At 40.7% G+C, this 57,671-nt stretch carries 56 protein-coding genes (1 of these 56 running past the window's edge); 1 reads left to right on the forward strand and 55 read right to left on the reverse strand.

The features are described 5' to 3' along the window. Positions 1–246 precede the first annotated feature (246 nt). From lysS to metG, 46 genes are all read right to left on the reverse strand, one after another. The gene (gene lysS / locus IE222_RS21910; protein WP_240009794.1) at positions 247–1,731 is read right to left on the reverse strand and encodes a lysine--tRNA ligase; all 1,485 of its coding nucleotides are present in this window, start codon (positions 1,729–1,731) and stop codon (positions 247–249) included. Between the two features lie 341 nt (positions 1,732–2,072). After that, positions 2,073–3,074 carry a tRNA dihydrouridine synthase DusB gene (gene dusB / locus IE222_RS21915; protein WP_191276512.1) on the reverse strand — a complete coding sequence of 334 codons (1,002 nt, stop codon included), beginning with the start codon at positions 3,072–3,074 and terminating at the stop codon, positions 2,073–2,075. A gap of 16 nt (positions 3,075–3,090) precedes the next feature. Next, on the reverse strand, positions 3,091–3,297 hold the full coding sequence (locus IE222_RS21920; protein ID WP_191276513.1) for a helix-turn-helix domain-containing protein: 207 nt from the start codon (positions 3,295–3,297) through the stop codon (positions 3,091–3,093). Continuing rightward, complete coding sequence (gene folK / locus IE222_RS21925; protein WP_191276514.1) at positions 3,249–3,776, reverse strand: 2-amino-4-hydroxy-6-hydroxymethyldihydropteridine diphosphokinase; 528 nt, start codon at positions 3,774–3,776, stop codon at positions 3,249–3,251. The genes IE222_RS21920 and folK overlap by 49 nt, the downstream gene beginning before the upstream one ends. Before the next feature lie 2 nt (positions 3,777–3,778). Next, positions 3,779–4,138 carry a dihydroneopterin aldolase gene (gene folB / locus IE222_RS21930; protein ID WP_191276515.1) on the reverse strand — a complete coding sequence of 120 codons (360 nt, stop codon included), beginning with the start codon at positions 4,136–4,138 and terminating at the stop codon, positions 3,779–3,781. Beyond that, complete coding sequence (gene folP, locus IE222_RS21935; RefSeq protein WP_191276516.1) at positions 4,131–4,973, reverse strand: dihydropteroate synthase; 843 nt, start codon at positions 4,971–4,973, stop codon at positions 4,131–4,133. The genes folB and folP overlap by 8 nt, the downstream gene beginning before the upstream one ends. A gap of 364 nt (positions 4,974–5,337) precedes the next feature. Continuing rightward, positions 5,338–6,267: a cysteine synthase A gene (gene cysK / locus IE222_RS21940; protein ID WP_191276517.1), complete on the reverse strand. Its 930-nt coding sequence runs from the start codon at positions 6,265–6,267 to the stop codon at positions 5,338–5,340. A 159-nt stretch (positions 6,268–6,426) separates the two neighbouring features. Next, entirely contained in the window at positions 6,427–7,305 is an 879-nt protein-coding gene (gene hslO / locus IE222_RS21945; protein ID WP_191276518.1) for an Hsp33 family molecular chaperone HslO, read from the reverse strand. 71 nt (positions 7,306–7,376) lie between these two features. Continuing rightward, on the reverse strand, positions 7,377–8,156 hold the full coding sequence (locus IE222_RS21950; protein WP_191276559.1) for a type III pantothenate kinase: 780 nt from the start codon (positions 8,154–8,156) through the stop codon (positions 7,377–7,379). 108 nt (positions 8,157–8,264) lie between these two features. Beyond that, positions 8,265–10,223 (reverse strand): ATP-dependent zinc metalloprotease FtsH, encoded by a 1,959-nt coding sequence (ftsH, locus tag IE222_RS21955; RefSeq protein WP_191276519.1) that lies wholly within the window; start codon positions 10,221–10,223, stop codon positions 8,265–8,267. Between the two features lie 131 nt (positions 10,224–10,354). Further along, positions 10,355–10,900, reverse strand: a complete 546-nt coding sequence (hpt, locus tag IE222_RS21960; RefSeq protein WP_240009795.1) for a hypoxanthine phosphoribosyltransferase — start codon at positions 10,898–10,900, stop codon at positions 10,355–10,357. A gap of 25 nt (positions 10,901–10,925) precedes the next feature. Further along, positions 10,926–12,320 (reverse strand): tRNA lysidine(34) synthetase TilS, encoded by a 1,395-nt coding sequence (tilS, locus tag IE222_RS21965; RefSeq protein WP_191276520.1) that lies wholly within the window; start codon positions 12,318–12,320, stop codon positions 10,926–10,928. A gap of 154 nt (positions 12,321–12,474) precedes the next feature. Further along, a complete protein-coding gene (prkT, locus tag IE222_RS21970; protein ID WP_191276561.1) occupies positions 12,475–13,482 on the reverse strand; it encodes a serine/threonine protein kinase PrkT in 1,008 nt (335 codons plus the stop codon). Then, positions 13,451–14,188 (reverse strand): vWA domain-containing protein, encoded by a 738-nt coding sequence (locus tag IE222_RS21975; RefSeq protein ID WP_191276521.1) that lies wholly within the window; start codon positions 14,186–14,188, stop codon positions 13,451–13,453. Before IE222_RS21975 ends, prkT begins: the two co-directional genes overlap by 32 nt. 94 nt (positions 14,189–14,282) lie before the next feature. Continuing rightward, a complete protein-coding gene (gene spoIIE, locus IE222_RS21980; RefSeq protein ID WP_191276522.1) occupies positions 14,283–16,757 on the reverse strand; it encodes a stage II sporulation protein E in 2,475 nt (824 codons plus the stop codon). Between the two features lie 299 nt (positions 16,758–17,056). Beyond that, complete coding sequence (locus tag IE222_RS21985) at positions 17,057–17,485, reverse strand: S1 domain-containing RNA-binding protein (protein ID WP_191276523.1); 429 nt, start codon at positions 17,483–17,485, stop codon at positions 17,057–17,059. Positions 17,486–17,580: 95 nt separating this feature from the next. Then, complete coding sequence (locus tag IE222_RS21990) at positions 17,581–17,964, reverse strand: FtsB family cell division protein (RefSeq protein WP_191276524.1); 384 nt, start codon at positions 17,962–17,964, stop codon at positions 17,581–17,583. Between the two features lie 21 nt (positions 17,965–17,985). Further along, positions 17,986–18,618, reverse strand: a complete 633-nt coding sequence (gene yabQ / locus IE222_RS21995; protein ID WP_191276525.1) for a spore cortex biosynthesis protein YabQ — start codon at positions 18,616–18,618, stop codon at positions 17,986–17,988. Then, positions 18,615–18,917 (reverse strand): sporulation protein YabP, encoded by a 303-nt coding sequence (yabP, locus tag IE222_RS22000; RefSeq protein ID WP_191276526.1) that lies wholly within the window; start codon positions 18,915–18,917, stop codon positions 18,615–18,617. Before yabP ends, yabQ begins: the two co-directional genes overlap by 4 nt. A gap of 74 nt (positions 18,918–18,991) precedes the next feature. Further along, on the reverse strand, positions 18,992–19,270 hold the full coding sequence (locus tag IE222_RS22005; protein ID WP_191276527.1) for an RNA-binding S4 domain-containing protein: 279 nt from the start codon (positions 19,268–19,270) through the stop codon (positions 18,992–18,994). 19 nt (positions 19,271–19,289) lie between these two features. Further along, complete coding sequence (gene yabN / locus IE222_RS22010; RefSeq protein WP_191276528.1) at positions 19,290–20,759, reverse strand: bifunctional methyltransferase/pyrophosphohydrolase YabN; 1,470 nt, start codon at positions 20,757–20,759, stop codon at positions 19,290–19,292. Then, on the reverse strand, positions 20,753–22,387 hold the full coding sequence (locus IE222_RS22015) for a putative polysaccharide biosynthesis protein (protein ID WP_223282852.1): 1,635 nt from the start codon (positions 22,385–22,387) through the stop codon (positions 20,753–20,755). The genes yabN and IE222_RS22015 overlap by 7 nt, the downstream gene beginning before the upstream one ends. Before the next feature lie 406 nt (positions 22,388–22,793). After that, positions 22,794–24,443, reverse strand: a complete 1,650-nt coding sequence (locus tag IE222_RS22020) for a helix-turn-helix domain-containing protein (RefSeq protein WP_191276530.1) — start codon at positions 24,441–24,443, stop codon at positions 22,794–22,796. A 41-nt stretch (positions 24,444–24,484) separates the two neighbouring features. Next, positions 24,485–26,131: a urocanate hydratase gene (gene hutU, locus IE222_RS22025; RefSeq protein ID WP_191276531.1), complete on the reverse strand. Its 1,647-nt coding sequence runs from the start codon at positions 26,129–26,131 to the stop codon at positions 24,485–24,487. Positions 26,132–26,228: 97 nt separating this feature from the next. Next, positions 26,229–27,368, reverse strand: coding sequence for an acyl-CoA dehydrogenase family protein (locus tag IE222_RS22030; protein ID WP_191276532.1), 1,140 nt, complete (start codon positions 27,366–27,368; stop codon positions 26,229–26,231). A 35-nt stretch (positions 27,369–27,403) separates the two neighbouring features. Continuing rightward, positions 27,404–28,561 (reverse strand): CaiB/BaiF CoA transferase family protein, encoded by a 1,158-nt coding sequence (locus tag IE222_RS22035; protein WP_191276533.1) that lies wholly within the window; start codon positions 28,559–28,561, stop codon positions 27,404–27,406. A 121-nt stretch (positions 28,562–28,682) separates the two neighbouring features. Continuing rightward, positions 28,683–30,086 (reverse strand): sodium:solute symporter family protein, encoded by a 1,404-nt coding sequence (locus tag IE222_RS22040; RefSeq protein ID WP_191276534.1) that lies wholly within the window; start codon positions 30,084–30,086, stop codon positions 28,683–28,685. 407 nt (positions 30,087–30,493) lie between these two features. Next, positions 30,494–31,030: a stage V sporulation protein T gene (gene spoVT / locus IE222_RS22045; protein WP_191276562.1), complete on the reverse strand. Its 537-nt coding sequence runs from the start codon at positions 31,028–31,030 to the stop codon at positions 30,494–30,496. A 313-nt stretch (positions 31,031–31,343) separates the two neighbouring features. Further along, positions 31,344–34,886, reverse strand: a complete 3,543-nt coding sequence (mfd, locus tag IE222_RS22050; protein ID WP_191276535.1) for a transcription-repair coupling factor — start codon at positions 34,884–34,886, stop codon at positions 31,344–31,346. A gap of 156 nt (positions 34,887–35,042) precedes the next feature. After that, complete coding sequence (gene fin / locus IE222_RS22055; protein WP_191276536.1) at positions 35,043–35,273, reverse strand: anti-sigma-F factor Fin; 231 nt, start codon at positions 35,271–35,273, stop codon at positions 35,043–35,045. A 120-nt stretch (positions 35,274–35,393) separates the two neighbouring features. Next, a complete protein-coding gene (gene pth, locus IE222_RS22060; protein ID WP_191276563.1) occupies positions 35,394–35,954 on the reverse strand; it encodes an aminoacyl-tRNA hydrolase in 561 nt (186 codons plus the stop codon). Positions 35,955–36,110: 156 nt separating this feature from the next. Next, positions 36,111–36,749, reverse strand: a complete 639-nt coding sequence (locus tag IE222_RS22065) for a 50S ribosomal protein L25/general stress protein Ctc (protein ID WP_191276537.1) — start codon at positions 36,747–36,749, stop codon at positions 36,111–36,113. Between the two features lie 141 nt (positions 36,750–36,890). After that, a complete protein-coding gene (locus tag IE222_RS22070; protein WP_191276538.1) occupies positions 36,891–37,847 on the reverse strand; it encodes a ribose-phosphate diphosphokinase in 957 nt (318 codons plus the stop codon). A 21-nt stretch (positions 37,848–37,868) separates the two neighbouring features. Continuing rightward, positions 37,869–39,242 (reverse strand): bifunctional UDP-N-acetylglucosamine diphosphorylase/glucosamine-1-phosphate N-acetyltransferase GlmU, encoded by a 1,374-nt coding sequence (gene glmU / locus IE222_RS22075; protein WP_191276539.1) that lies wholly within the window; start codon positions 39,240–39,242, stop codon positions 37,869–37,871. A gap of 217 nt (positions 39,243–39,459) precedes the next feature. Then, positions 39,460–39,750: a septation regulator SpoVG gene (spoVG, locus tag IE222_RS22080; protein ID WP_003347151.1), complete on the reverse strand. Its 291-nt coding sequence runs from the start codon at positions 39,748–39,750 to the stop codon at positions 39,460–39,462. Positions 39,751–39,941: 191 nt separating this feature from the next. After that, positions 39,942–40,316: a RidA family protein gene (locus IE222_RS22085; protein ID WP_191276540.1), complete on the reverse strand. Its 375-nt coding sequence runs from the start codon at positions 40,314–40,316 to the stop codon at positions 39,942–39,944. 16 nt (positions 40,317–40,332) lie between these two features. Beyond that, positions 40,333–41,151, reverse strand: a complete 819-nt coding sequence (gene purR / locus IE222_RS22090) for a pur operon repressor (protein ID WP_191276541.1) — start codon at positions 41,149–41,151, stop codon at positions 40,333–40,335. A 234-nt stretch (positions 41,152–41,385) separates the two neighbouring features. Then, complete coding sequence (gene ispE / locus IE222_RS22095) at positions 41,386–42,255, reverse strand: 4-(cytidine 5'-diphospho)-2-C-methyl-D-erythritol kinase (protein ID WP_191276542.1); 870 nt, start codon at positions 42,253–42,255, stop codon at positions 41,386–41,388. A 295-nt stretch (positions 42,256–42,550) separates the two neighbouring features. Next, on the reverse strand, positions 42,551–42,733 hold the full coding sequence (locus IE222_RS22100; RefSeq protein WP_191276543.1) for a small, acid-soluble spore protein, alpha/beta type: 183 nt from the start codon (positions 42,731–42,733) through the stop codon (positions 42,551–42,553). Positions 42,734–42,889: 156 nt separating this feature from the next. Next, entirely contained in the window at positions 42,890–43,153 is a 264-nt protein-coding gene (veg, locus tag IE222_RS22105) for a biofilm formation stimulator Veg (protein WP_066389953.1), read from the reverse strand. A 233-nt stretch (positions 43,154–43,386) separates the two neighbouring features. Beyond that, positions 43,387–44,271, reverse strand: coding sequence for a sporulation peptidase YabG (gene yabG / locus IE222_RS22110; RefSeq protein ID WP_191276544.1), 885 nt, complete (start codon positions 44,269–44,271; stop codon positions 43,387–43,389). Positions 44,272–44,388: 117 nt separating this feature from the next. Then, on the reverse strand, positions 44,389–45,267 hold the full coding sequence (gene rsmA, locus IE222_RS22115) for a 16S rRNA (adenine(1518)-N(6)/adenine(1519)-N(6))-dimethyltransferase RsmA (RefSeq protein ID WP_191276545.1): 879 nt from the start codon (positions 45,265–45,267) through the stop codon (positions 44,389–44,391). Continuing rightward, on the reverse strand, positions 45,260–45,823 hold the full coding sequence (gene rnmV / locus IE222_RS22120) for a ribonuclease M5 (RefSeq protein WP_191276546.1): 564 nt from the start codon (positions 45,821–45,823) through the stop codon (positions 45,260–45,262). The genes rsmA and rnmV overlap by 8 nt, the downstream gene beginning before the upstream one ends. A 322-nt stretch (positions 45,824–46,145) precedes the next feature. Continuing rightward, positions 46,146–47,324, reverse strand: a complete 1,179-nt coding sequence (locus IE222_RS22125; protein WP_191276547.1) for a G5 and 3D domain-containing protein — start codon at positions 47,322–47,324, stop codon at positions 46,146–46,148. A gap of 239 nt (positions 47,325–47,563) precedes the next feature. Then, the gene (locus IE222_RS22130; protein ID WP_191276548.1) at positions 47,564–48,331 is read right to left on the reverse strand and encodes a TatD family hydrolase; all 768 of its coding nucleotides are present in this window, start codon (positions 48,329–48,331) and stop codon (positions 47,564–47,566) included. A 220-nt stretch (positions 48,332–48,551) separates the two neighbouring features. Then, entirely contained in the window at positions 48,552–50,516 is a 1,965-nt protein-coding gene (metG, locus tag IE222_RS22135; protein WP_191276549.1) for a methionine--tRNA ligase, read from the reverse strand. Between the two features lie 475 nt (positions 50,517–50,991). Between metG and abrB the strand changes: the two genes are divergently transcribed. Beyond that, positions 50,992–51,276 carry a transition state genes transcriptional regulator AbrB gene (abrB, locus tag IE222_RS22140; RefSeq protein ID WP_191276550.1) on the forward strand — a complete coding sequence of 95 codons (285 nt, stop codon included), beginning with the start codon at positions 50,992–50,994 and terminating at the stop codon, positions 51,274–51,276. A gap of 90 nt (positions 51,277–51,366) precedes the next feature. Here the strand turns inward: abrB and rsmI are convergent, their stop codons facing one another. From rsmI to IE222_RS22185, 9 genes are all read right to left on the reverse strand, one after another. Beyond that, complete coding sequence (gene rsmI / locus IE222_RS22145) at positions 51,367–52,242, reverse strand: 16S rRNA (cytidine(1402)-2'-O)-methyltransferase (RefSeq protein ID WP_191276551.1); 876 nt, start codon at positions 52,240–52,242, stop codon at positions 51,367–51,369. Beyond that, positions 52,220–52,507, reverse strand: coding sequence for a GIY-YIG nuclease family protein (locus IE222_RS22150; protein ID WP_191276552.1), 288 nt, complete (start codon positions 52,505–52,507; stop codon positions 52,220–52,222). Before IE222_RS22150 ends, rsmI begins: the two co-directional genes overlap by 23 nt. Beyond that, entirely contained in the window at positions 52,494–53,237 is a 744-nt protein-coding gene (locus tag IE222_RS22155) for a tRNA1(Val) (adenine(37)-N6)-methyltransferase (RefSeq protein ID WP_191276553.1), read from the reverse strand. The genes IE222_RS22150 and IE222_RS22155 overlap by 14 nt, the downstream gene beginning before the upstream one ends. 67 nt (positions 53,238–53,304) lie before the next feature. Beyond that, complete coding sequence (gene yabA, locus IE222_RS22160) at positions 53,305–53,700, reverse strand: DNA replication initiation control protein YabA (RefSeq protein WP_191276564.1); 396 nt, start codon at positions 53,698–53,700, stop codon at positions 53,305–53,307. Between the two features lie 13 nt (positions 53,701–53,713). After that, positions 53,714–54,541, reverse strand: coding sequence for a PSP1 domain-containing protein (locus tag IE222_RS22165; protein WP_191276554.1), 828 nt, complete (start codon positions 54,539–54,541; stop codon positions 53,714–53,716). Further along, positions 54,534–55,541 (reverse strand): DNA polymerase III subunit delta', encoded by a 1,008-nt coding sequence (gene holB / locus IE222_RS22170; protein WP_191276555.1) that lies wholly within the window; start codon positions 55,539–55,541, stop codon positions 54,534–54,536. Before holB ends, IE222_RS22165 begins: the two co-directional genes overlap by 8 nt. 19 nt (positions 55,542–55,560) lie before the next feature. Continuing rightward, positions 55,561–55,890 (reverse strand): cyclic di-AMP receptor DarA, encoded by a 330-nt coding sequence (gene darA / locus IE222_RS22175; RefSeq protein WP_191276556.1) that lies wholly within the window; start codon positions 55,888–55,890, stop codon positions 55,561–55,563. A gap of 99 nt (positions 55,891–55,989) precedes the next feature. Next, a complete protein-coding gene (gene tmk, locus IE222_RS22180) occupies positions 55,990–56,613 on the reverse strand; it encodes a dTMP kinase (RefSeq protein WP_191276557.1) in 624 nt (207 codons plus the stop codon). 31 nt (positions 56,614–56,644) lie between these two features. Continuing rightward, a protein-coding gene (locus IE222_RS22185; RefSeq protein ID WP_191276558.1) for an aminotransferase class I/II-fold pyridoxal phosphate-dependent enzyme crosses the window boundary here: on the reverse strand, positions 56,645–57,671 show its 3' portion. Its footprint extends 410 nt past the window's final position; 1,027 of the gene's 1,437 nt are visible here — the last part of the coding sequence; its start codon lies beyond the right edge, outside the window — the gene reads right to left on this strand; the stop codon is at positions 56,645–56,647.

Raw genomic sequence — 57,671 nt, forward strand, 5'->3', positions numbered from 1 at the left:
TAGTTTTCAAAGAACAATCGCTCAAAGGCGACTTTTTAATATTACCAAGTTATCAACTGAAAGTCAATAACTTTTTTTCTTCTTTTTTCAGAAAAAACGTTGTCTCGCAACAACAGATATAAATATACCACCATTAAAAACATTGTGCAATAGTTTTTTAAGGATAATATTAAAGTTGAAATTTTCTAATACCCTGCATTCCAGACCAAATAAAAAGCACCGCAAGTGCGGCGCTTTTTATTTCTATTAACGATGGCGCATTAACGGGAATAATAATACATCACGAATAGAAGGGGAATTTGTTAGCAGCATGACTAAACGGTCTACTCCAATTCCTAATCCACCCGTTGGCGGCATTCCATATTCTAATGCCTCAACAAAGTCGTCGTCCATCTCATGAGCCTCGTCATTACCCTGCTCACGTTCCTTTAACTGCGCTTCAAAGCGCTCGCGCTGATCAATCGGATCATTAAGCTCTGTAAAGGCATTGGCATGCTCACGTCCGACAATAAACAATTCAAAACGATCAGTGAAGCGTGGATCCTCTTCATTTTTCTTGGCAAGAGGCGAGATTTCTACAGGATGCCCATAGATAAAAGTAGGCTGGATTAACTTTTCCTCTACCTTTTGCTCAAAGAATTCATTCACAATATGACCATAAAGCATATTATTGTTAATTTCTACTCCATGTTCATTTGCTAATGCCCGGGCTTCTTCAACAGTCATCTCTTTCCAGAAGTCAGCACCTGTATATTCCTTAATTGCATCTACCATATGGAGTCTTTTCCATTCAGGCTTAAGGTTTACTTCGTATTCACCATATGGAACCGTCGTTGTTCCATGTACCTCTTGTGCAATATGGGCAATCAAGTTTTCTGTAAGACTCATAATATCCTGATAGTCTGCATATGCCTCATAAAGCTCGATCATCGTAAATTCAGGATTATGACGGGTAGATACACCTTCATTCCTGAAAACACGGCCAATTTCATACACTTTTTCAAGTCCGCCAACAATTAATCGTTTTAAATGAAGCTCAATCGCAATACGCATATACAATTCCATATCAAGTGCATTGTGATGCGTAATAAACGGACGAGCCGCTGCTCCGCCGGCGATGGCATGCATCATAGGCGTTTCAACTTCTAAGTAACCATGATCGTCCAGGTAACGGCGCATGGATTGGATAATCTTGCTGCGGGTAATAAATGTTTCTTTGCTTTCTTGACTCATGATTAAATCTAAATAACGCTGACGATATCGCTGCTCTACATCCTTTAGACCGTGGAACTTATCTGGCAGGGGTCTTAGTGCTTTTGTTAAAAACACAAAGCTTTCTACCTTTACGGATAACTCTCCCACTTTTGTTTTAAATAAGGAACCGCGAACACCCACAATATCCCCTAAATCTGCAGAATCAAAGATTTTATACTGCTCTTCACCAACTGCATCCTGTCTTACATATATCTGAATTTGGCCCGTCAAATCCTGAATATGAGCAAATCCCGCTTTCCCTTTGCCACGTTTTGTCATAATTCTGCCGGCAAGAGACACAGCTATATTCTTCGCTTCAAGATCTTCCTTTTCGATTTCTCCATATTGTTCAATCAGATCCTGACTGCTATGTGTCCGATCAAACCGTTTGCCAAATGGGTCAATTCCGTTGTCGCGCATTTCAGCCATTTTTTCACGTCTGACGATTAATTGGTCATTTAATTCTTCCTGACTCACAACTATCCACTCCATTACTCTAATTATCCCGATTCAACGGGCAGTAAGACTCCCGCTTTAAAGTTAAGTAAAGCGGGAAGCTTTTGCGGGAGATTAACTGCCCGTAAAAGCCCGATTGGTTCAACTAACACTCAGCGGNNCCGCTGAGTGTTAGTTGAACCTTATGTAAAACGCTAGTAAAAACACGTACTATCATTTTCATACATACACTTCTATTATTTTACACAAACTTTGGTTTTCAGACATCAAAAATATCTTACCTAAATAAAAACTGCCAGTTATCCCACTGGCAGCTTCATGTAAATACAATAATTATAGAAAAAGAGCCTTTCGATGTCAACTTATCCCACAATCGCCTGTTCTTGTTCCATCGCTTCTACTTCTAAAACTAAATCATTTAAAAGTCCAGCTAATTGATCACGAGTATCGCATTCGTTAATTGCGTTACGCACCCTTGCATTGCCGCGAACCCCTTTTAAATACCATGCGGCATGCTTGCGCATCTCACGGACAGCAATATGTTCATTTTTAAGGGCGATTAAGCGGTCTAAATGAAGCAGACATACATCGATCTTTTCGCGTACAGATGGCTCCCCCAACAGCTTGCCCGTTTCTAAGTACTGAACCGTACGGTAAATCATCCATGGGTCTCCCAGGGCAGCTCGGCCGATCATAACGCCATCAACACCCGTTTCATCAAGCATTCTCTTTGCATCCTGTGGTGTTTGAACATCACCATTGCCAATGACTGGGATGTTTACTGATCTTTTTACTTCACGAATTATATCCCAGTTCGCCTTTCCTTCATACATTTGGACACGCGTTCGTCCGTGGAGAGCAACCGCTTTTCCGCCTGCGCGCTCTACTGCCTGGGCATTCTCAACGGCATAAATATGGTCCTCATCCCAGCCCATCCGCATTTTTACAGTAACAGGCTTTTCTACCGCATCAACAACTACAGACACCATTTCATAGATTTTGTTTGGGTCCAAAAGCCATTTAGCTCCTGCATCACATTTGGTGATTTTCGGAACAGGACAGCCCATATTGATATCGATAATATCAGCATTTGTATTTTGGTCCACAAATTTCGCCGCTTCTACAAGCGTTTTTTTCTCACCGCCAAAGATTTGGAGGCTTAATGGTTTTTCGCGTTCATCAATGTAAAGCATATTCATCGTCTTCTCGTTTTTAAAAACAATCCCTTTATCACTAACCATTTCAGCACAAACGAGGCCTGCGCCGAACTCTTTCACTGTTAATCGGAACGCAGAGTTGCAGACACCAGCCATCGGCGCCAAAACAACAGGATTCTTCATTTCAATATCACCAATTTTTAACATGTTCTACCCCCTTTATTTAATCTTTAGGCATTAAGTCATCTATACTTATTTGTAAGCTGTGAGTTATTCTTTCAAGTAACTCCTCTGCAGGCAGGCGATTTCCTCGTTCAATCTCTCCTAAAATGGAAACTGATACACCCAGCTCTTTTGAAAAGCCTTCCTGTGTGTAACCCTTTAGCTTTCGATATGCTCGAATACGTCTTCCCCATTTATCCGCTTCCATAATCGGACTCCTTCTCTATCAGGTAGTTCATCTAAAAATGCTTCAAGAGGTTTATCCGTTCCTAAAAACTTAATCTCAGGTTTCATTTCTAAAAGTGGAGCTAATACAAACGCACGTTCCAGCATCCGTGGATGTGGAACAACCAGTTTCGCATGATTAATATTTTCTTGATTATACGTTAGTATGTCAAGGTCAATTGTTCGCGGGCCCCATCTAATTTCCCGCTTTCTTCCAAGTTCTAATTCTATTTTTAAACATCGATCTAATAACGCAAAAGCGTCTAAAGCTGTTTTGACCTCAATTACCATATTTAAAAATAAATCCTGTGCTTCATAACCTACAGGATCCGTTTCATAAATAGAGGAGGTATTTACCAGCTTTATATCTGCTGTACTAGTCAATCTTTTAATCGCCAGCGTCATAGTATCATAACGATTGCCGATATTTGAACCTAGAGCAATAATGGCTGTATTTTCCACTTCTATCTACCCCTTATTATTTCTACTGCGACGGATTGATAATGACCAGGGATTGGAGGGTCCGGTTTAATCACCTTAACCATTACCTCTTTAACAAGAGGAAAATCTGTTAAGATACTGGCAGCAATTTTCTCTGCAACCGCCTCCACTAATTTATACGGTGTACCTTCAACGATTTCTTTACATACCCGATATAACTCCCCGTAATCTACAGAGTATTCCAATTCATCCGTTTCTCCTGCTTTTTTCAAATCAACAGAAATGACTAAATCGACGGAAAAACGCTGTCCCAGAACCGTTTCCTCAGGAAAAACTCCATGGTAGCCATAAAACTCCATCTTATTAACATAGATTTTATCCACGGACCTCACCCTTCCCCATCATTGCATCCATCATTTTTGCCATTCTGCTTATTTCTTTGACATCGTGAACCCGAATAATTCTGCATCCTTTTTGAATTCCGTAACAATTTGCCGCACCTGTACCTTCCATTCTCTCATCAACAGGGAGATCTAGTGCCTCTCCAATCATTCTTTTTCGCGATGCTGCTAATAATACAGGGTATCCAAGCATCACCAGCTTGTCCAAATTCCGCATCATCAGAATATTCTCGTGATAGTCTTTTGCAAAGCCAATCCCAGGGTCAAGTATGATTTTATCGTCCTTGACACCCGCCTTTTTGACCATCATGATGCTTTCAAATAAGTCATTGATCACATCCCTGACAAAATTCTGATAATCCTGCTCATGGCGATTATGCATAAGAATGATTGGGACATCATACTCCGCTGCCACAGAAGCCATTTGGTCATCTGCCTTTGCACCCCAAATGTCATTAATGATATGAGCCCCAGCCTCAATCGCCCTCTTTGCGACTTCTGCTTTATAAGTATCGATGGAAATTGGAACATCAACATGTTTGTTCAGTGCTTCAATCACTGGAACAACACGCTTTACTTCATCTTCCACCGAAATAACTGTATGCCCAGGACGTGTAGACTCTCCACCAACATCAATAATATCCGCCCCATTTGCGACCATTTCTTTTGCGTGTTCTATCGCACGCTCAATTTCATTAAATTTACCGCCATCCGAAAAGGAATCTGGTGTGACATTCAAGATCCCCATTACGTAAGTTTTTTTGGTGAAATCTAACGTATATGGGCCGCATTGAATTCTATCCGCTGATGCATTCATCCCTAATTCCCCCAAACCATGATAAAATTTCTTCTTTAATAATACATGAATTCTATAACAGAATCGAAATTTTCTACAAGAAAAGCGCAAGCGCCCTGTTCAGCGGCGTATGGCCTCCTCGAAAAAGCTAACGCTTTTTCTTCGTGAGATGCCTATGCTGCCGAAGCTTTCCTTGTGGAGCTTTCCAACTGGGATAAAGGAAACACGATGAGCCGTAGGCGAATCGATGTTGACTTATATTAGGGCGGAGAGCGAAGGACACTAGCCGCTAGGGCACTGGAGCTAAACAATTCAAAAAGTTGAAAGTTTATACTTTCTTCTTATAAAAAAAGAAGCCGGCAAGTGCCGGCGCCTTTATCATCTATTATTCCGCATCATACTGATATAGCGCAGTACTTAAATAGCGTTCTCCGTTATCCGGGATAATAGCTAGTACCTTCCTGCCTTTACCAAGTTCCTTCGCAACTTTTAATGCTGCATGAATCGCTGCACCAGAGGAAATACCGCCTAAAATTCCTTCTTCTCTGGCCGCGCGCCGGGAAGCTTCGAAGGCCTCTTCTGTACCTACTTGAATAACTTCATCGTAAATCTCAGTGTTTAAGGTGTCAGGCACGAAACCGGCGCCAAGTCCCTGAAGCTTGTGCGGACCTGGTTTTCCACCTGAAAGAACGGCAGAATCCTGCGGTTCAACAGCTACAATTTTTACATTCGGGAATTTTTCGCGAAGAACACTGCCTGCACCAGAAATGGTTCCTCCAGTACCGATTCCGGAAACAAAAGCATCCAGCTGGTCCATTTGTTCTGAGATTTCCACACCGGTTGTTCTTTTGTGCACCTCTGGATTTGCTTCGTTCTTAAATTGCTGCGGCATAAAGTAGCCGTTTTCCTCTACCAATGCTTCCGCCTTTGCAATAGCCCCTTTCATTCCTTCTGGGCCTGGAGTTAACACAAGCTCTGCACCGTAAGCGCGAAGCAGGTTTCGTCTTTCTAAGCTCATGGTTTCAGGCATGACGAACACCGCTTTGTAGCCTTTTGCTGCTGCTACCATAGCAAGCCCGATTCCAGTATTACCGCTGGTTGGCTCAACAATTGTATCGACGCCTGGTTTGATTAAGCCTTTAGCCTCTGCCGCTTCAATCATTGCTAAGGCAATACGATCTTTCACGCTGCTGCCTGGGTTAAAATATTCCAGCTTTAAATAAACCTCTGCACTATTTTCATCTGCTAAACGATTTAACTTAACAATTGGAGTATGACCAATTAATTCAGCAACTGAATTTGCAACACGTACCATATAACAGCACCCCTATTCCGAGTATTTTTATTGGTTTTATATACTTATAATTTACCAATTTTATACTGACTTTGTCAATCAATTTAAATTAGAATTTTTATACTTTCAAAAAAAGAAAACACAGGTATTTCCTGTGCTTTGTTAAGAAAATCAGCAGTTTTATTTCGCTTCCTGCTGTAGCTTCTCAAGCTCTTCTTTTGAAAAAAGATATTTTTCATTGCAGAAATGGCAGTGGGCCTCAGCCTGCCCGTCTTCTTCAATCATTGCCTGTATTTCTGCCTTGCCTAAACCAACAATAGCATCAGCAAAACGCTGCATGGAGCAGGTGCATTGGAATTTAACCGGCATGGTCTCAATGATTTTGACCTGATCTTCGCCAAGCAATTCATATAAAAGTTCTTCCGGAGTTAGTCCCTGTTCAATTAAAGTTGAAATAGGAGAAATGGTTTTTAATCGTTCCTCCACTTTTGTAATAACATCATCATTCGCTCCAGGCATAATTTGCAAAATAAAACCGCCTGCTGCCAAAATTGTATCATCAGGGTTCACCAACACCCCGACACCAACAGATGATGGTGTCTGCTCTGAAGTTGCAAAATAATAAGTGAAATCCTCCCCTAATTCTCCCGAAACAAGCGGAACCTGTCCGGAAAAGAAGTCACGAAGCCCAATATCTTTTACAACTGCCAGCATCCCGTCTGTTCCGACTGCGCGGCGGACATCAAGCTTCCCATGTTCATTTGATTCAAAATCGACTTCTGGATTGCTCACATAGCCGCGTACCTCACCTTTCCCATTACTATCCACTAGAATAGGCCCAAGCGGTCCGCCGCCATCTATTTTAATGGTCAGCTTTTCATTCCCTTTCAGCATCGCCCCCATCATAACCCCTGCGGTCATCGCACGGCCAAGTGCCGCTGAAGCTGTCCGCCATGTATGATGACGGCGCTGTGCTTCGCTTACAGTTTGAGTCGTTCGGACAGCATATGCTCTAATGCCGCCATGGTAGGCCAGCGCCTTTACCAAATAATCACTCATTTAATCCAACTCACTTTCTTGCTTATCACACTCAAAAATTTTTACAGCAAGTAACGCTTCTAGTCCGCTTACTACTCTTTAGGATTCCCCATGTTTCGTTTATAGATAAGCTGTAAACCCTTCAATGTTAAAAATGGGTCAACAACATCAATGATTGTTGTTTCCATAGCAATTAACGGAGCAAGACCTCCTGTCGCAATAACAGTTGGCTTCTTATTTCCTTGGTCCATCATCCGTTTAACAATACCTTCTACTTGACCTACATATCCATATACTATGCCAGCCTGCATCGCCGCAACTGTGTTTTTGCCAATAACTCCTTCTGGGCGGGTAATTTCAATCCGCGGAAGCTTTGCGGCTTTAGAGTATAGAGCTTCTGTCGAAATGCCAATTCCCGGCGCAATCGCACCGCCCATATATTGACGATCCTCATTAACGTAACAATAAGTTGTTGCCGTACCAAAATCAACGATAATTAATGGACTGCCATAATCGTGGATTGCTGCTACCGCATTCACAATCCGGTCTGCACCAACCTCTCTTGGATTTTCATACTTAATATTAAGTCCCGTTTTAATCCCTGGTCCAACGACTAATGGCTTAATATGGAAGTACTTTTGACACATTCTTTCCAAAGCAAGCATAATCGGTGGTACTACCGAGGAAATAATAATTCCATCAATGTCTGAAAAAGAAAGTCCTGCATGCTCAAACAACGCCTTTATATTCATGGCAAACTCATCTTCTGTCCGATTCCGGCTTGTTTCAATCCGCCAATGGTATTTAAGCTCATCACCTTTATAAACGCCAAGCACTGTATTGGTATTCCCAACGTCAAAAACGAAAATCAACTCTATCACTCACTTTTAAAGGAATTTTCTATTTTTACATGAAAACATAATACCATAATTTAATTTGGATGAAAAAAAAGAGCGCTTCATACGAAGCACTCAATTTAATTATTTGTAATCAATTTCATCCGGAGGAGTATCTAAAAATGATTTTTCATCTTTAGGTTCGTCGTCCTTCTTTTTGTTAATGTTAACTTTCACATCATCTAATTTTTTGGGTCCAATTTTAACTTCCCCAAGTTCTTCTGGATTTTCTGGCAAATAACCGTTATCTACTAAATACCTAATTTGCTCAGCATTCAGCGTTTCTACTTCAAGAAGTGTTTTAGCAATTAAATCAAGCTTATCACGGTTTTCGGTAAGAATCTTTTTACATCTTTCATAAGATTCTTTGATAATCCGTTGAATTTCAAGGTCAATTTCATATGCAATCGCATCAGAGTAGTTTTGCTCATTGTGAAGGTCACGACCTAAGAATACTTGACCGCCTGATTGCTGGCCAAACTGCAATGGACCGAGCTTATCGCTCATTCCAAATTCAGTCACCATACGACGGGCAATGCCAGTTGCACGCTGGAAGTCGTTGTGCGCACCCGTACTTACTTCACCAAAAACAATTTCTTCTGCTACACGACCGCCGAGGAGACCGACGATTTTATCAAGTAATTCCGGCTTCGTCATAAAGTAACGGTCTTCCCTAGGAAGCATTACCGCATAACCGCCAGCCTGACCACGCGGAACAATGGTTACCTTATGAACCATATCGGCTTCATCGAGGATTAAACCGATAACCGTATGACCGCCTTCATGGAAAGCCACAATTCGGCGTTCTTTCTCGGAAATGACACGGCTCTTTTTCGCAGGGCCGGCAATGACACGGTCGGTTGCTTCATCAATATCGACCATTTCAATCTTCTTTTTATTCTGCCTAGCGGCCACAAGGGCTGCTTCGTTTAAAAGGTTTTCTAAATCCGCTCCAGAAAAGCCTGGTGTACGCATTGCAATATTTTTTAAATTCACGGACTCATCTAATGGCTTATTGCGGGCATGTACGCGAAGTACCGCCTCACGGCCATTAACATCCGGACGATCCACTGTGATTTGACGGTCAAAACGTCCAGGACGAAGTAATGCAGGGTCCAAGATATCAGGACGGTTAGTCGCCGCAACAATAATGATTCCTTCATTTGCGCCGAAGCCATCCATTTCAACTAACAATTGGTTCAACGTCTGTTCGCGCTCATCGTGGCCGCCGCCTAGACCGGCGCCGCGCTGACGTCCTACGGCATCAATTTCATCGATAAAAATAATACAAGGAGCGTTTTTCTTAGCATTTTCAAATAAATCACGAACACGGGATGCACCGACCCCAACAAACATTTCTACGAAATCAGAACCGCTGATGGAGAAGAACGGAACGCCGGCTTCACCAGCAACAGCACGTGCAAGCAAGGTTTTACCAGTCCCTGGAGGTCCTACAAGAAGCACCCCTTTCGGAATCCTTGCTCCAAGTTCTGAGAATTTACGCGGGTCTTTTAAAAATTCAACTACTTCGACCAGTTCTGCTTTTTCTTCATCTGCACCAGCGACATCTCTAAAACGAACCTTTTTCTTATCATCGTTGTACAGCTTCGCCTTTGATTTACCAAAGTTCATAACACGGCTGCCGCCGCCTTGAGCTTGGTTTAATAAAAAGAAGAATAAAATAAAGATAATCACAAACGGAATAATCGAAGTAAAGAAGGTTACCCAGCCGCTTGTTTCTTTCGCTGGCATCACTTCTACCTTTGAGTCAGCCTTGTCAATCCGGTCGAGGATTTTCTCGCTGTTTGGTATATAGGTGATAAATTTCTTATCCCCTGCCTCAAGCTCCCCGCGGACTTCAAAAACACCCCGCTCAGGCTGCATGGAAAATGATTTTACTTCACCATTTTCTAATTGTGCAACAAATTTATCATAGGAAATATGATCTGTTGGCTCGTTGCTTCCATTAAAGAAGCTTACAACGCCAATAATGACTAAAAATATCAATAAATAAAAGATGGTGTTACGGAAAATCCGATTCATCTCTTACCTCCTCCCGCGTTAGAACAGACTATATAAAATAGTATCATAGAAAATCTTACAAATTCAAGAAATTACACTTGCTGATGAACGCCTGAAAATTGGATATTTAACGGTATTTCATGAGATTTCTTTTAATCATTATTGCTATACACTGCAGGTTTTAATACCCCAATATATGGAAGGTTTCGGTATTTCTCCCCATAATCCAATCCATACCCGACAACAAATTCATCCGGAACATCAAAACAAACATAATCGGCCTTAATGTTCGCTTTCCTTCCAGCCGGTTTATCTAGCAATGTCACAATTTTGATCGATTTTGCCTTTCTGTACTTAAATAAATCGACTAAATAGCTTAAGGTAAGACCGCTGTCAATAATGTCTTCAATAATTAAAATGTCTCTGCCTTCAACAGACGTATCTAAATCCTTGATAATTTTAACTTCTCCTGAAGATACCATCGCATTGCCATAGCTGGATACATCCATGAAATCCATTTCCAAATAGCAGTCCATTCGCTTTAACAAATCAGACATAAATGGCATAGCGCCTTTTAATACACCGATTGCAAGCGGAAAGCGTTCATGATATTCTTCTGTTAATTGCGCTGCTAGCTCCTTAACTTTTAATTGAATCTCTTCTTCAGTCACTAACACTTTTTCAATGTCTTGTTTCATTATACATGTGCCCCCTAGAAGCTGTTTACTTTTCATAAGTGAGTTGTATATATTGTTTTGTTGTTTGATTACTGCCTTCAAATGAAGATTTCTTTAATCCTGGAAGCCAAATAATACAATTATCGCCGTTTGTTACTACAGGCCATGTATTTCGATTTTGAAGCGGGATCTTGTGATCAATAAAAATGTCCTTTAATTTTTTCGACCCCTGCATCCCTTTTAAGGTCATTCGATCGCCTGTTTCTCTAGTACGAATGATAATTGGCCATTGCATAGTGTCCGCCGCAAACACGGCTGTATCGGGACTATTCCAAAAATCCTCCTCCTGGTTAACCAGACGAAGTTCCATTTGACAGCCATTCGGCAATTTCACTTTTCCTGGCCCATTCATGACGAAATAATACGGTTCTGATTCTGTTTTATCTTCATGAATAACAAAAGACAAATCCCCATATGACCTAAGAACCTTTAAACCGCTGGGAAAGTCCAATCTTCCTGACGGCTTGCCATAATGGATTAAACGTAAAACCTGATCAGTATGTAATGCAGATAGAGCAGATGGATTTTCTTTGTAAAGATAGTTTAATATTAGTTGAATCCCTCTCCTTTGTAAAGGTAAAGGCATTTTTGAAAACTGCCCGATATCAACTGTCATTTCACACTCTTTTCTTTTTTTCAATACTTTATTCAATTCTTGGACAGTTAATTCCTGCAGAAACAACTCATCCGTTTGTAATTCCTCGCTAAATCGTTGAAAATGCTCATGAACCTGCGGATTTTCCGTCTTTAAAAAAGGGAGCACCTGCTGCCGGAATCGATTTCGGCTGTATATATTTTTATTATTACTTGGATCAAGCCTTGGTGTAAGCTGGTGCCTCCTGCAATAATCCTCAATTTCAGCTTTAGTCACACATAAAAAGGGACGGACAATAGTACCTGATTGAAAGGGACGTGTAAAGGGAATTCCTGTTCTTGCCATCCCTGTGCTCCCCCTTGTCAGCCGCATAAGAATCGTCTCAATTTGATCATCACCATGGTGTGCTAAAGCTAAGTGTGAGCAATTGTATTTCTCCATTATCTTTAAATAAAACTCATACCGAACTTCTCGAGCTGCAACCTGCGAACTCATCCCAGTTGTCTCCATAACGTGGGGGACGTTTATCTGCGCCATTTCAAAGGGAATCCTGTTTTGTTCACAGAAGTGCTTCACAAACATCGCATCTTCATATGACTCTTCTCCTCTGAACATATGATCAATATGGGCCGTAACAAGGAAAAGACCCCTTTTTTCACTCTCATTATGCAAATAGTGGAGAAGTGCTAATGAATCAGGTCCTCCTGAGACGCCAACAACCATTCTCTTGTGATCAAGCTTGAACGAGTGATGATCAAGAAAACACCCAACTTTTGTTTCTAACATCGAAAAAACACTCTTCTCTGATATAAGATACCTCTAGTTTACTACTTGCCTTCCCCCTGTTACAAAATATAGGGTTCCCAACCATAGACAAAACTCTCTTTTAAAAATTTCTATAGCTTTTTATACGATTATTTAATAAAGAAGTTTCATTTGATTATTGAAGTTTTAAAAAAATATATAAAGCATATAAAAAGGCTACAACCAATGCGATCGTGAAAAATTCCATCCAGCCGCGCTTTTTCTTACTCTTTCGATAGCGCTGCCTTGTCAGCGGCTGAGATTGATGAGCATTCTGCACTTTCTTAGAGTTAGTCTTGGTACCAGTGGTGTTTCCTTTTGTATGGACTGCCCCTTTGTCGTCGCTCATACAATCCAACAAGTCTGATCTCATTTGCCCGGCACTACTATAATACCCTTGAAGTGCTTTTATGATGACCGATTCATACTGCTGCAATTCCGGGCGGGCCCGTATGGCCTCTTTTAGCTGGGCAATTCCACTGGTAGTTTTATTAAATCGTTTTGGGTAGGCAGAATTAATCATGATCATCGCCACCGCAAACAGATCATATGATGCCTCCGCTTTTCTTGAGCCGAGCCCCCAATAGCCCCGGTCATAAAACTCCGTAAACTCTTTAATGGCCCGCCCTTGAATTGTCGTTCCTCCAACATCAATACATCTTATTTTTGGGGGCGGCCCGGAAATGATTAAATTTTCCGGCTTTAAGTCACCAAAGACCCAGCCATTTTCGTGAAGTCTCGCTAAATCATTTAAAAGCTGCAGAAATAAAACCGGCATCCATGCCTTCCCTTTTTGCTGTAAAAAGGAAAGCAGGTCAGGGCCGTGAATATATTCCATCACATAAAAGGACAAGGGACCTCGGCTTGTTTGCCAGTCATCCACATCAAGCAAAGAAGGTCCAAGGGATCCTGACCCCTGGACCTTTGCAAAGGATTTCAACACATTTACCTCAGAGGTGATCGTCATACCGTTGTCGCTGATTTTTAATGCGACCTGCCTATCATTATGTCTAGCAAGGTAGACCACTCCGTTTGCGCCAAACCCCAGCTCCTTCATAATCATATATTTATTTGAATGCCATTTACCTGTAATTCTTGTCCCGGGATTAACTTTACACTGACTCTTCAAAGTATGATTCATCATCATTTGAAAGCAGGCTCCTTAATGAACGTTTTTCCTCAAATGAGGTTAGAGCCGCCCGTAACGCCGGCCCTGTAGGGGTAATTCCTCCTGTAGACAGCTGGGAAAAGATGCTGGTCAAACTTTGCAGCTTAGGTGTCCAATCAAGCAATTTTTCGACATTATTCTTTTTCCCGGGAAATACAAAAACAGAGAAGTGATTATTTCCAGTTCTTGCTGTCAGGCTTAGGGAAAGGTCTAACAGTGCTTCTTTGACTGTTTCTAGCTTATGCTTCATACTTGCGCTTGTATCGACAAGAATCAACACCTCTAAATCGACAGTTTCTCCTAACTCATCAACAACCTCCATAACTTCTCCGCGTTTTTCTGGCGGGAGGTCTTCCATTGTCTGAGAACGACCTAAGATTTGCTGCAGTTCGCGGTTCACGACACCTTGAATGGTTTGGTTCATTGCTTTCCTTGTGACCATCTGCACGGTTTGCGAAAGCTGTTTGGCGTAGACAATTTGGCTAACCCCTCCTCCTGAAAGGGCAATGCCTTCAATTTCTGTCATTCCCTTTTCATCAATAACATCATGCTCCATAACACCAATCACATTAACCGTAATGCCCTGCTCCTTGGCAAGTGCTGCCATGGCAATCGGGTCTTCACCTTGATTGGAACAGCCATCTGTGATCAACAGAATTTGGCGGATTTTCCCTGTATACATAAACCTTCTCCCTCCACAACGTGTATTGGTACCATTTTCGACGTTGTCAGAGAGTTTTATACATATAATAATAAGTACTGGATAAACTAGTCAGTTACGCCTGACGCTTTAGTTTTGGGACAGGGATAGAAGCCCATTTCGGGGTGTTATGCCTAATTTTAGCCACAGCAACTGTCATATCATCATCAATCATATCGGACCTGGAGCGAATGACCTCCTCTAAAATTAGATCAGCCACTTCTTGAGGGTCGTCTGTTTCTAGCTCTAAAAGCTTACGTTTCATCCATAGATCATAATTTTCCACGTGCTTCGGTCCCTCAAACACGCCATCACTCATCATAATTAATAAATCGCCTGCTTTCAGCTGCTCGCTGACAACATCAACTTCGAACTCCTGAAGAATTCCCATTGGCAAATTGCTGGCTTGAATCTTAATAATTTTTTGCCCCCGCTTGATAAAGCTCGGAGTTGAGCCAATTTTCAGGAATTTTGCCGCAGCATTTTTTAAATCAATCATCGCAAGGTCAAGTGTAGAGAATATTTCATCTGTTGTCCTGAGCGATAGGATTGAATTAACGGATTTAATAGCCACCTTTTCTTCAATTCCTGATTGCAGGATTTTTTGCAGAAGCTCGAGCGTTTCCTTACTTTCATAATGAGCGCGCTCGCCATTTCCCATGCCATCGCTGATTGCGAGTGCAATTTTGCCAAGCCCTAATTCAATTGTCGAGTAACTGTCACCAGAAATCAGGCCGCCATCCTTTGCCGCGTGGGCAAAGCCTGTTTCGACAGTAAAGGCTTTAGATGACCTAAAGTTAGTATGGCAGAAACCGCCAGAGTGGCTGGCACATTCCTCCCTTTTCACAACAATCGATTCACCAAGAATATCAGTCAGCATCGGAGCAATTAACTTTTCACATTCCCCATGACCGTGGCAAAACGGCACGGCCATTTCAATATCAATATTTCCCGGTTCCAGGCTATAGATCTCCACCTGTTCGATATGAATCCCAAACCCTTGAATCGCCTCCATAATTTGTTCTTCCTGCTTATAATAGTTTTCTCTTTCCCGCTGAATTTCTTTTGAAAAGTTTTCCATTACCTCGGAAACACCTAATAATTGTTCAGCAACCAATTTTCGGCTTTCCTGAACTTTTTTCTTTAGTTTTTTACTGGCTTGGAAAAAGGTTAGCTCCTGCCCAATCGTTTCATATACTTTTTTCGGACGGGAACAAATCTTTTCCCATTCCCTAGACACCCGAAGTGAAATATTTCCGTCATTTTGGTCCATTTCATGAATAACATGTTCCATTGCCGCATAGGTAGTACTAAAGTTCCTTGCCCAGCACTGCTCCTTTTTAAAACAGCTTTGACATGATTTTGCTGTTACATTGCTCATAAAATAATCCAATTCTCTTTCACTTTCTTCTTCCTCTGAAATAAGGTCCATTTGTGAAAAGCTTTTTGACAAGGCATCAAAGACACTGGAAAACTGCGACACCCGCTGTGCCGTCACATCTCGCATTTTTCGCATATACTTCTGCTGCTCAGCTGTATATTCGGGTGTACCGGGAATATATTTTGCCAATCTTGACGTTAAGCCTCGCGGTGTTAAAAGAAATAACACAATGGCAGCACCGGTTTCCATCAGCATCAGCTTTAATGAACCGCCGCCTTCTCCATACATGCCGATTAAAAGGGTAGCAACTAATAAACCAAAGGAAACGCCAATTTTTTTCCCTTCTTTTAATAATCCTCCTAGTACACCTGAAAAGGCTAATAAACTCATATGATAGAAACTTGATACACTCGCAAGCGTAAAAATCAGCCCGGTCACAACCCCTACTGTTGAACCCACTGTCGCTCCGGCAATGAACGAAAAGACCATCACTAAGTAGCGCGCCATAATATGTTCAATTGACATGTCATAGAGCTTCCAGCCAATCGTTCCCGTCATGATGGAAGCAAGCATAATAATTAAGCAGACAATTTCTTCTGTTTTTAATAATTGCCGCCGTTTATATAAAGTTAATAACGGGATACTCTGTAAAAAAATCAGCGTTAAAATAAATGCAAGGCATGCTTGTACACCGATCATCATTCCATCATATATCGTTAATTGAGTGGATAAGATAAAGGACTCAGCTAATTTTCCAAGCCCCAGGATACCAGCAGCATAAAAAGGAAGAGCCTTCATTTCATTTACAAGCCATTTTTGACTAATTCGAAAGATGATCAAAAATAAAACGGTGATGATGAAGGTAAAGGCGGCGTTTGCCAACGAAAGCGTAGCTGCACCGGCAATTAGTCCGATAAGAGCAAGCGGTGCCCGGTCCTTTTTGATTAAATAAACAGATGCAAAAAAAGGCAGACTAAAGGGGGTCAGCTTTGCTAGAATTAAAGCGCGCCCAAGCAAAAAGCCAACAATTAACAGAAGGAAGCCTTTTCTTATAAAAAAGGATTCTACCGCTAATTGAAATTTCCTCATTATGTTCTGAAAATCCAATTTTGCTGGATGGAGGTTTACTTCTCCGACCGGTTCTACTATTCCTCGTTCTACCTTTTCCATGGAACCACTCCCTTACTATTTTCTAGTTGTCCTCTATTATAAGTTTGCTAGATTTAAAAGTTTGTCAAATCAGTGAACCAGATTCCATAATTCGTTCGACTGTTTCTACTAAATTCATCCAAATAATCACTTCTAACACGATTTAGATGTCGTTATTTAGAGTATTTTATAAATGGATATCAGGAGCCATGTGAATAATTTCACATGGCTCCTGACACCTTTTTACACAAAACAAAAAGACAAGTCACAAGTGACCTGTCTTATAAATTCTGCTGTATTTGATAAAAGTTAGCAGCAAGTTAGCCTCGTCTAGCCCCTCTTCCGCCGCGCTTAGACTCTGTATTTCGCTTTAAGGAAGAGAGACGATCCTCACTGTCCTTTAAAAAGCGCGCCATTTTTGATTCAAATGTTTCTGTTCTGTTGCCACCGCGATCGTTTGCTTTACCTTGACGAGGACGTTGCGAGTGGGAATGCCTTCTTTCAGGCTCTGGTCTATCCTTTGCCTTTTTAATGGATAACCCAATTTTTCCATCCTTTTCAACATTAAGGACTTTTACCTCAACTTGGTCACCAACTTTTAAGTGTTCGTTGATGTCTTTTACATAATTGTCAGCAACCTCACTGATGTGTACAAGACCTGTTGATCCATCCGGCAGCTCCACAAACGCTCCGAAATTCGTAATCCCTGTTACCTTTCCCTGTAACTTGCTGCCTACTTCGATTGACATAAAAAAAATGTTCCTCCTTAAAAAATTAAAAAATCATACTTACTTTATATTATACAGAAAGGAAAAATTAAGTGTCAATATAACTATAGATTGGTTCATTTTCCCTTATCTCCATCCGGAATATTAAAGATAATTTCGTTCTTCTTTGAAAAAAAGTATTCTTTCCTTGCCAGCTTGGCAATATACTCCTTATCATTAAGTTTCACGATTTCTTCCTTCAATACTTTTTCCTGCTTTTTTAACTCAGAAAACTCCTGATTTAGTTTCTTCTGTTGTGCCGCACTAGCTTCTAACTTCGTGGATTGGGTCATAAGACTGGAAATCATGAAATAAGAAATGATACATGCGAGAACAAAAAACAATGAAAGCCGTCTAATTAACAGCTTTCTTTTCCTAGCTGAGGCAATTTCTGCATACTCCTGCTGCTTCACATAGGTTGTCTGTATTTTAGATACATTTTTTTGTCTTTCCGAACCCATCTTTTGTACCCTTACCCTTTCTTACTCTTTTCTCTTTTTCCACTTATTCAGCCACTTAGTAAAGAAATTCGTTATTTTCTTGAAATTTCCTGCTATTCTATTATATAACTTCTCGACTGATTTTTTAAGACCTTTCGGCAAAAGTCTCCAAAATATCCATAAGATCTTTTTTACTATCCCGAGAATGATATTTAAAATAAATTGTAAAACCTTTAATATAAGCTTGACAAGAGTCCAAAGCCCCCTGCCAAGTGCCACAAAAATGACTGTAATAAGTTGAACTAAACCTACTATCGGTTTGAAAATCAGCAGGTGGAGGGTTTTTTTGATAAATCGATAAATGGAAATAACCGTTTGAATCAGAAATTCCAGCAAACGGAGATACATACCCTTTAACAAACTTTGATAAGCAGCAAATCCGCATAAGAGGGCAAGGAAAATATAAAACCTGATTTCCCCTTTATTGACAAGAAATAATGTATAAAAAATGATTAAAGCTTGGATCACCCAAAATAATATATCATTTAAAAATACAATCCATTGCTTCCTCTTTGGGCGCTTTAAAAAGCGCTGATACGTATCAAACATGGCGCCAAATAACGACCCCATGCCGATCATCGAAAGCATTGTAACAAATTGCGTGGAGAGTGTCATCGGAATAACTTGCTAAAGAATCCCTTAGCTTTCTCCCCATGTTGCTCATCTAGATAAACCAAGTCATAAATTTTCCCTTTAATCGAAACAATTCCTTTTTCGACATCTAAATTCTTCATTTGCAAATTTTGCCCTTTAATTGCTAAAAAGCCCATTACGGTTTCCAATAAAAACTCTTCATTATCAAAGCTCTCTACCTGTTTAACACCTGTAATATCTAAAAGCTTTCTTCCCCTCATAATCACATCATGGTCCGGAATACTGCCTTTAGATGTGCTCGGTTCATAATATTGGCTCATTTTTCATCCCTCACAATCATTTGTACAACCATTCTGTACATTTTTATGTGAAAAATGAAAAATTAGAACTTGGATTACTCGCTTAGGTTGTCTACAGAACTAATCCTCTCTTCATTTAAAACCGTATACATGTCAGCCGCTTCATCTTTACGGGTTGTTTCCTGAATCCGCTCAATTCTTACAGTTACTTTTCGCTGACCAAGCCTTAATGTCAATTCATCGCCAACCTTAACCGTTGAACTGGCCTTAGCCTCTTTACCATTAATCTCAATTCTACCTTGGTCGGACACTTCTTTGGCCAATGTCCTGCGTTTGATTAATCTTGATACTTTTAAAAACTTATCCAATCGCATTCCCGTACAGCTCCTTCATCTACAATCCTTTTCCCTTAGCTTCATCCCAATATCCGTCAAGCTCCTCAAGAGTAAACTCTTCAAATGTTTTACCGCTTTCCTTTACCCGATTTTCAATGTAGTGAAACCTGCGGATAAACTTCTCGTTTGTTTCAAATAACGCTTCTTCGGGATGAATCTTTAAAAATCTGGCGACATTCACAAAAGCAAACAATAAATCCCCAAATTCCATTTTTGCCCGGGTGAAGCTTTCCACTGTTCCATCAAGCTCAGCGGTAAATTCTTCGAGCTCCTCTTTCACTTTCTCCAAAGCAGGGGTAATTTCCTTCCAATCAAAACCAACTTTTGCTGCTTTTTTCTGAAGTTCGTAGGCACGCAGTAAATTAGGAAGAGACATGGATATCCCTTCAAGGATAGATTCAGGTTTTTCTTCTCCCTTTTCCTGCTCTTTTATCTGCTGCCAATTTGCCACGACTTCCTCCGCATTCGCGGCTGAACTAGTTCCAAATACATGTGGATGTCTGCGAATCATTTTAGCGGACAATCCTTCAATTACATCATCAATTGAAAAATACCCATCATCTGCACCAATCTGGGCATGGAGCATGACCTGAAGCAGGACATCCCCAAGCTCTTCGATTAAATGATCAACATCGCCCTCATTAATTGCCTCAATTACTTCATATGTCTCTTCAATCAAGTATTTCTTCAACGATTCATGCGTTTGCTCCTTATCCCATGGACAGCCTTCTGGACCCCTTAAATCAGCAATAATGTCACGCAATTTCGTGAAGTTCTTCCAGAGAATCTGGTCGTCCGTTACGGGCGGGACATAAACAGATGTAAGGTTATTGATGGACACATTGCGATCTAATTCGTATAGCGCTACATTGGTTAGGACTTCATCCTGGCTGCCTGCGGCTGTCACAATCACAACCTCATAATCATCCGGCAATTTTTCCATTAACGTTAACTTTACATTGGAGGCTGTAAATTGATCGTATACTTGGCTAATAATCATATGCTGGTCAATTTGCAGCTGATTGGAATGAAGTGAAGTTCCGTCAAGCAGCTGGAAACCTTCAATTGGGTCAATTTTTAAGGAAGCAAACAAGGCATCAATAAAGCTTTGCCCGCCGCCAATCACTATTTCCACTTCACACTTAGGACCGTTCTCCAGCAGCAGCTGCACTGTCTGCTCTGCTACAAGCGGGTGACCTGGAACGGCGTAGACAATGTCGTCTGTCTGCGCTTTCTCTAGTAAAATTTGAACAATTTCTTGATAGACTTCTTCAAACTGCTCGTGATTTTCATAAACCGGATCAAAGGAAGTGTAGACCATTCCCTCCTTTTCCAATTCCACGACAACAGGATGTTCCTTTGTCCGTAAATACAGATGTTTAGCTTGTACTAATTTACGATAAACGCCTAGCGGCAGCTGATAGATATCTCCTGCCCCAAGACCAACGATTTCAATAGTTTTTACCATTGTTTTCTCTTTTCCTTTCTTGACATCAGGTGGATTAGCTTACTGCCAAACGGAAATAAGACAAGCTCATTCGCCGTGAATACCTTTCCCCTAATGATAATCAACAAATAAATGATGCCGCCGCAAAAAACCGCGCTTAATGCTTGGATAGCAGCGCCAGTACGTCCTATTTCTATTCCTCCAGTAACGTAAGCAACCCCTTTTAACAAGACTACCATCACCGTCGCTGCCGCTGTCACCTTCGTTAAAAGACGAAGCGGTAAAAGCGGTGCCTCCATCATTTTTTGCAGCTTTAGTAAAAGAACCATCCCCAGCATTGCCAGCACTATAAGTGAAGAAAGCGCCGCACCCATTGTCCCCATAAACGGGACAAAAACCATATTCAACATATATTTGACAGGAAACACACAGACAACTGTGATTGCCGGAAAGACGAAACTTCCCAATCCCTGCATAACAGCTATCACTGTTAAAATAATCGATGTAAACAAAATCACAAAACCAAGTGCGCCCAAAATATCTGAGCCTAAATCGTTTTCGAACAACATAATGTTAGCAGGCCTGATGATGGCCCATAAGCCAAAAGAAGCGCCAGTACCGACGACGATGCTTACCTTTATCGCCAGCTTTATTTTCTCATGCAAGCCTATTGCATTTGCAGTTAATCTTTCCCTTGTAATCAGAGGGACAATCGCGAGTGACATCGATGTAGCCGCCACAGTCCCTAATTGAATTAACGGCTGGCCCCGGTCAAATATGCCCTTTAAACTTTTTGCAGCGTTTTCTTCTGTCCCGCTTGCAGTCAATAAGGAATACAGATTTAAAGAATCGGCTAATTGAATAAAGATTAGCAGCATGCCGCTAAGACAGACCATTAGTCCCTGAAGGATAAGGGCTTTTAAAATCGGCTTGGCTTCAATAAGGCAGCTGAAAAGCCCTTTTTCTTTAGGGATGACTCCTTTCCATTCTTTACGAATCCATAAAAACATAAACAAGATGATCCCGGAAATAATACTTCCCGTTATAGAGCCAAACATAGCCCCGCCACCGACAAGATACAAGGAGAAGCCCTTTTCAACAAACAGAAAGGATAAACTGAGAATCGTTACAATTCGAACTGTCTGCTCCCCTACCTGTGATAAAGCGGTCGGCACCATATTGCCAATCCCCTGAAAATAGCCTCTCAGCACAGATACGATGGGAAAGGTTAAAAAGACGATAGAAACTACCTTTATTAGAATCGTCAGTTTACTGTCATTCATCCATAAGGCAATCTTGTCTGATCCAACATATAAAATGAGAAAACAAATAATGCCAAACAACTGCAAAAAAATAAAGGAAATAAACAAAAGGAAGCGTGATGTTTCTCCATTTCCCCTTTTCAGCTCTTCTGTATAAAGCTTTGAAATCACTACTGGAAAACCGGTAGTTGAAAGCACAACTGCAATTCCGTAAAACGGATACACTTGTTGGTATATGTAAAAACCGATATCACCGACAATATTTTGAAAGGGAATGCGATAAATGGCGCTCAAAATTTTTGTAATTAAAGCCGCCAGGGTTAAAATAACGGCCCCTTTAAATACTGCCTGTGATGACTGAACGGGCTTCATTGATTCACCTGCCATTTTTAAACTTCAAAGTAGTATTATAGCACAGTTAAAGGGATCTTTTGTCCAATAAAAAAGGTAGCTGCAGCTCCTCAGATTGTCGAGAAAGGGTATTTTTCTCGGCAATTTTTTGTTTTGTCAGACCTAAAATACGGATTTTATAATAAGATTGCCCATGCTAACGGGACCTGTTGATTTCCGCTCTGTGCACTCGCTTTCCGCGGGGAGGTCCTGGAGCGGAAATCAACTGACCTATTGAAAAGCATATATATTAATATTATTATAGCAAATTAACGCGGTGAATTGTTAAAGAATTAATATAAATTAAAAGGCCATCGAAAGTTTTTCGACAGCCCGAGGCAGCTGCTGCTGCCTATTATTATTGGTTATAACTTCTAGAAATTATGGAGTGACATAAGATTTTTCAACTAGACAATAAACTATCAGACACATTCGTTACCAGCAATGAATTTCGAAATTCACTTGGGGTCATTCCTGTATTGGATTTAAAGACCCTGCTAAAATAGCGTGATGTGCTGTATCCTACCTCAGAAGCGACTTGATAAATTGTACAATTTAAATCCATTAATAATAGCTTTGCTTTATCAATACGTAAATTGGTAAGGTATTCAATAAAGGAAGAGCCTGTTGTCTTTTTAAATATATTGCTAAAGTAATTCGGACTTAAATGCACTTCATTAGCCACACTTTCCAATGTTATCTCTTCTCGAAAATGATTATTAATGTAAGTGAGAGCTTGCTGCACAGACTTTAGCATTTTTTCATTATGGTTATTGAGAACCTGCTCCAAGAAAAGATGAACAACCTCTTGGAACCAGTCACAAATTTGTTCTACATTTTCAAGATTAAGTAATTCCTTTGCATATTGGAATTGAATGGTAAAGACTTCTCTGTATTGTGCCCCGCCATTTATGGCAGCACGCGATAAGGATGAAAGTAAATCAAGTGTTTGCAGCTTAAATAGACGTGGACTAATATTTTTCTGAGCAGAAAAGATTCCCGTGACCGTAAATAAACTATTCTTAACCCCGTCACAGTCCCCAACAGCCAATTGATTGGCAATAACGGCCATTTCGTTTATTTCAAGGAGGTCAATTTTATTTGAGCTCGGTTCTACATCAACAATATGAATGACCGAATGATTCCCTGTGAAAAACTTTTTAGCTAATGCCCGTAATGCCTCTTCATAAGAAAGATGGAAATTTCGGGCATCCTCATAATAGTTCCCAATCCCTATTGTAATAGATAGACCTGTTTTTTCTTTTATAAAGCGTTGTAACCCCTTCGCATGAGAAATGGCTGCAGCTTTATAATTCTCCATATTGCTCTGCAGCTGCAAAGCCAATAGCAGGACCACTTTTTCCGGTCCGTTATTGATGGTCATCATTTCCTCAGCTTGATTTAGCTCGAAATACTGTTGGATGGATTCAATAAGCTGATCTCGAATCGACTGTCCCCAAAGCTTACTTTTATTTTTCATTTGCCTATGGTAATCATCAATACAGGCAATCATACATGTATTGGGTATAACTGATAATCCCGCATAATGACTACGATCCCATATTTGCTTAGAATGCTTTACATTTCCAAAAACTAAATCATAAGCTAAACTCATTTTCACATCATTTTTAAGCTGATCATTACTTCCAAAGCTTTTTATTAAATCTCGATCTTGATGATTGGCTTTTATTTTTAGAAGTTCGAGAAACGTTCTGTACAGTTCCTTTTCACCAACCATCTTTTCGATACAATCAAATACCCCGCCTTTAAAAAATCGCCTTACCTCTTCTATACGAAAATGTCGTTTTACCATGATTGCATATTGCAATTGATTCTCTTTTATTTTTTCCAATAGTGTCGTTTGATCTTCTTCTGTTTCATGATCCACATCAAAGACAATGATCGAATCTTTACAATCCAGTTTGAATAACAGTTCAGGATTAGCAGGACTTACCTTTTCAATCAAAAATGGAGATCTCAGCAAATCATTTACATTCTTCGTCTGTTCTAGAAAAACCTGATCTTCAGAAACAAAAAGAATTTTTTTCCTCATTTTCTCACACCTCTTCTATGATGCTGAAAAAGTTTAGGCTGCTATAAAGGCTTTTTTAGGCCGAGCTCGCGTATCATATTGTTTGCTTTTATATAACCTGCATCTGCATGTCGAATTATGTTTAATCCTGGATCAATCGTCAATAAATTTTTTAACTTTTTTAATGCATCCAGACTTCCATCTGCTACTGCCGTCATCCCCGTGTGAATGGAATTGCCTATCCCTACACCACCGCCATGCTGAATGCTGACCATTGTCGCTCCAGCACTTGCATTCAAAAGTCCGGTTAGAATGGGCCAGTCCGCAATGATATCACTTCCATCCGGCATACCTTCTGTTTCCCGAAACGGCGCAGCCATCGTACTGCCTTCCGAATGGTCTCTTGTGATGGCAACCGGGGCAGATAGCTCGCCGGAGGCAACCATATTATTAATCAATTCTCCAATTTGACTGCGTTCATGGTAATTTAGCCAACAAGTACGGGCAGGCAAACCATAAAAATATATTTTTTCCTGAACAAACTTAATCCAGCGGCAGATCCTTTCATCACTTCCGAAATTCGCCAAAATCGCTTCGTCTAATTTATATATATCACCCGGATTTCCTGAAAGAGCGATCCAGCGGCAAGGTCCTCTTCCCTCACAATAGAGCGGCCGCAAATACTCAGAAATAAATCCTGGGAATGAGAATGCCTTTTCAAAACCAGCTTTAAAAGCCTGACCGCGAATATTATTTCCATAATCAAAAACGATAGCTCCTCTATTTTGCAGCTCGCACATGGATTTAACATGGGCTATAAGAGTTTCCTCCGCCATTTTTATATATTTCTCAGGCTTTTTATTTCTTAAAAATGCAGCTTGATCTAATGTTAATCCGCTTGGTATATAACCATTTAGCATATCATGAACCGCCGTTTGATCTGTTACAATATGTGGGGTGATCCCCTTTTTTACCATTTCACAATAAACATCTGCTGCATTTCCGCAAAGTGCGATGGCAAGTGGTCTTTCTAGTTCCATTGCCTCTTCAGCAAGGACAAGCGCTTCTTCAAGCGTATGAACCTTCACATCACAATAGTTATTAACTAATCGTTTATCGATCTTAGACTCATCCACCTCTACAACAATACACACGCCGCCATTCATCGTAACGGATAAGGGCTGTGCAGAGCCCATGCCGCCGAGACCCGAGGTTAAGACAAGCTTTCCTTTTAATGTAGATTGGAAGTATCGATTGGCTATTTCATTCATGGTTTCAAATGTCGCCTGGAGAACACCTTGGACTCCGATATATGCCCATGACGCTGCAGTAGCTTGCCCATACATCGTCAATCCTTTTTTTTCGAGTATAGAAAAGTCTTCATCATTAGCCCATTTTGGTACGACCATAGCTGTGGAAGAGAGAACTCGCGGAGAAAAAGGAAAAGTCCGGAAAGTCGCAACTGGCTTTCCGGATTGGATTAATAGAGTATGGTCGTTATCAAGGTTTTTTAGTTCACGGATAATCGCTTCCATCGCTTTCTTGTTTCTGGCAGCTTTGCCTCTTCCACCGTAAACGATTAACTCTTCACTATTTTCAGCTACCCTTGGATCAAGGCTATTAAGGAATAATCGCAATAAGCATTCGGTCTCCCAATTCTTGCAGGATAACTCTTTTCCGATTGGTGATTGAATCGTTGACTGCAGCATAAACTCACTCCCTATTACCTTGAATCCCATATTGGAATTCTTATATCTTTTATTCTCTATATTTTTCATTTTCCCTGCAAATCGTTTTTGCGTTTATTTACTTCAATAAATGACTGGAAATAACCATTTTCTGTACTTGGGATGTTCCTTCAAAGATTTCCAAAATACGCTGATCACGATAAAGCCTTTCAACCGTATATTCCTTCATATATCCGTAACCGCCATGGATTTGGACGGCTTTATGAACGATCCGGTTGGAAGCCTCCGCCGTAAACAATTTAGCAATTGATGCTTCTTTCGATATTCGGTATCCCTCTTTATCCTTCAAACTAGCAGTATAGTATGTGTATAAGCGGCCAATCTCAAGTTCCGCAGCCATTTCAGCTAACATCCACTGTAAACCTTGGTACTGTGCAATGGGCTTGTTGAAAGCAATACGTTCCTTAGAGTAAGCAACAGCTTCATCTAGCGCCGCTTGAGAAAGACCAACCGCCATCGACGCGATCCCAATACGGCCTCTATCTACTACTTGCATCGCAATTTTAAAGCCGTCCCCTTCTTTACCGACAAGGTTTTCTCTTGGAACACGAACATTTTCAAAAATGACCTCATCTGTTTTAGCGCCGCGAATCCCCATTTTGTTATCACCAGCACCATATGACAGTCCTGGAGTACCTTTTTCAACGATAAAAGCACTGATGCCTTTCGAGCCTTTTTCAATATCTGTCTTTGCATATACTACTAAAGTATCAGCATAGGCACCGTTCGTAATAAATATCTTTGAACCGTTGATCACATACTCGTCACCTTCGAGTTTTGCATTTGTTTTCATGGATGCAACATCGGTTCCGCCATTTGGCTCAGTTAAACAAAAAGCAAACAATTTCTCCCCTGAACACCCTGGAACTAAATATTTCTCTCTTTGCTCTTTATTAGCCGCAAGATATAAACCGTCAATTCCTAAATAATGGGCAGTAAGAATGGAACCTGTTGCTGCACAAGCATATGTAATTTCTTCTACAGCAATTGCCTCGGAGATGGAATCTGCACCTACACCGCCATCTTCTTCCGGATACGCGATTCCCATTAAACCAAGTTCAGCTAATTTTTTGATATGCTCAATTGGAAAACGATTTTCTTCATCTAATTCTGCCGCTTTAGGCATTAATACTTCCCGGCTAAAATCCCGGACCATGCTGCGGATACTTTTCTGTTCGTCTGTTAACTCAAAATTCATGGAAAATTCCCCCTTTTTTTGCTTCTGCGTTGAATTTAAATCTCGGCTTTCACTTCTTTGAATCTTCCGAGTATTTCTTCCGTATGCTCCCCCAATAATGGACTTGGAGATTGGATAACTGCTGGAGTCTTAGACAATTTCACCGGGTTTCCCGGGATTTTAAATTTCCCGGCTGTCGGATGTTCTAGTTCAATTAACATTTCTCGAACTTTTGTATGTTCATCCTCACATATTTCATCTATATCTAAAATCGGCGAGCTAGGAACACCGCCCTTGTTAATCAGCTCAACTGCCTCCGCTACCGTATAGGCTTGAAGCCATTCTTCAATAATCACTTTCAGCTCTTCCACATTTTCCGTCCGTAACGGATCCGTATTAAATCTTTCGTCTTTTTCGAGCTCTGGCTGATTCATAATGGCACACAATTTAGAAAAGAGAGGATCATTCGCAACCGCAATGACGATGTAGCCATCCTTAGCCCTATAAATATCAAACGGAGAACTAATCGGGTGTCTGCTGCCAATTCTTTCAGGAACAATTCTATCAACTGTATACCTCATCACATTGCTTTCTAATAATGAGAAGATAGAATCGACCATCGCTACATCTACAAATTGCCCTTCACCTGTCCGTTCACGATGAAATAAGGCAACCATAATTCCATATGCCGTATACAGCGCGGCACTCATATCCCCGAGGGACGCACCAGCCCGGGTTGGCGGCTGATCCGGATGCCCGGTTATGCTAGCTAATCCTCCCATTGCTTGAGCAACCAAATCGTATGCCGGCCTTTGACTATACGGGCCATATTGGCCAAAACCAGAAATGGAGGCGTATACAATCCCAGAATTTATTTCCTTTAACGTTTCATAATCTAACCCTAGTTTTTCCATAACACCTGGGCGGAAATTTTCAACGATTACATCCGATTCCTTGACCAATTCTTTTAGCAGGGAAATTGATTCCGGGTTTTTTAGATCCAGCTGAATTGACTTTTTTCCTCTATTTAAGAACATAAAGTAACCGCTCTCATTATTTTGAAATGGTCCAAAACCCCTTGTATCATCTCCAGTGCCCGGCTTTTCAATTTTAATCACTTCTGCCCCCATATCTGCTAAAAGCATCGTGCAATACGGGCCTGCTAATACTCTCGTGAAATCAAGGACTTTTATTTTCTTAAGTGGCTGCAACATCTTCATTCCCCTTTCTGTTCGAATATTGTACTTTAATTGTCATATGGCTGAATCTGTTCATCAAGGGAGATATTCTACTCTTTGGTGCACTTTTTAAAGAAATATCCGAAAATTATGGACCCTATTGTTTCATCCCTACGTCGCTTGATGCTGGATGGCGCAAACTTTCTACAAGTGTAAAAATAAGAATGACGACAATACTTGTAATCAATCCATAAACGATTGGAATAATGGAAACTGTACCGTAGATACCTAATCCAACTCCAATGACGACTGTGCTTAAAATAATGGAATAAAATACGGAGCGTGCAGAAACCTTTTTCCAAAAGAATCCCAAAATAATAGGAAAGAACAATGCGCCTGATAAGATGGCGAAGGCAATATCTAAAGCAACTAGTACATCTTGAATCCATAGAGCACAAATGATGCAAAAAACTCCAATTGCTAATGTGGTAAAACGGGTAACCGCTAAAAAGGTTTTTTCACTCATATTTGGTAAGAATAAACGTTTGATGACATCGTTAACGATTAACGTAGAGGATGCCAGCAATGTCCCAGAGGAAGTTGACATTAGTGCAGATAATACACCAGCTAAAACAAATCCCAGTGCGCCCGCTGGCAAAATTTCAATCGCTATGCTGGCAAAAGCGTTTTGGGGAACATTCAGATTTGGTACTACTACAAAAGCACACATACCAATAATTGAAACGGTGGCCGCATAAAGGAATGAATAACCTCCTGCAGCAATCATTCCTGCACGAGTTACTTTCAAGCTCTTTGCTGTAAATAATCGCTGCCATACATCCTGCCCGACAACAATTCCTAATGTATATAGCAAAATACTTTTGGCAATATCTAAACCGCCTGTTGCCGTGACGTTAAAATGCCCGGCTGGAATACTTGCCTGAAGCCCTTCAAATCCTCCAACCTTACTTAAACTTAGTGGAAGCATGATGAAAAAGATCCCAATCGTCATAACGGAAAACTGGACAATATCTGTCATGGTTACGGACCACATTCCACCCAAAACGGTATAGAATAAGACGATCCCTCCAGCAACTAAAATCGATACCATCACATTCCATCCGACCCAAACATTAATGACGCTTCCGATGGCAATAATTTGTGTAACCGTTAGCATTGTTGTGTAAGTTGCAGATACGAGAGAGCTTATAATACGTGCTTCAACATTGAATCGATTTTCGAGCATTTCTCCAATCGTTAAAACACGCAGTTTGAATATTTTTTTGGCTAAAAAGATACTAATAATAATCATTCCTAAACCTTGAGCCGTAACAAACCATATTCCTGAAAGTCCAAACTGATACCCTAATTTAGCTGTGCCAATTGTGGCCGCTCCCCCTAGAGTAAGCGCTGCCAAACAAGCCGTAAACATTGGAAAGTTCAAATTTCTCCCTGCTACCGCATAATCCTCAGTCGTTTTTGCCTTTTTCATTCCAATTAAACCTACAAGTGCAATGACGGGAAAATAACCAACGATAATGGCAACATCAATTGTGTTCATAGAAAACCCCTCTCTTTTAATTTATTTTGATTAAAGAAATTTCCCTAGGAAAATCTCTTTAATTATTGCCCAGACTTTCAAGATGAAGATTAGCCATAATAGTAACCATTTTCAGTATAGTTTGAATTTTATCACTTGCCCTTGTTCACAATAAGTGCCTTTTTTAAAGAATTAGTTCACTTTTCTTTGATAAAGGATAAAAAGAAAAAAAATTAAATTCAATGAGCCTCTAAAAAAATAAAAAAGGCAGCATCCAGCTGCCTCAGGTTTTCGAAAAACGTTCTATAGGGTTTTCAATAGGTCCATTTGCATTGACATCTTTAATAAATATCCTATTTTAAATCAGATAAAATAAAAAATTGCCGAGAAATATACCCTTTCTCGACAATCTTCTTTTCTGTACTTTTCTATTGTTCCATTTGTCTTGCCAAGAAGCCTGCTGCGGTTTCTACCGCCTTTTGCTCTACTTCTCCAAGTGTTCCTTCTTTTGCGAAAATCACTACTGCACCAATCGGATCTCCATTTGCTATAATTGGTCCAATCGTATAAGCTGAAATCGTTTCATCTGTTCCGTCAATTAACGCGACATCGCTCTGCTGAGTAACCAGTACCGAGCTTCTGTCTTCCATTGTTTTTTCCACCAAGCTGCCAATATTCTTATTTAAATAATCCTTTTTAGAGCCGCCTGCTACCGCAATAAACGCATCTCTATCACAAATCAATACAGGGTTACCGAGGCTGTCAAATAGGGCTTCCGCATACTCTTTGGCAAAATCGCCTAATTCGCTGATAGGTGAATATTTCTTTAAAATAACCTCCCCATCACGATCAACAAAAATCTCCAATGGGTCCCCTTCACGGATACGCAATGTTCTGCGTATTTCTTTCGGAATTACGACTCGACCTAAATCATCAATTCGACGAACTATTCCAGTTGCTTTCATCCAATGTTGCCTCACTTTCATCTGATGATTTTTCAACTTGGCGAGAAATATGTAACTGTCTAGCTGCAGCGCTTAGGACCTTGAGGTCATAAGCCAATCCGGCACAAGACTAAGAAGCAGCCTCCCATCCGGTTCGTCTTATGCTTGTCGCCCCTGACCAAGGCGCTTTCGCTTTTCTATTCGCCAACTTTGAACTTAGTATCTTTCATCTGTAAAGTTCTATTCACAATTTTTTCACAGATACAGGAAATATTCCCTTTTATACCTTCTGCCAAACCCGCTTTTGGATGATTACCCATTTTCTGGTGAACCTTTAAACAGGATTTTCTTGCCCCTTTTTTGCTAAAGGAATCCCTTTCACCATTTCAAATACGATATGAAGCCACTGGGCTGTCTGATAGCCTTTTGTATTGACGACTATTTTCAGCTTTTTCCCCTCCATTCCAGGAGTCACCGACCTGCCAAACTGGCTGCCAATATGGAACAGCTTGCTTCCGTCCATTGTGTTGGTAACCTCTTCAGTCAATAAAATGGTTACGTCTTGCTTTACCTGCTTAATTAATTCCACTCCATTCTGAATGGCTAAAACCTTCATTTCGGCAATTTGGAACAAATACGATACCTCATCTGGATATTCCCCAAAACGGTCTAACATTTCCCCTTGGAGTCCTTCTACATCTTCAAGTGATTCAATTCCTCTGAAGCGCTTATACATTTCAATCTTTTGGTGTCCATCCTTAATGTAGGTATCCGGAATATAGGCATCAAGTTCAAGATCAATTTCGACTGATTTTTTAACCTCAGCATGCGGGTCTCCTAACTCAGCCTTGCGCTCCTCAATCGCTTCTTTCAACATTTGCGAATATAAATCAAAACCGACTGAGTCAATAAAGCCATGCTGCTGTGCCCCCAATAAGTTGCCGGCACCCCTAATGGATAAATCACGCATTGCAATTTTAAATCCTGACCCTAGTTCGGTGAATTCTTTAATCGCCTGAAGACGCTTCTCAGCAACCTCCGTCAACACTTTGTCTTTACGATAGGTAAAATAAGCATAGGCGACACGATTAGATCTGCCTACACGGCCGCGCAGCTGGTAAAGTGTTGAAAGCCCCATGCGATCTGCATCAAAGACAATCAAGGTGTTTACATTCGGAATATCCACACCTGTCTCGATAATGGTAGTACTGACAAGCACATCAAATTCCCCAGCAAGGAAGCTGATCATCACTGACTCTAATTCATTTTCAGTCATCTGCCCGTGGGCGTAAGTCACCCGGGCATCGGGAACAAGCATCGAAATTTCTTCTGCTTTCCGTTCAATATCCTCTACCCTGTTATATAAAAAGTAGACTTGTCCGTCGCGGGCAAGTTCCCGTTCAATTGCCTCTCTGACAAGTGCTCCGTTATATTCCATGACATATGTTTGCACGGGAAAGCGATTTTCCGGCGGCGTTTCAATGACGGATAAATCACGAACCCCAAGCATTGACATATGCAGCGTTCTTGGAATTGGAGTGGCGGTTAATGTCAACACATCCACATTGGTTTTTAGCTTCTTAATTTTTTCCTTATGAGTCACACCAAAACGCTGCTCTTCATCAATAATCAGCAGCCCTAAATCACGATAAACAATATCCTTTGAAAGCAGGCGATGGGTACCAACGACGATATCTACTGACCCCGCCTTCAATCCTTTTAATGTTTCTGTCTGCTGCTTTTTTGAACGGAAGCGGCTTAATAAACCGATATTGATTGGAAATTCCTGGAAACGCTCTCTTAGTGTCTCAAAATGCTGCTGTGCTAAGATCGTGGTAGGCACCAAAAAGGCTACCTGTTTTCCGTCGGCAATCGCTTTGAAGGCAGCTCGGATCGCTACCTCTGTTTTTCCATAACCAACATCTCCGCAGAGTAAGCGGTCCATTGGACGTGGACGCTCCATATCCTTTTTAATTTCATGAATGGATCGCAATTGGTCTTCTGTTTCCTGATAAGCGAAGCTTGCTTCAAACTCCCGCTGCAAATCACCATCCGGAGAATAGCCGAAACCTACAGCTGCTTCTCGTTCTGCATATAACTTGATTAAATCATCGGCAATATCTTCAACAGAGGACTGAACCTTCTTCTTTACCTTCTTCCAATCGCTGCCGCCAAGTTTATAAACCTTAGGTTCCTTACCTTCTGATCCGACATATTTCTGAACTAAATCAATTTGTTCCACTGGGACATACAGCTTGTCAGAACCCTGGTAGCGGATATGAAGGTAGTCTTTATGAATGCCGTTAATGACCAGCGTCTCAATCCCTAGATATTTACCAATTCCATGATTCACATGGACAACATAATCACCGATTTTAAGCTCCGAATAGCTTTTGATTCTTTCTGCATTCGATAGCTTTTGGCGGCTGACTGATTTTTTTGCACGCTTATTAAAAAGCTCTTCTTCCGTAATAACAGCAATCCTTTGAAGTGCCAGTTCGAAGCCTGTTTGCAAACTGCCTTTTACAATTTGAACTTTACCAGGCAGCATCTGCTGATTGGCATCTACAATACTTGCAGGGATTTCATAGTCTTCAAGAACTCTTTCTAACTTTTTTACCCTCTCTGCATCTGGTCCAAGGAAAACAACTGCAAAATTCCCTTTAATCCAGCGGTCAATTTCTGACTTTAAGTGATGCATCTGTCCGTGAAAGTTCTGCATTTGCTTACAGGAAACATTTATAATATTTTGCGGGTTGGTATTAGCGACATGCCGTAAAAATAATGATAAGTACAGGATTGGAAAATCGCCTTTTTGCATAAGTGTCTGCAGATTGTGAGAAATATGAAGATCGTGAATAATTTGGCCTTCACTTAAGAGCGATGTATACCATTCCGCTTCCTCTTTCACCAGTGAATCATTCATTTCCTGCACTCGGCTTATTTCATCAATCATTACTAGGCCATTTGTCGGCAGATAATCTAGTAAACTATTAGGGTTTTCATATGCCAACGACATGTATTTAAAGACTTGATCTGGTCTTTGATTATTTTTTAACTGCTCTAATTCAAAACTGATATTCTGGGAAAGCTGCAATTTGGCTTTTTCATCTTTCACTTTCCGTAAACTTCCTGCTAAACCATGCTCCAGTTTTTCTACAATCCGACTGTAGTTCTCCGGCTCTAGCAGCAGTTCTGTTGCCGGTCCGATTAACACTTCTGAGACCTTTTCTTTGGAACGTTGATCCTCTAGAGAAAAATAACGGATTGATTCAATTTCTGTATCAAATAGTTCCATTCTTAGCGGGTTTGCTTCCGTAAGCGGATAAATATCGATAATTCCGCCTCTTACACTAAATTCCCCTGGTGTCGTTACCATTTCCTGGCGTATGTACCCCATTACCACCAATGTATTTAATAGTTGATCTGTATCGATATCTTCTCCGACTTTATAAGAGAGCTGATATTTTTGCCACAAGTCTTTAGGCGGCAGGATTTTCTTTAAGCCGGAGATTGGAACTATTAAAATTCCTTGTTTCTGCTTGCTCCAGTAATTTAAGGCCTCAATTCTTTGCGCCTTCAATTCTGGACTGGCAACGCTCAACTCAGCGGCAATTAATTCATTTGCCGGAAATAAATATACTTCCTTCTCACTTACTAGATTTACAAGATCATCATAGAGTTTTTGTGCCTGTAATAGATTATGGGTAACGAGCAGAATCGGCCGCTTCATTTGTTCATAAAGGGCAGATGTTAAGACTGTCCGTGCAGAACCTGATAACCCGGCTATTAATTGTTCTTTTAAGCCACCGTCCACACCTGCTATACAAGCACGAATATCCTCTTGATGAAGAAATAATGATTTTAGACCCTTCAAAGGTTCTCCACCTCCCTAAGTAGAATAAGCGGTATTCCCCGCTTTTCTCGGTTGTAATTTAACTTTTTTCGTATATCCTTTTATAAAGATTAAAAGAAATAATTTTCATATAATAGCAAATAGAAAAACGCTTTGGAGGTTCATCCAAAGCCTGGTTTAATGAATAAGGAAATCGTATTGATGGTAATCGGGATTCCGCTCTAACGATTCCTGACAGTCTTCGCAAATAGCCGTGATATGAATATCACCCGACGAGTCATACGTGACCATATCCTGTCTCTCTTGCTCTGTTAATGTATGAAGCCCAAGTGCTTCTGAGTGGACCGATGACTGCTCAAGTCTGCCAAGTTTTGTGCCGCAATGACGGCAATGGTAATGGATGGCCACACAATCCCTCCTAAGTCTCTCATTTACTTTACTAGTATGAGCTTTGTAGGAGGAACTTATTCATGATCACCCGCTGATATTTCTCTATTGTATGAATCAGAGGCTTGTATAATGAACAAATTACTGATTGTATTCATTCATAACTTGTAAAAAGGGCTTATCAAGCCATGCCTCACACGCATCTGCACTTTTTTTCACTGCTTCTTGAATAGAAGACTGTTCATCAGGACGGAAGCGGCCCAGTACGTAATCTGGAACACTCATTCCATTTTCCGGACGATCAATACCAATACGAATGCGGTTAAACACTTGCGTCCCTAAATGGGCGACAGTTGATTTTATTCCATTATGCCCGCCAGGACTCCCTTTTTGTCTTAGGCGGATTTTCCCTGCCGGTAAATCTAGATCATCATAAATGACCAGTAAATCTTCTAAATCGATTTGATAATAATCTGTCACAGCTCTAATTGACTCACCGGATAGATTCATGTATGTCAACGGTTTCAACAGCAGAATCTTCTGCCCGCCAGCCATTCCAATTCCATACTGCCCTTTAAATTTGGCCTGTGTCAGCGGTATGTTCAAACGGTTAGATAGTTCTTCTACAACCTCAAAGCCGACATTATGCCTAGTGTTTTCATATTGTTTTCCCGGATTGCCTAAACCGACGATTACCTTCATTTTACCTTGGCCCTCTCCCTCTTCCGCTTTAGCCAGTCTTTTTAAAATTTTCCGAAACATTTTAATCTCCTGTATTTAAAATGGATAAAAGACGTAACCTTGTTAGGTTACGTCTGTATTTCTATGAATGCCTGATAGCTAAAGCCTCTACTGTTTCTACTCTTTCCCTACTGGTTCAGTTTCTCTGCCTTCTTCATTATCAGGATGGCCGCCTTCTTGCTGCTCGCCGGCGTCAATTTCCTCTTCCTGCTTCGGCGGCAGGATGGAAGCAATTACTTCATCCTCTTCATGGTTGATGGTAAAATCACCCTGATGAAGGAGATCAGAAATCGATGCTGTCTCGCCCACCTGAAGGTTTGAAACATCCATCTCAATTTGCGGCGGTATATTGTCTGGTGTTGTAGTAATCGATACTTCATGAAGCGGTTGCTGCAAGACACCGCCGTCCTTTACACCGGCAGCCTCTCCGGTTAAAACAAGCCTCACGTTTACTGTAATTTTCGAGGATTTATCGACCGCTAAAAAATCAACATGAATAATATCTCGTTTAATACAATCCTCTTGATAGTCCGATAAAATGACATCTACTTTATTGCCATCAACATCTAAAGAAATAATTCCATTCCTGCCTACCATTCGAATCGTTTTTGTTAAGTCTGCCGAACTGACAAACACCGGTTTGCTATCAACCTTTGCACCGTATACGACTGCAGGGATATTTCCATTGTCGCGAATCTTTCTAAGTTCTGACCGTCGTAATTCCTTCCGCTCTTTTGCTTGTAAAACAGTACTCATGAGTTTGTCACCTTCCTATTTTTTTAAAAAGTCATCTTTATAAAAATGCCCTAAAACAGGAAGGTCTAAACATATTTTTAAAACGGAAAACTATAGTCCCAGTTATCGAAATACTTTACGAGCAGTGAACTGGAATGGAACTTAGTCAAACAAGGTGCTTACAGACTGCTCTTCATGAATCCGAATAATAGCCTCCGCGATTAACGGTGCCACTGATAAACTTTTAATTTTTTCAATCTTTTTCTCTTCCGCAAGCGCAATGGAATTCGTTACAACTAATTCCTTAATTTTTGAATTTTGAATCCGTTCAATTGCCGGGCCAGACAATACTGGATGGGTACAGCTGGCATACACTTCTTTCGCCCCATTTTCTACGAGTGCATTGGCTGCAAGCGTAATAGTACCGGCAGTATCAATAATATCATCAATCAAAATGGCAATTTTCCCTTCGATATTACCGACAATATTCATTACTTCTGCTACATTCGGTCTTGGACGGCGTTTGTCAATAATAGCGATTGGCGCTTTTAGGCGCTCCGCCATTTTCCTTGCCCGTGTTACACCGCCATGGTCAGGAGAAACTACTACAATGTCACCGTTTAATTGACGGTTTTTAAAATAATCAGATAAAATCGGCACACCCATTAAGTGATCAATTGGAATGTCGAAGAAACCTTGGATTTGTGGCGCGTGTAAATCAAGTGTCAGAACTCGTGTTGCACCCGCAGTCTCAAGCAGGTTCGCTACTAATTTCGCAGTAATTGGCTCACGGGCACGTGCTTTCCGGTCCTGACGGGCATATCCGTAATACGGCATAACAATATTAATCGTTTTCGCTGATGCTCGTTTTAATGCATCAATCATGATTAATAATTCCATTAGGTTTTCATTGACCGGCTGGCTGGTGGATTGAATGACGTATACATTGCAGCCGCGGACACTTTCCTCGATGTTAATTTGAATTTCTCCGTCACTGAATCTGTGTACAGAACATCTTCCTAGTTCAACACCGATTTCTTTTGCAATTTCCTGCGCCAACGGCTGATTGGAGTTTAAACTAAATAGCTTTATTTTTGGATCTAAATATTGATTTGACATGGTGGCCCTCCGTTAATAGTCTTATTTCTTTAGATTTAACTTGTTTACGTAATTTTCCTTATTCACTTGATGTGCACGGGCGATCGACAATGCCTTTCCAGGTACGTCCTTTGTAATGGTTGAACCGGCTGCCACATATGCCCCTTTGCCGATTGTAACAGGAGCTACTAAATTTGAATTACAGCCAATAAAGACATCGTCTTCAATTTTGGTTAAGAATTTATTCTTTCCATCATAGTTTACGGTAATAGAACCGCAGCCAATATTTACACCGCTTCCGACTTCAGCGTCCCCAATATAACTTAAGTGGGAGGCTTTGCTTCCAGTTCCAAAAACAGCCTTTTTAATTTCAACAAAGTTGCCCACTTTTACATCATTTTGAAGCTCTGATTCAGGGCGAATATGGGCAAAAGGTCCAATATTAACCTGGTCACCAATTAAGCTTTTAAATGCAGCCGATTGCCGGATTACTGTGCCATCGCCAACTTTGCAAGACTCTATTTCAGAATGAGGGCCAATCTGGCAATCTCCACCTATTATTGTGCTGCCTTTTATTATCGTTCCTGGATAAATCACTGTATCCTGGCCAATTGTCACTTCAGCTTCAATATAAGTGTTTTCTGGGTCGATGATGGTTACACCGTTACGCATATGACCTTCGTTAATACGAGCACGCATAATCCGCTCTGCCTCTGCCAAAGCAACTCGGTCATTTACCCCTAAGGTTTCATCAAAATCATCTGTCTGGAAGGCGGAAACGATTTCCCCTTGTTTTTTCAAAATTTCAATGACATCTGGTAAATAGTATTCCCCTTGCACATTATCATTTGAAACATTTTTTAACGCTTCAAATAAGGCAATATTGTCAAAGCAGTACGTTCCGGTATTGATTTCGTTAATTTCCCGCTCGCTATCCGAAGCATCTTTATGCTCGACAATTTTTTCAACATGACCGTTCTCGTTTCGAACAATACGCCCGTAACCAGTTGGATCTGCAATTCTTGCCGTAAGAATGGTTGCTTTCGCGCCTGTCTCTTCATGCTGCTTAAAGAGCGCTTCCATTGTTTTTGCTTTGATTAATGGCGTGTCGCCGCAGACAACAATAGTCACTCCTTCTTTCCCTGCTAAATCTCCCTCAGCCTGCATAACAGCATGGGCTGTACCAAGCTGCTTCTCCTGCAATGCGTATTGAGACGTGTCACCTAATTGTGCTTTTACCTTTTCAGCACCATGGCCAATAATGGTGACCATTTCTTCTATATTAAGCTCTTTCACTTGGTCCACTACATGCTGAACCATCGGTTTGCCGCATACTGGGTGTAAAACTTTATAAAGCTTTGATTTCATCCGCGTTCCTTGTCCGGCGGCTAAAATCACAGCATAACGATTAGACATGGACAGTCCTCCATTTTATCCTTTTTATCCATTATAAAATATTATCGTAAACGGAGACTCATTTCAAGGAATGAACGACAGTAGGACAAATTTGCCATTTTTTATCGTTGAAGAATAATAGCGGGGGGTATTTCGAGGTGTATCATTTACATAGGTTTCATTTTTTGCACAATAAAAAGAGCCTTCAGAGAAGAAAGGCCCTAGTTGTTTTCGATCCTCAGGAAGCTCCGGCTTCTTCAAATTCTACTTCTAATTCACCTAAGCGGTGGTACTCAGCCAATACAGCTTCTTGGATTTTTCCGCGTGTTCCTGAATTAATAGGATGCGCGATATCGCGGAATTCCCCATCAGGAGTACGTTTGCTTGGCATTGCGACAAATAAACCGTTGTTGCCATCAATTACACGAATGTCGTGGACAACGAATTCATTATCTAAAGTGATTGAAGCAATTGCCCGCATACGACCATCCGTATTTACGCGGCGTAATCTTACGTCAGTTACTTCCATGTGCTCACACCCTTTTCCTAATGATAACAAGCTAGTTTAATAATTCAACAATACCCGCCTGCATTCCTTCTTTATTTTTAAATTTTTTTGAAAAATAAAGCCGAAATAGTGAACATTTGTAAAAACTGGCTTATATTTAACAAAACGCAGGAATAAACATAGAAAAAGGATGATTTTTTATTCTTTTATTTTTATTTGATTAATGCAATGACTTCGATTTCAACTAACACATCTTTTGGTAACCGGGCAACTTCGACACAGGAGCGTGCTGGTTTATGAGCTGAGAAGTATTCACTATATACTTCATTAAGGTCTGCAAATTCATCCATATTTTTAATAAACACGGTTGCCTTTACCACTGTTTCTAGTGATGCACCTGCAGCCTCAAGTAGACCCTTTAAATTTTGAAATACTTGGTGTGTCTGTTCTTTAATTCCGCCCCCGATAAGCGTGCCTTCTGCTGTCAGAGGAATTTGACCTGAGCTGTAAAACATATTTCCTGCGATAATTCCTTGTGAATATGGACCAATGGCAGCTGGTGCTTGATTTGTTTGTACATACTTCATTGTGATTTCCCCCACTCTACTTTGTAAAATAATTTCCTTCATGAACATTAATCTTTTTTTCTTTTACATCAACATCTGATAATTTGACAAGCGATAAATAATCGTCAACAAGACGCTCTTCTGTCTTTTCTGCTTCGACTAAGACAGCAATCCCGGCTAAATGAGCATTAAATTCCTCAAGCATGCTGATCATCCCAATGACAGTACCGCCGGCCTTCATAAAGTCATCAACAATTAATACATTAGAGTCGTGCTTAATGCTTCTCTTTGAGAGTACCATCGTCTGGATTCTCTTAGCTGAACCAGAAACATAATTAATGCTTACTGTCGGTCCCTCTGTTACCTTACTGTCCCTTCTTACCATGACAACCGGAACATTTAACTGGCTGGCAACGGCATAAGCGAGCGGTATTCCTTTTGTTGCAATCGTCAATACGACATCAATCTTTGTATCAGCATAGGCTGATGCAATAATTCGGCCAGCATTTTGCACAACCTGGGGGTTCCCTAAAATATCTGTCATATACAAATACCCGCCAGGTAACAGCCGCTCAGGGTCCGCAATTAACTCACAAAGTTCTTTTACAAAAGGTTTTGCTTCTTCCATGCTGACTTTCACAAAAAACTTTACCCCGCCAGCAGCACCAGGAACGGTTTGCAGCGTGCCGATTCCTCTTTGCTCAAATGTTTCCTTCACAATGGCCAAATCCTCACTGATAGAGGACTTTGCAGATGAATAACGCTCGGCAAAAAAGGTAAGCGGCACTAACTGGCGCGGATGATCCAGTAAATAATTTGTCATATCAATCAAACGTTCACTGCGGCGAAATTTCATAACAATCCTCCAAAACCGGTATGGCGCTCTACGCCACTTTTACTATGGAAATTTATTCAGCGCTCTACGCCTTGCCAATAAGGCGGTGCGGGCAGGGCTAGGATTAACTTTAATCAAGTCTGCAAAAAATAATCTTCGCTCAACTTGGCTAAACTAATTCTATTATGCGGCGCTCCGCCCCTTTTCCATTCAAAACCGTATATTCTAATTAAAGAATACTATTAATGTGCGCTTTTAATCAAGTGTGTGTCTTTCCCCAAGCATTCTTACTGCAAAAACCTGGTCACAAAATCCTCTTAAACCGTTATAAATTCGATGCATCCTCGAGTCATGCTGAACAAGTCCAAAAACTGTCGGACCGCTGCCGCTCATAAGAACGGCATCTGCACCAAAACGTTTCATCTGTTCCTTTATCTGTGCCACTTCAGGGTGAAGGTTTAATGTGACGTCTTCTAATACATTACCAACATTGTTACAAACCTTTTGATAATCGTGATGCTGAATCGCTTCAATCATGGCGCCAATATCCGGATGCTCGGTCCCGCTGATATTCAGCTTTCTATAGACTTCAGCTGTAGAAACGCCAATGAACGGCTTTGCGAGGATGACCCAGCACGTAGGAGGTGCAGGCAGTTCCGTAATAATTTCTCCTCTTCCTTTGGCTAAAGCTGTACCGCCATACACACAAAATGATACATCAGAACCAATTTCACTTCCAAGCTCCGCCAGCTCCTCTAAAGTTAAGCCAAGATCCCACAGCTTATTTAAACCTCTCAACGTGGCAGCAGCATCACTGCTTCCTCCTGCAAGCCCAGCAGCAACCGGAATCGTTTTTTCAATGGTAATGACGACACCCTTTTTTACTTGAAAACGATCCTTTAACAACTGTGCAGCTTGAAAGGCTAAATTACGCTGATCGTCTGGAACGTATCGATTGTGGGAAAGAATATGTATTTTATCCTGATTTAATAAAGAAAGCTCCACTCGATCTGCTAAATCAATCGTGGTCATAATCATCTCAACCTCATGATATCCATCAGGCCGTTTATGTAAAACATCCAATGCTAAATTTATTTTAGCCGGTGCTTTGACTAAAAGCTTCACGCTCGTCCACCTACTTTTTTTCCGCTTCATTTTTTGTCCTATTTTACCACAAAATGTACAATGTAAGACGTAGATTATTGATTCCTGTTAAATTTAATATTTTATCATTAGTTTTCCAATGAAAAAAGTCATTCTCCCTGGTGTTAATATGTTGATTCCCGCTTTATCATCATATTTACAAATATCAATTACTTTAACACATTTAAAAAACATAAAGACCGGAGAAAATTCCCCGGCCTAGCTGTGGTAAATTGTTTGTTTATTGAATAGCTTATAACGCCTTCAAGGACTAAGATTATTGAGGGCCCCGACCTGCAATTTGCTGTTCTGCAAGTTCTATCGCTCGTTTCACCATATTCCCTGCATCTCTGGCGCGAATACCGCCCCATCCCTCTCTTTGAACAACTTCGTAAAAGCCAAGATCCTTCGCCAGCTCTTCCTTAAACTGATCGGACATAATGCCTCTTCTTCTGCCCACTTAAACAACCCCTTCCTTACCACAGTATCTTTAGTATGGGGATTATACATAACTTTCATTATAGCCAAAAATAGCTATATAGCGCTTCAGCCTTTCTTCCTTAAGAATAAGCAAAAAGCAGTAAACATATGTTTACTGCTGCCCATTGCTTATATTCTAACTTAACGCTGCATGTCCTGCTGCATCTTCATAGAAGGTAATTTGGACTGTTTCCGTCAGCACATCAGCATAGCTGTAGGAAACTCGTTCAAAAGCATTTTCCTCCTGATCTAATTCAATTACAAAAACAGAAGGGTAAGTTTCGGCAAGTACACCTGAACGTTCAATTGTTTTCCGACGTCCTCCATTTGCCTTTAGCAACAATCTCTTCCCTAAATTTGAATCCAGGGCCTTTTTGATATCCGCTAAGGTTTTAGTCATTCGGTCCACCTCACTAATGTAAAGTATAACACACTGACACAATCCTGTCAAACAAAAATATAAATTATATCAGTCCAACAAAAAGTTTGTCAATATATTTTATTCTACTTTTATTTCTAAATTTCAACATTTCTTATCATTGCCTTAATTGTCGGAAATATGTAACCTGAAAAAAATAAAAAAGCGGGGAGCAGAGTAATGGAAATGGAATTTATATTCTGCCCCCCCTTTTTTTATTCTTCATCATCTTGAACTGGGTTATAAGGCATTCCGGTTCTTAGAACGCCTCTTGTTTCAATTCCGCCTAATCCTTTCTCACCTGTAAGAGTATTCCTTAGGACGTCCCAAACATTAATCCGCTCCATAAATGGAGTAAAGCTTATTTTTGCTACGATATAAACTAGGTCCAGGGCATGTATGTTTATTCTTGAGGGTGAACTGGCAAAGTTAGCCCCTGCGTGTATGAGCGATTCAAAGTGGGATTGGCAGGCACCTGCAAAAATAACTAATTGATCTAAATGAGGTACTTTTTTGCGGGCCTCTTTGACCGTTTGCACAAAATGTTTTGAATGGCGATACGCATTAATATCTGTTATCTTCCCCTTTGCTTTAGAATAGGCATCATGACCTGTAATGACAATAATGTCAGGCCGGTAATAGTCTATCAATCCGCCGATTTTAGCTGGCATTTCTTTTTCATTACAATGAATTCCTAAAACAGGCACACCGACTTTTTCATAAAGGGTCATACATTTTTTTAAATAAGATGGGTCCCCGTCAAGATGAAGCACCTTTCCGGGTATTTGAAAATAGCTGCTCGATTTTACATAACCGCCTGTCGCTTCATATTCCTGCCTCTCCCTCAGCAGGTCAACATCCTGTGTAAACAGCCTTAAGGACTGTTCTTCGAGTGTCCTATACTCCTTTGAAAGCTTTTGCCTTTCACTAGGATTAATCAACATTAAATCATTGTATGGAGCATCTGCACACAGGCGAAAGTCTTCCCCATATAAAAATGCAACCTTCTGGCCGTTTATTGTTTGTATATCAATCACGCGAAACAAGAGGTCACAATTGTATGAACGTCTGCCGACAATATCGTTTATTTTTATATCCACTGCCTTCACTCCAAATTAGACCAGCAAATAAGGCCTTGAATAAGGTTTCTTTCCATAGGCTATGCAGCGGTGAATGTCCACGTGAAAAAATCAACAAAAAAAGACCTTTAAAAAGGTCTAGTGAAAATACGGATATAGTTGGTTGCTTAACCGGGCAAATTCAGCTATTGAAAGAGTCTCACCTCTTCTGGATGGTTCAATTTCGCTCGCTTTTAATGCCTCGAGGATCTCTTCCTTTTTTTGTTTGCCATCAGGGAGCTGGCTTGTTAAATTATTCAGCAGGGTTTTTCTTCGCTGAGCAAAGCTTGCCCGTGTTACTTGAAAGAAGAATTGTTCATCCTTAACATTGACGGCTGGACTTTCTCTTCTTGTCAGCCTGATCACAGCGGAATCGACATTCGGCTGTGGGACAAAAACAGTTTTAGGAACAATCATGACCGTCTCAGCCTCTGTATAGTACTGTACAGCAATCGAAAGCGAGCCATAGTCCTTCGTCCCAGGCTGGGCGGAAATTCGGTCCGCCACCTCTTTTTGCAGCATACAGACGATTCCTCTAATTGGCAAAGCCTCTTCAAGCAGTTTCATAATAATTGGTGTTGTCACATAATAGGGTAAATTTGCAACAACCATAATATCCTCAAATTCCGGGAACTCTTCTCCAATTACCTGCTTAACATCGGCCTTTAACACATCGTTATGTATAACTTTCACATTATCATACGGTCCTAATGTATCCGCCAAAATGGGCAGAAGCCTTTGGTCAATCTCGAACGCAACCACCTTTTTGCTAATGCGTGCCAGCTGTTCTGTAAGCGCCCCAATTCCAGGCCCGATCTCAATAGCACCAGACTGATCGGTAAGTTCGGCAAAGCTAACGATTTTTTTTAATATATTTGTATCAATTAAAAAGTTTTGTCCAAGACTTTTCTTAAAAGAAAAACCGTATTTTTCTAAGATTGCCCGTGTTCTCACCGGGGTGGCAATATCTTTATCCATTCCTTGCTTCCTCCTGACGAACAGCCGCCAATGCATCGACAAACTCTTGTTTGCTCACTTGAAACATCATTAATCGCTTATGAAGCTGTTTTCCGTTTGTATATCCTATTTTTAACAATTTACCTAAATGAATGCGCCGCTCTTTCGCTCCTGGTCCGCCAACTAACCCTGCTGTAATTAGATCCTCCGGGGTAATCTCTTCCGCAATGTCTTCCCTCATCAGCTGGGCATCCTTTAAGGCTTCTATGATTGCCTCAGGACTGGCGTGTTCTACTCCAACGCCCCGTCCGCTTTTGGCAACGGCTGCTTCTTTAGGTAAAAAAGCATGTTTACAGCCCGGTACCTCGGCAGCAATTGTTTTTCTGATTTTTTCACCAGGATAATCCGGGTCAGTAAAAATAATCACTCCTCTTGTTTCTTGTGCGCGTTTAACCTTTTCGATTGTCATTTGATTTACGGCTGAACCGTTTGTTTCAATTGTATCAGCATCAACAGCCCTTCTAATCGCTGTTGTATCATCCTTGCCTTCCACAACAATTATTTCTTGAATACGCATTATTCCTCCAAAAAATTTAAAAATTGAAAAAAAACTGAAACATTTTTGTAATGTCCATCGTCTATATTACTGAAACGATTCATACAATAAAGTATAATTAAGTTTACACTGAAAGCGCAAGTGCACTGGCCGCCAGGGTACTTGCGCTAGACAACAAAAAAGCAAAATGCAGAGGACTATGAGCCCTCTGCACACTAAAAAGCTGAAGCGCCTTGTCTAGCCCCGATAAGCACAAGTGGAAACGGCCGAAAGGTTTTTTCGCCTTTGGACGGCTTGGCTTGTGACCTCGAGGAGCTAGGCGCTGAAGCTAGATTAAATAAACCTACTTTAAAATTTTTATTTTTACTTTTTTCCGTCCCCAGCGATATGCATCAGATTTAGATGACATAAATAAATCAATTTTATACCCTTTAATTGCCCCGCCTGTATCGCCTGCAACAGCATAACCATACCCTTCAACATACACCTTTGTTCCAAGCGGAATGACACTAGGATCCACGGCAATCACTTTAGCATTTGGATTAGCACGCAGATTGAATCCCGTCGCAGTACGCCCGGAACAGCCGTTACAATACGCCGTATAGGCTGTTGCCGTAACATAATATTCTGCCCCTGTTTCCGTACCACGGGAAACCTGCACCTCTGTTTCCTTCGTGCCAACAGCTACTACCCGATCTTTTGTATCAGCAATGGTCTGTTGATTGATTAACTTTCGGGAAACTTCTTTGCCGTTTTCTAAAACTACTTCGTATTGTTTTGAAACAAGCCCTTGCTTACCTTGAGAGATGATTTTTTCTTTCCCTTTTGGCAAGCGGTCATCCTTTTTTGTAATAACAGCAAAGTCAATAGGCTCTTCCACTACATCGGTGACTTTTTCGACGCGAATGACGTTAACGGAACCGTTTTCCTTGATTGTTTCGGTTAGAGTCGGTTCAACTCGGTCTAGTTCAGAAAGTTCAATCCCCTGTTGTGTTAAAAAGTCAGCGACCGTAGTCGAAGTAGACCACACGCTTTTCTTTTCTCCGCCGTCAACTAGGTTTAGACGAAAGGCAGTATGTATGCCGATTGTCATCTTACTATCGATGGCTGTCTGCGGTCTAGGTGTGATTTTGTCATGTTCATTCAATACAATCTTCTGCTCATTTAGGAGTTCAGCCACAGACCCGGCTGTAGTCCAAATCGTTTTACCCTCGTTGTCCTTGACAATGGTTACCTGCTTCGCTTGCTTCCAAACGACTTTAAGGTTTTCTGTCACCTTATTATGAGCCTTTGGGTGCAAGTAGTCTTTTGAGTGAGCGGCTACATCCAGTTCATCCAGTAATTCTTCAACTGTCCCTGCATGTGTTTTTACAACCTTTTCATCACCATTCAAAGTGATGGCAACTGTTTTCTTGGATCCTTCAAAAAAGAAAACACCAAGTGCTGTCAACAATACTATGAAACTAGTAAACAGAATGGCCGCATTCTTCCCGCTCAAAGACTTGGAAAACAGGCTTTTCATGTTACTGAATACGATGAAAAACGCCTCCTTTTCCCTGGAGAAAATATTTAAGAATCAGACGGTCGACTGTTAACCCTTGCATGCCCTGTGAACGTATTTCTAATTATGCACAATATTGGAAATATTGCAAAGGCAAACTTATCGACATGGTTATCCTATGTGGAAAAGAAGGCGTGTAGAACTTTTTGTTTTTAGAAAATATTAGGACAAGCTTCTTACCCTTTCGACAAAATCCTTTATCATTTTATGGCGAATAATTTTTTTGCATTACGTGCCGTTGCTTCAGCAATTTCTTCGACAGGCACTCCCTTTATTTCAGCAATTTGCTCAGCAACCAGTTTGACATACCCTGGTTCATTGCGCTTTCCTCGGAACGGGTGTGGAGCTAAATACGGACAATCCGTCTCAATGAGCAGCTTATCCAATGGAACTTCGGCAGCCACTTCCTTTGGCTTTTTGGCATTTTTAAAGGTAACTGGACCTCCAAGTGAAATGTAAAAATTCATTTTGATACATTCCTTAGCAATTTCAGGACTGCCGCTAAAGCAATGCATGATTCCCCCAACTTCCTCTGCCCCCTCCTCTTTTAAAATTTCAACTATATCCGCTGTTGCCTCGCGGTTATGGATCACAATCGGCAGCTTCACTTTTTTAGCCAAGCGGATTTGCTGTCTAAAGACCTCTTTTTGAATATCCTTTGGCGATTTATCCCAATGATAATCCAGCCCCATTTCCCCTAGGGCTACCACCTTTGGATGGGCAGATAATTCTTCAATCCACAATAAGTCCGCCTCAGTCATATCAATGGCATCAACAGGATGCCAGCCTATACAGGCATAAATAAACTCATAGCGCTCGGCAAGTTCCATAGCCTTTTCAATTGTCGGACGGTCAAAGCCGACAACAACCATGTTAGATACTCCCTCATTTTGCGCCCTTTCAATTACTTCTTGTAAATCATCCTTATACTGCTCGTCATTTAAATGGGCATGTGTGTCAAATAGCATAAAAAAATCCCCTTTTTTATCGATTGTGTTAAACTGCATAAGGTTATTTCCGTTTCACTTACCTTGATAAATCAATAGTCACTTTTAAACGTACCCTTTAATAAAATGTCTAATCATGAATGAAAAAACAGAAATAACAAGAAATTTGTTCCACGTGAAACATTTTTATGTAGAAAAGCTGCAGCACCTGTATGGAGCACTGCAGCTTATTATTGCTATATTACTTCACTTTTGCTCCATTAGGCAGGGATTGATCTACTGTTGCCAGTGACAGCTGGCCATCTTTAGATCCAGCCAAAATCATTCCTTGAGATAACTCGCCGCGAAGCTTAACCGGTTTTAAGTTGGTAATGCAGATAACCTTCCGCCCAACTAACTCTTCCGGTTTATAATATTGGGCAATTCCTGATACAACCTGGCGCTTCTCGAAGCCGAGATCAAGCTGCAGCTTTAATAGCTTATCAGCCTTTTTAACAGGCTCTGCTTCGATTACCTCAGCTACTCGTAAATCAATTTTCATAAAATCATCAATAGAGATTTCATTAAGCTCTTCCGGCTTTTCTTCCTTTTTTTCCTCTGCAGCTTGAGCTTCTGTTGTACCGCCTTGCATTTTTGTTTTAATAAAATCAACCTCTTCAGCAATTTCTAATCTTGGAAATAACGGAGCATCCTTTGCCACCTTTGTGCCGCTCGGGATCAATCCGAAAGTTTCAAGGCTTTCCCAAGTTTGAAGAGACTCATCTTGAATTCCCAGCTGCTTGAAGATTCCGCCAGGTGTCTTTGTCAAGAATGGTTTCAGAAGGACAGCGGTTCTACGTAATGATTCTGCTAAATAAACCATTACACTTGCCAGCTCGCCGTTCTTAGCCTCATCCTTCGCCAGCGTCCATGGCTGCGTTTCATCAATATATTTATTTGTTCTGCTGACTAATTGCCATATGGAAGTCAGCGCCACGGAGAATTCCATTTTTTCCATTGCTTCTTCATATTTTGCAACCGTTTCATGATTAACCTTCAGCAATGACTCATCAAATTCACCGACTGAGCCTGCATAATCAGGAATCTCCCCGGCAAAATATTTCTCAATCATCGCAACCGTACGATTTAACAAATTTCCAAGGTCGTTGGCTAAATCAAAGTTAATTCTTTCGACAAATCCTTCTGGCGTAAATACTCCATCCGCCCCAAACGGAACTTCCCTTAGTAAATAATAGCGAAGGGCATCAAGGCCGTAACGGTCTATTAATGTCACAGGGTCCACAACATTTCCCTTTGATTTCGACATTTTCCCATCCTTCATCAAAAGCCAGCCGTGGGCAAAAACTTTCTTTGGAAGCGGAAGGTCCAGCGCCATTAACATAATCGGCCAATAAATCGTGTGGAATCGGACAATTTCCTTTCCAACCAAATGAACATCAGCGGGCCAGTATCTTAAATATTTAGAATCGTTTTCCGTTCCATACCCAAGGGCCGTAATATAATTGGACAGAGCGTCAATCCACACATAGATAACATGCTTTGGATCCCCCGGCACCTTCACTCCCCAATCAAACGTCGTTCTTGAAACAGCTAGATCCTCTAGCCCCGGTTTGATAAAGTTATTAATCATTTCATTCTTGCGGGACTCCGGCTGAATGAATTCTGGATTTTCCTCATAGTATGCCAAGAGCCTGTCAACATACTTACTCATTTTGAAAAAGTATGACTCTTCTCTTACTTTTTCTACCGGGCGGCCGCAGTCAGGACAATTGCCGTCAACAAGCTGGCGGTCAGTAAAGAAGGATTCACAAGGTGTACAATACCAGCCCTCATATTGATCAAGGTAAATATCCCCCTGCTCTAAGAGCCTCGCAAAAATCTTTTCGACAACCTGCTTGTGCCGGTCCTCTGTTGTCCGAATAAAATCATCGTAGGAAATATCAAGCTTTTGCCAAAGTTCTTTAATGCCGCTGACAATCCCATCTACATATTCTTGCGGAGTGATTCCCTCCTCTTCAGCCTTCCGCTGAATTTTTTGTCCGTGCTCATCTGTACCTGTTAGATACATAACATCATAGCCCCGCATCCGCTTATAACGGGCCATGGCATCCCCGGCAACAGTCGTGTACGCGTGTCCAATATGTAAATTTCCGCTCGGATAATAAATCGGTGTGGTTAAATAAAAGGTTTTTAACTTTTCCTCCATCATTAAATGCCTCCTCGAATTTTAAGCCCCATCTAACAAGTATTGCCTGATTTTTCTCTTTCTTATCATCAAAATATACCGAAAAATAGACATTTGTGCAAGAAACCGCAGGGATTCCCAACACCAAAATTTATAAGATTTTTCCTATAACACCCATAAAAATTTTACCATATTCGAAGAGTATAGTTGAGCATAATGCTGTTTTTGTTGAATTTTGTCGAATTATTACCGCGAATTTTATATTCAAAATGTTTTGTCAAATTAATATAAATATCTTTGAAATGAATTATCATTCATAGAATCATTGATAAATCAACAATTAGTACTGGAAAAATTTTTCCCTATTTTTTCAAAATAAAATTATTGACGGATATGGGAAACGCTGGTATTATGAATTCATAAGAAATTTGTCGAATAATGACGAATTAATAAAGATAAAAAAATATAGTTTAGTAGCGAGAGGAGATTACTAAAAATGAAATCTACAGGTATTGTTCGTAAAGTTGATGAGTTAGGTCGTGTGGTTATTCCAATCGAATTAAGACGTACACTTGGTATTGCAGAAAAGGATGCTCTTGAAATCTACGTTGATGACGATCGTATTATCTTGAAAAAATACAAGCCAAATATGACTTGTGCTATCACTGGTGAAGTTTCTGATGATAACTTCACACTTGCTGGCGGTAAATTAATTTTAAGCCGTGAAGGTGCAGAACAGCTAATCAAAGAAATTCAAAACAATTTTGAAGTAGCAAAATAAGTTTTTATATAAATGGCTCCAGACCAAATAGGATCTGGAGCTTTTTGTTTTACTATTTTCTAGCTTCTTTGCTAGGCGCCCTGCGCTTTGCTACTCGTCGATATGGTATGCCTGGTAAACTTCCCGTTTGGGTAATCCACGGTCTTTTGCTGTTTGTTTAACCGCCTCCTTGGAGGTAAGCTGTTTCACTGAAATATAATGATTAACATGTTCCTCCATTGTCAGATCTGTCCACCACTCCTCTTGACCAGCCTCTTGATCGTTGGAACCTTGGACAATCAGACAAAATTCCCCGCGGATTTCATCCTCATTAGCCCACTGAATCACATCCTGAAGACTGCCTCTAATAAACTCTTCAAACTTTTTCGTCAGCTCCCGGCACAAGGCTATTTCTCGGCTGCCAAAAACCTGCTCCATAAGTGTCAAGGTCTCCTTCAGCCTATGAGGTGATTCATAAAAAATAAGTGTTGCCTGTTGGTGCTTTAAAGCCTCTAATTGTTCCAGTTTCTCTCGCTTATTACGATGAAGAAAGCCATAAAAATAAAAAGGCTGGCACGATAGTCCTGATGCAATTAATGACGTAAGTGCTGCATTGGCACCTGGAAGGGGGACAACAGCCACTTTTTCACTAATCGCTCCGCTAACAAGCTCATAACCGGGGTCAGATATAGCCGGCATTCCAGCATCACTAACCAAGGCTATTTTTACCCCTTCCTTTAACTTTTGAATAAGCTTTTCTCCGCTCGATTCCTTATTATGCTCATGATAACTGACAATTTGAGTGTCAATTTCAAAGTAATGCAGCAGCTTTTTCGTATTCCTGGTGTCTTCTGCAGCGATCAAATCTGCCTCTTTTAAAATTCTTACCGCCCTGTAGCTCATATCCTCCAAATTTCCGATGGGAGTAGGAACAAGATAAAGGATTCCTTTTTGCTCTTCATTTTCAAAGCTCTTCTGCTGCCACATTGTCATCCCCCGTCTCTCTGATGATTAATTCTAACTTTTGCTTGCGTGTTAATTGTTTAAACTGATATTCCGCTCTCATTGCTTCACTTTTGTTTTCGTAGCATTTAGAAAAGGTTAGTGTGACAGGTCCCCTGCCTCGTGTATATTTTGCCCCTTTTCCCTCGTTATGGAGTTTAATCCTTCGTTCAAGATTATTGGTATAACCGCCATATAAAGTTCCATCGACACAAGTTAGGACATAAAAATAATGCTCATGACTCTCCATATAAAATCTCTCTTATTTCTTTCGTGTATTCATTATTTTCATTATAAACAATCAGCGGCTGTTCAATTTTTAAATCAGGGCTGCCATCTTTGATCGCTTCAACCAGGAGTGTATTGGCATCCTTTTCTGCCTTTGGATAGACAAACTGCATCCGCTTCGGCTCAAGCCTGTACTTCCTCATTAAAGTTATGATATCCATTAACCTTCCTGGACGATGGACAAATGCCACCTTTCCTCCCTGTCTTACTAAATCACTTGCTGCCTTAATGGCGTCCTCCAATGTACAAAGGATTTCATGACGGGCAATAGCAAGATGCTCGTTTGGATTAATTTCACTCTTCGGCGGTGTAGTAAAATAGGGGGGATTGCAGGTTACTACATCATATTTCCCGTACCCTAACTGTTTCGGCATATCCTTTATATCTCCAAGAACCATGTGCAAACGGTTTCCCAGACCGTTGTATTCTATGCTCCTAACCGCCATGTCGTAAAGTCGAGGCTGTATTTCTACCCCCGTAATGGTCCCCTTGGTCCTGGCACTTAAAAATAGGGGAATCACTCCGTTACCGCTGCAAAGATCGAGTAAATTTCCTTTTTGAATAGGGACATAGACAAATCTAGCTAATAAGACTGCATCCAAAGAAAAGGCAAAAACAGACGGGCTTTGTATGATGCGTAAGTTTTCTGCTAACAAATAGTCTAAGCGCTCATCTTCCTTTAATTCGACCACTACAATTCTCCTTTTTTATTTTTATGTATACAAAAATAGAGGCTGCTTCATTTCAGCCTCTTTCAAGTTATTTCTTATTGAGAAAGGAAAGACAAAATAGGCAATCTCCGTCCTTACGCAGGCTTCCGAAATGGAGGTTGCAAATATGAAATCCCTCATGGTAGAGACGGGCGAGATTATCATATCCTTCACCAACATCATATGGCTTGGCGTTAGCTGCACTAGCCCCATCTTCACTTTGTGCTGCGGCCCTTTCACCATTCTTTATCGTTTCTGCCGGTTCCCTTTCATCTTCCGTGATCACATCTAAACGGCGTCTTAAATGTTCATTTTCAAGTTTTAAATAATGATTCTCTTCTAGAATTTCAGCTAAGTGCTGCTTTAATTCCCCCAGCTGCTGATATAAATGGCCAATTTGTGTTTCCATATTACTTACCGATTCGAATATTTCCTTCTTATCCACGTCTTCCACCTCATTAATCTGTGGATTGTATAGAAAAGGCACCTTCTTTAATAATTTCATCCAATGTATACTCAAGAACCCGCTCTTGTTCTGTTAGTTCAACCTGAAGCACCCGCTCTAATATATTTAATCCTACTACTTTCCCTCGTCCGTTTGGTGTTTCAATGATTTCGCCTAGATCCGGCAATGCTTCTTTTGCCGATTCATATTCATCATTTTCATATTTTAAACAGCACATGAGTCTGCCGCACAAACCGGAGATTTTGGTAGGATTTAACGATAAATTTTGATCCTTCGCCATTTTAATCGATACTGGATCAAAGTCACCTAAAAAGGTGGAGCAGCATAACATTCTTCCACACGGTCCAATTCCGCCAAGCATTTTAGCCTCATCGCGAACACCAATTTGTCTAAGTTCAATTCTTGTCCTAAAAATAGCGGCTAAATCTTTTACAAGCTCGCGGAAATCTACTCTCCCATCAGCAGTAAAATAAAAAATAATTTTATTTCGATCAAATGTATATTCAACATCAACCAGCTTCATATCCAGCTGATGTTCTTGAACTTTCTCATTACATAATTGATAAGCTTCTTCGGCAGCCTGCCTATTCTCATCAACAATCATTCGATCCTTTTGATCCGCAATTCTGACTACCTTTTTTAAAGGAAGAACAACATCGTGCTCCTCTACTTGTTTACGAGGGATGACTGCTTTGCCATATTCAACCCCGCGGACGGTTTCAACGATGACAAAGTCATCCTTTTGAATTGGGAGGTCTCCAGGATCAAAATAATAGATTTTCCCTGCCTTTTTAAAGCGAACTCCTACAACATCATACAAAGGTAGATCCCTCCTGAATTTTTAACACAAGCTGTTCCATCATCAGCTGAGGATTCATATTCGCATCAAGCTTCCTTTTCGCTTCGAGGATAACCGACATTGTGTCTGTTAGACGCCGCCCTGATGTATTTAAAGCAAATTGTTTTAAACGCTCACTTTCTGCTTTAAAAACAATCTGCTCCTCTTTATCTAATTGTATATATAGTAAATCCTTAAAAATAAGAAGTAAAAGATCTAGACCACGGTGAATCTGTTCTTTCTCTTTAAAGTGTTGAAACCATTCGCCTTGAAGCGTGACCATCGCCTCAAGGGGATTCTTTTTCAAGACCTCATATAATTTTACCACTATTTTTTGAGCTTGTGCAAACCATTCATCGACATTTAATTCTAGGGCTTCGTCTATGTTATTCGTTAACTGAGCTAAAATGTGTGCTTTTTGTGGTTCAACGCCATTTTCCATTAATTGTTTTGCCATAATATTTGGTAAAAGCGGCTGGAATGTTAGAATTTGACACCTTGAAAGAATTGTTGGCAGTATTCGCTGGGGCTGCTCGGTTAGTAAAAACGCGACGGTTTCGGCACTTGGTTCCTCAAGAAATTTCAACAAACTATTAGATGCGCTATTACTCATTTTATCTGCATGTACAATCAGGTAGACTTTTCTTAACGATTCTACACCTTTTTTAGAAAACTCAGCCTGCAGATTTCTAATTTGATCTACTTTAATTGATTGGCCCTCCGGTTCCACCAAGTGGACGTCCGGATGATTCCCGCTGGTAATACGGCGGCAATTATGGCAGGCCTCGCAAGGTTTATAGCCCTCGATTAACGAATCACAAAAAAGGGATTTCGTTAGCAGCAGTCCTACATCTTTTTTTCCTGTTCCCCTTAGTCCTTCGAAAAGATAGGCATGGGCGACGCGATGTTTCTTTAGACTGTTTTGTAACATTCTTAAAACAGTTGGCTGCAGCTGCTCTAATTGCTCCCATGTTTTTCCCATGCTCATCACTCACTTAATGTTAGAAATGTAAAAACTGTTCGATTGGGAGCACAAATACTGTAGCCCCGCCTACTTCTACTTCGACTGGATACGGCACATAGGAATCTGCATTCCCTCCCATTGGGGATACAGGAGAAACAAGCTGATCTCTTGCACGACAATTATCTTTAATTATTTGAAGGGCACGGTCTACTCGTATATCTTCAGTTCCAATCATAAACGTCGTGTTTCCAGATTTTAAAAATCCGCCTGTTGAGGCGAGCTTTGTTGCCCGAAAATTATTTTCCACCAAAGCCTTAGATAAACGATTGCTATCCTGATCTTGAATAACAGCGATAATTAATTTCATCGTAACACCCTCTCCTTTATTATTCCGATTCTAGTTTATTATCTATATTATAACAGTTTCATCTTTTGCTTTCGATGAAAAAAAGCCTTTTAACAAAGGCTATTTTTCTGACAACTTTTTTTCAACAATTTCAATTGTTTCCTCGAGAACTTTTTCTATCGTTCTAGAAGCATCTATTTTTACCATTCTGTTTGGAAAACGGTCAAGCAAGATATGATATCCTTCCCTTACCTTTTGGTGAAACTCAAGATCCTCTAAATCTAGGCGGTTGATTTCCCGCCCTTTATTATTATTTATACGCTGAAGTCCTATTTGCGGTTCAATATCATAGTAAATAGTTAAGTCTGGCATCATTTGTTCAATGGCGAATTTATTAATCGTCCAAACCTCCTCAATCCCTAAACCGCGTGCATGACCTTGATAGGCAAGAGAGCTGTCAACAAAGCGGTCGCATAAGACAATTTTCCCTTCCTTAAGCGCGGGACTCACTCGCTCTATTAGGTGCTGCCTTCTTGCTGCCGCATAAAGCAGAGCCTCTGTCCGTGGATCCATCGCAGTATTATCCCTGTCTAAAATCACACGGCGAATCTGTTCAGCAATATCAATACCCCCTGGTTCCCTCGTTAACAGTGTATTTTCAATCCTTTGAGCAGCCATGTTGATAATTGTAGACTTCCCTGCACCCTCAGGCCCCTCAAATGTAATAAACATACCACTTTTCATATATAAATAAACCTCCAAACCTGTTACGTTCTTAAGCTGTGAAAACTTTAATCCTGCCCTCTTTTAGTAAGGCGCCACCTTGGAATCTTGCCCCTGTTTCTAATAAACGCTGCAGCTCAGAGAACTTTATCTTCGTGATTTCCTCTCCCTGCAATAGTAATGGAACTCCTGGCGGGTAAGGAATAATCTGTTCAGCGCATATTCTGCCAATAGACTGTTCAAGGCAAACTTCTTCCATATCGAGCTTCGACAGCTTCTTATAATCAACCGCAAGCTGTGTAATTTTCTCCCCTTTATTTTCATACTCCTCTTTACTGTCCATTAGGGGAAGACCAGCGGTAATATCTTTCATCATTTTGGCCGCCTTCTCCAATGGATACTCTTGTCCATCTTTTAAAAGCGGAAAAATCAGCAGTACATTATTGGGGTCTGCCAGTTCTGTGAAAATGGAATGGGATTCAAATTCCCTCTGCAATTCAAACCCGTTTAATTCACAGGTAGATTGGATTATAATTTTTAAAGGGTCCCCCTCTTGCCCGTCAGGAAAATCTAACACCTTAATTGCTGGGTTATCCCCTAGAACCCCCTTAAAGGCTTCGATTCTTCTAAGTAGGTAGTCTATATCCTGCTGACCATAGGATGCTATGTAATGCCTAGCGATATCCAATGACGCCATAATTGGATAGGATGGGCTGCTAGACTGGAAGATCCCAAGATATTTCTTAAGCCTGTCGTTTGAAACAAGCTGACTATTATAATGTAAAAACGACCCCATCGTCATCGCTGGTAATGTCTTATGTGCAGATTGCACGACAATATCAGCTCCCAAACTCACAGCTGAATCCGGAAACGGACCGCCAATGATCAAATGAGCCCCATGCGCTTCATCCACTAAAACAGGGATTTTGTGAAAATGCGCCTCTTTAATAATTCCTCTTAAGTCATAGACCATTCCATAATAATTAGGATAGGTTAGGATGACTGCCTTTGCCTGCGGATACAAATCAATTGCCTTTTTAACGGTATCCAGACTAACTCCAGCCGCTACTTTCCGTTCC

It is taken from the genome of Neobacillus kokaensis (assembly GCF_014656545.1).
Lineage (GTDB): Bacteria > Bacillota > Bacilli > Bacillales > Cytobacillaceae > Neobacillus > Neobacillus kokaensis.

Coding starts and splice junctions, on each gene's coding strand:
- IE222_RS21985 (WP_191276523.1), bottom strand. CDS start 17,485: ATGTCAATCGAAGTAGGCAGCAAGTTACAGGGAAAGGTAACAGGGATT.
- tilS (WP_191276520.1), bottom strand. CDS start 12,320: ATGTTAGAAACAAAAGTTGGGTGTTTTCTTGATCATCACTCGTTCAAG.
- IE222_RS22065 (WP_191276537.1), bottom strand. CDS start 36,749: ATGAGTACTGTTTTACAAGCAAAAGAGCGGAAGGAATTACGACGGTCA.
- IE222_RS22070 (WP_191276538.1), bottom strand. CDS start 37,847: ATGTCAAATCAATATTTAGATCCAAAAATAAAGCTATTTAGTTTAAAC.
- purR (WP_191276541.1), bottom strand. CDS start 41,151: ATGAAATTTCGCCGCAGTGAACGTTTGATTGATATGACAAATTATTTA.
- IE222_RS22020 (WP_191276530.1), bottom strand. CDS start 24,443: ATGAGGAAAAAAATTCTTTTTGTTTCTGAAGATCAGGTTTTTCTAGAA.
- tmk (WP_191276557.1), bottom strand. CDS start 56,613: ATGAAAAGTGGTATGTTTATTACATTTGAGGGGCCTGAGGGTGCAGGG.
- IE222_RS22030 (WP_191276532.1), bottom strand. CDS start 27,368: ATGAATTTTGAGTTAACAGACGAACAGAAAAGTATCCGCAGCATGGTC.
- prkT (WP_191276561.1), bottom strand. CDS start 13,482: ATGATGAATCATACTTTGAAGAGTCAGTGTAAAGTTAATCCCGGGACA.
- spoVT (WP_191276562.1), bottom strand. CDS start 31,030: ATGAAAGCAACTGGAATAGTTCGTCGAATTGATGATTTAGGTCGAGTC.
- hslO (WP_191276518.1), bottom strand. CDS start 7,305: ATGAGTGATTATTTGGTAAAGGCGCTGGCCTACCATGGCGGCATTAGA.
- IE222_RS21920 (WP_191276513.1), bottom strand. CDS start 3,297: ATGGAAGCGGATAAATGGGGAAGACGTATTCGAGCATATCGAAAGCTA.
- IE222_RS22005 (WP_191276527.1), bottom strand. CDS start 19,270: ATGCGATTGGATAAGTTTTTAAAAGTATCAAGATTAATCAAACGCAGG.
- cysK (WP_191276517.1), bottom strand. CDS start 6,267: ATGGTACGTGTTGCAAATTCAGTTGCTGAATTAATTGGTCATACTCCA.
- folP (WP_191276516.1), bottom strand. CDS start 4,973: ATGAATGCATCAGCGGATAGAATTCAATGCGGCCCATATACGTTAGAT.
- hutU (WP_191276531.1), bottom strand. CDS start 26,131: ATGCTGCAGTCAACGATTCAATCACCAATCGGAAAAGAGTTATCCTGC.
- pth (WP_191276563.1), bottom strand. CDS start 35,954: ATGAAGGTAATCGTCGGTTTAGGCAATCCGGGAAAACAATATGAAAAC.
- rsmA (WP_191276545.1), bottom strand. CDS start 45,267: ATGGATAAAGATATTGCCACCCCGGTGAGAACACGGGCAATCTTAGAA.
- IE222_RS22130 (WP_191276548.1), bottom strand. CDS start 48,331: ATGCTATTTGACACACATGCCCATTTAAATGACGAGCAGTATAAGGAT.
- yabP (WP_191276526.1), bottom strand. CDS start 18,917: ATGAGCCAATATTATGAACCGAGCACATCTAAAGGCAGTATTCCGGAC.
- IE222_RS22040 (WP_191276534.1), bottom strand. CDS start 30,086: ATGAACACAATTGATGTTGCCATTATCGTTGGTTATTTTCCCGTCATT.
- rsmI (WP_191276551.1), bottom strand. CDS start 52,242: ATGTGGCAGCAGAAGAGCTTTGAAAATGAAGAGCAAAAAGGAATCCTT.
- metG (WP_191276549.1), bottom strand. CDS start 50,516: ATGGAGGAAAAGTTAAAAACCTTTTATTTAACCACACCGATTTATTAT.
- IE222_RS22150 (WP_191276552.1), bottom strand. CDS start 52,507: ATGGAGAGTCATGAGCATTATTTTTATGTCCTAACTTGTGTCGATGGA.
- glmU (WP_191276539.1), bottom strand. CDS start 39,242: ATGTCTAATCGTTATGCTGTGATTTTAGCCGCCGGACAAGGAACGCGG.
- abrB (WP_191276550.1), top strand. CDS start 50,992: ATGAAATCTACAGGTATTGTTCGTAAAGTTGATGAGTTAGGTCGTGTG.
- IE222_RS21990 (WP_191276524.1), bottom strand. CDS start 17,964: ATGGGTTCGGAAAGACAAAAAAATGTATCTAAAATACAGACAACCTAT.
- veg (WP_066389953.1), bottom strand. CDS start 43,153: ATGACTAAAACCTTAGCGGATATCAAAAAGGCCCTGGATTCAAATTTA.
- IE222_RS22085 (WP_191276540.1), bottom strand. CDS start 40,316: ATGAAGTATGTACAAACAAATCAAGCACCAGCTGCCATTGGTCCATAT.
- hpt (WP_240009795.1), bottom strand. CDS start 10,900: ATGAAACAAGACATTGAAAAAGTGTTAGTGACTGAAGAAGAGATTCAA.
- spoIIE (WP_191276522.1), bottom strand. CDS start 16,757: ATGGAAAAGGTAGAACGAGGAATAGTAGAACCGGTCGGAGAAGTAAAC.
- IE222_RS22125 (WP_191276547.1), bottom strand. CDS start 47,324: ATGAAAAGCCTGTTTTCCAAGTCTTTGAGCGGGAAGAATGCGGCCATT.
- darA (WP_191276556.1), bottom strand. CDS start 55,890: ATGAAATTAATTATCGCTGTTATTCAAGATCAGGATAGCAATCGTTTA.
- ftsH (WP_191276519.1), bottom strand. CDS start 10,223: ATGAATCGGATTTTCCGTAACACCATCTTTTATTTATTGATATTTTTA.
- IE222_RS21975 (WP_191276521.1), bottom strand. CDS start 14,188: ATGTATACAGGGAAAATCCGCCAAATTCTGTTGATCACAGATGGCTGT.
- rnmV (WP_191276546.1), bottom strand. CDS start 45,823: ATGCGTATTCAAGAAATAATTGTTGTGGAAGGCAAGGATGATACAACA.
- spoVG (WP_003347151.1), bottom strand. CDS start 39,750: ATGGAAGTAACTGACGTAAGATTACGCCGCGTAAATACGGATGGTCGT.
- yabQ (WP_191276525.1), bottom strand. CDS start 18,618: ATGACACTCTCCACGCAATTTGTTACAATGCTTTCGATGATCGGCATG.
- yabN (WP_191276528.1), bottom strand. CDS start 20,759: ATGGTAAAAACTATTGAAATCGTTGGTCTTGGGGCAGGAGATATCTAT.
- IE222_RS22015 (WP_223282852.1), bottom strand. CDS start 22,387: ATGGCAGGTGAATCAATGAAGCCCGTTCAGTCATCACAGGCAGTATTT.
- IE222_RS22035 (WP_191276533.1), bottom strand. CDS start 28,561: ATGTTGCAGCCACTTAAGAAAATAAAAGTCCTTGATTTCACGAGAGTA.
- dusB (WP_191276512.1), bottom strand. CDS start 3,074: ATGTTAAAAATTGGTGATATTGAAATGAAGAATCCTGTTGTTTTGGCG.
- holB (WP_191276555.1), bottom strand. CDS start 55,541: ATGGGAAAAACATGGGAGCAATTAGAGCAGCTGCAGCCAACTGTTTTA.